This window comes from Glycomyces sp. NPDC046736 (genome assembly GCF_040645615.1).
GTDB lineage: Bacteria > Actinomycetota > Actinomycetes > Mycobacteriales > Micromonosporaceae > Glycomyces.
On sequence record NZ_JBEYYO010000018.1, the window covers coordinates 55,674 to 112,275 of the forward strand.

Consider the following 56,602-nt stretch of genomic DNA (forward strand, 5'->3'; position numbering starts at 1 on the left):
CGTGGGCTCCATCCCGTACGTGATGGGCAGCAGCAGCGCGATCGCCATCGCCGTGCCCATGCCCGGCATCATCGAGACGGCCGTGCCGATCGTGACACCGATGAGCGCGATGAGGAGGTTCTGCGGGGTCAGGACCGCGCCGAAGCCCTCGATGAGGGAGTCGAGGTTGTCCATCAGAGGATTCCCTGCAGGATGCCCGCGGGCAGGCCCACGCCGAGCCCGATCGCGAAGCCGTAGAACGTGGCCAGGCCGAGCACCACCGCCGCGGCCAGCGCGAGGAAGTAGCGCCGCGAGCCGAGTACCACGGCCGCGCCCCAGAACAGGAGCGAACCGGAGATGACCCAGCCGAGCCACTCGATGACCAGCGCGTTCGCGATGAAGATCGCGCACAGCAGGCCGATGGTGCGCCAGTCGAAGGGCCCGTCGGTCTCCCCGCCCTCGCCGCGCCCGCCCCGCGCCACGTCGAGCGCGTAGAGGACGGCCACCACGATGAGCAGCGATCCGAGGATGATCGGGACCGGCTTGGGCCCGATCGGGTCGTTCGAGGCGGTGAACCCGCCCAGGCGCAGGGCGTCGACGATCACCACGACGCCGAGCGCGGCGAGGACCCCGGCGACCCAGTACTGGGCCCGGTCGGGTCCGGCGGGCTCGGTGGTCGTGTCGGCGCCTTCGTCAGCGCGGTCGAGGTCGCTCATACCAGGCCCAGGTCCTGGAGGATCGAGGCGACTTCCCGGTCCTGCTGGGTGAGGAAGTCGCCGAACTCGTCTCCGGTGGCGAACGCGTCGATCCAGCCCTGCTTGGCGAGTTCCTCGGCCCACGCGTCGGTCTCGTAGACCGCGGTGATCGCGTCGACCCATCGCTGCACGTCGGCGTCCTCGACGCCGGGCGGGGCGACCCAGCCGCGCCAGTTGGTGAACTCCATCTCGATGCCGGACTCGACGAGCGTCGGCGCATCGGGCACGGCCTCGACGCGGTCGAGCGTCGAGACCGCGAGGACCCGCAGCTGCCCGGCCACGATCTGGTCGATGAACTCCCCCACCCCGCTCGCGCCCGCGGCGATCTTCTCCCCCAGCAGGGCCGGGAGCAACTCACCGCCGCCGTCATAGGACACGTAGTTGACGTCGGCGGGCGTGATCCCCACGGTGTCGGCCAGGCGCATCGGCAGCAGGTGGTCGGGCCCGCCCGGGGACGAGCCGCCGCCGATCGCCACGCTGCGCGGATCGGCCGCCCAGGCCTCCACCAGGTCGGCGATCGTCTCGTACGGCGAGGCGGCCGGGACCACGATCGCGCCGGCCTCCTCCACGAGCTTCGCGATCGGAGTCGTGCCGGTGAGCTTGGCCTCGGAGTTCTGGGTGTACGAGGCGCCCACGACGCCCAGGCCCATCTGCATCACGAGGTCGCCGTTGCCCTCCTCGTTCACCATGCGCTGCAACCCGACCGTGCCTCCGGCGCCGGACAGGTTGAACACCTCGACGCCCTTGGCGATCTTCTCGTCCTCCATGATCCGCGCGATCGAGCGGGCGGTCGTGTCGTAGCCGCCGCCGGGGCTGTTGGGCACCATGAGGCGAAGGCCCGTCAAGGGACCGCCGTCCTCACCGTCATCGGCGGTCAGGCCGCAGGCCGAGGCCGCCGCGAAGGCCGGGACGGCTGCCGCAGCGCTGAGGAGGGCCCTCCGGTGAAATTTCATCGTCGTTGCTCTTTCGTTTCGAAGCCGCTGTGAGAGACGATGGTCACCCCGGCGTAAGCCCTATGTCAGCCTTGTGTCCGTATCGATCATTGAGTTCATTGTGTTCAGGCCCGTGCCCCGCCCCACCCTCGCCGGTCAGCTCCTCGTCTTCCAGCTGACGGTGATCCTGCTCGTCCTCGCCGCCGTGGCCGGGCTGTCGCTGGCCCAGTCCGCGGCCGTGTTCGCCACCGAGCAGGGCCGCCGCGTCACCCAGCTCGCCGAGAACCTCGCCGCTTCCAATCTGGTGCGCGACCGCCTCCCCGCGCCCGCCCCGGCGCAGACGCTCGCGCCGCAGATCCAGAGCGACCTCGTGCGCTGGCAGGTCTCCTCGGTGACGCTCGCCGACGCCGAGGGACTCGTGGTCGCCTCCACCAACCCGCTGCTGGTGGGCACCGTGCTCGACCTCGGCGCGGGCGTGCTCCAAGGCCGGGGCTGGAAAGGCGAGATGGAGCTGGGCGGGCGCACCGAACTGGTCGCGCAGGCCCCGGTGCTCGGCGCCGACGGCTCAACGCACGGCGTGCAGCTGGGCGTCGCGATCGTGGGCCACGAAGTGCCCTCGCTGTTGGACAGGCTCGCGGGCGCGAGCCCGAACCTGCTGCTGTACCTCGGGGTCGCGAGCGTCCTCGGCGTGGCCGGGTCGTGGCTGCTCGCCCGCCGCATCAAACGCCAGACGTTCGGCATGGAGCCCAGGGAGATCGCCGGGCTCGCCGAGCACCGCGAGGCCATGCTCTACGGCATCGCCGAAGGCGTCGTCGCGCTCGACCCGCAGCACCGCGTCACCCTCGTCAACGACGTGGGCAGGCGCCTGCTCGACCTCCCGGGCGACTCGGTCGGGCGCGCCCTCGCCGACCTCGACCTGACCTCAAGGCTGCGCGACGTGCTCACCGGGGCGGTCACCGGCACCGACCAGGTCGTGTTGCAGGGCAACCGGGTCTTGGTCGTCAACCGCATGCCCGTGGAGAAGGACGGACGCGCGCTCGGCTCGGTCGCGACCCTGCGCGACCGGACCGAACTGGCCCAGCTCGAACGCGACCTCGGCTCGTTCCGGTCCACCGCCGAAGCGCTGCGGGCCCAGACCCACGAGTTCGACAACCGCCTCCACACCATCTCCGGGCTGATCCAGATCGGCGAGCAGGACGAGGTCGTGCGCTACGTCGACGCCCTCAACCGGCACCGGCAGTCCCTCGACCTGGCCATCGGCGAACCCATCCGCGACAAGGCCATCGCCGCGCTCCTCATGGCCAAGTCCGCCCAGGCCGCCGAGCGGCGCGTGCGCCTCGACATCGCAGGCGGCAGCGCCCTCCCGCCGCTCGAACCCGAGGACTCCGCCGACGTCGGCACCGTGCTCGGCAACCTCCTCGACAACGCCATCGACGCGGCCGTCGAAGCCGACACCGGCCCGCAGCCCAGGCCCGAACCCCGCGTCGCGGTCGAACTGCGCCACGAGGACGGCGCCGTGCGGATCACCGTCACCGACTCAGGCCCCGGCGTGCCGCCCGCGGCGGCCGCGGAGATCTTTGCGCACGGCTACACCACCAAGGCCCCCACCTCCCAGAGCAGCACCGGCGGGCGCGGCATCGGGCTTGCGCTGGCCAAGCTCGTGTGCGAGCATCACGGCGGCACCGTGGCCCTGGAGCCCACCGGGAGCGGCGCCCGCTTCACCGCCGCGATCCCGCTGCTCGCCGCCGCGACCCCTACGGCCAAGGAACCCTCATGATCGAAGTGCTGGTCGTCGACGACGACTTCCGGCTGGTCAACATCCACAGCGGCTTCGTCGCGCGCACCCCCGGATTCCGGGTCGCCGCCGGCGCCCGCAGCGGCGAGGAGACCCTCGCCGCGCTCGCCGAACATCGGCCCGACCTGGTCCTGCTCGATCTGTACCTGCCCGACGTGTTCGGCCTGGACCTGGTGCGGCGCATGAGGGCCGAAGGCTTCGAATCCGACGTCTTCGTGATCTCGGCGGCCCGCGAGGCCGAAGCCGTGCGCGCCGCCGTGCGTCTGGGCGTGGTCTCGTACCTGCTGAAACCGTTCAGCTTCGACGACTTCACCGAACGATTGGAGCAATACGCCGAACGCCGGGCCGGACTGGCCGCCGCCGCGGTGCGCGACCAGGCCGACGTCGACCGCGCCTTCGAACGAGCCACCGCACCGAATCCACTGCCGCCCAAGGGGTTCAGCGCCGAGACCACGAAACTGGTCGAGTCGGCGCTGCGGGTGGCCGAGGGGTCGCTCTCGGCCAGCGAATGCGCCGAGCGCGTGGGGATCTCGCGGGTGAGCGCCCGGCGCTACCTCGAACGACTCGCCGAAGGCGGCAGCGCCGAGGTCAGCCTGAAGTACGCCGGTCGCGGCCGCCCCGAGCGCCGCTACGCGTGGGCCCGCCGGGCCTGAACCCGGAGCCGGTGTCGCAGCCGCATGCGATCATCGGAGCCCGTCCCGGCGAACCGAAGGAGCCCACCGTGGAGAAGTACGACGTCAAAAAGGCGCACAAGGCGCTCTATGCGCCCTCGGCGAAGGACTTCACCCGCGTCGACGTGCCCGAGCTGGGCTTCATCGCCGTCGACGGGGAGGGCGACCCGAACACCGCCGAGGCCTACCGGCAGGCCGTCGAGGCGCTCTACTCGGTGGCCTACACGCTCAAGTTCCACTCCAAGCTCTCGCTGCGCAAGGACTTCGTGGTGGCCCCGATGGAAGGGCTGTGGCGGGCCGAGGACCCGAGCGCGTTCCTCAAGCGGGAGAAGGACTCTTGGAAGTGGACGATGCTCATCGGGCAGCCGGAGTGGATCACCGCCGACATGGTCGCCAACGCGGTCGAGACCGCCGGGGCCAAGCACCCGAACCCCGCGCTCGAACTACTGCGCCCGCACACGTTCACCGAAGGGCCCAGCGTGCAGATCCTGCACGTGGGCTCCTACGACGACGAGACGCCCGTCCTCGAACGGCTCCACAACGAGTACATGCCCGCGAACGGCCTCGCCTTCAACGGCGACCACCACGAGATCTACCTCAGCGACGCCCGCCGCACCGCCCCGGCGAAGCTCAAGACCGTGCTGCGCCAACCGGTCCGGCCGATCAGTGAATGACCGACCCGCAATTGTGCGCTTGATCACTATGGACTTTCTTTACGGATGACAGCAATTATCCGAGCAGGTCCGCAGGTCGGGGACATGGTCTATTACGTTGGTAGGATACTTTTGACGACTGTCAGTCACGACGCGAAACCTATTGAATCGGGGCGTACCAAAGGAAACCCTCAAGATGGGATGACCACTGTGCGACGCATGATCGTTTCGCTGACCCTCTCCTTCGCCGTACTCCTCATCGGCGGCCACGCGGCCGCGTCCGCGGGCGGCATCGACGCCGACCTCGCGGGCAACGGCTGGGGCAACGGCAGCCCCGCCATCGGCGACTGATCGGCCGCTTCCCGGCCCCGACGACGGCACCGCGCACTGAGCGCGGTGCCGTTCTCGCCGTTCAGATCAGGTCCGCTTCCTTGATGAGCCCCCGCGCGGTGGCCAGAGCGCCGAGCTGGAAGCGGCTGCGGGCCCCGAGGCGCTTGGTCAGGTCCTCGGAGAGGCGGCGGATCGTGCGGTGGGAGACCTTCATCTGGCGGGCCGCCGAGGCGTCGGTGTGGCCTTGGGCCCAGAGCTTGAGGACGTGCTGCTCCTGGGCCGTGAGCGGCTCGGAGCGGTAGGGGCGGCGGCGCGTCAGCGGCTGCGCGTCGGCCCAGATGTTGATGAACAGGGCCACCATGGCCTGGATGATGACGCGGTTGCCGAGGATCAGCGCGCCTATCTCGCAGTCGAGGTCGTCCATGGGGATGATCGCGCGCTCGCGGTCGAACACGATCATGCGCAGCGGCAGCGAAGGGGCCGTGCGCACTTCGCCGCCCGCGTCGATCTCCCAGTTGAGGGCCTCCATGGTGAACGGGTCGTTGCGCACCGCGTCGAGGTAGACCGACTTCATCCGCACGCCGCGCTTGAGCACGTCCTCGTCGACCGCCTGCGCCTCTTCGAAGGTCTCCTCGGAGAGCTTGCCGACCGGGGCGAGGATCAGCTGCTCCTCGACGCAGGAGGCGGCGAGCTCGGCGATGCGGGTGCGGATCGCCTTCAGGCCGATGACCTGCTCGACGCCGCTCTCGCCGGGGGCCTTGGCCCCGTACTTGGAGAGCATGCGGGTCATGGCCATGCGGCCCTCTTCGAGCTGGTGCTGCATCGTGGCGACCTCGGCCTGCTGGCGGGCCAAGAGCGAGGCGAGGCCGACCTCGGGGTCGACCAAGGAGAGGCGGTCGCCCTCGCGGGAGACGAGCGCGGCCCCGGTGAGGTTCGCGACGGCGGCCTCGAACGCGGGCGCCTCCTGCGGGAGCAGTTCGGCCAGCTTGGACGCCTCGATCGCGGGGTTCTCGAGAAGTGCCAGGTAGACGGTTTCGGTGTCCGCGTCGAATCCGAAGATGCTCAGCATGATCGTCCTTCCGAGGGGTGCGCTCGCACGGGTCCCGGGGGTGATCGACGGCCGACTCGCGGTGCGGGGACGTCGGTGTCTGCCGCACGATGCGTGTCCGACTCGTCGCATTCCGGTTCCCCGCACGAAGAATAACACGGTGGATCCCCTTTTGAGAGCGCTTCCATTTCGGACATGACGCGAGTTCGCGTACTCGTCATACGCCGTCCGCCCGCACGTCGATCACGCCCATTCGCATTGCGGTGTCAGAAATGCTCGGCGGCGCAAATGACCACTGACAGGGTGAGGCCCGGGCGGCCAGGCTTGGCGCGGAACATCCACCCACTCAGGAAGGAAACGGTGGCCGCCACATGAGCACCCAGACCACCTCCGCCGACTGCCTCGTCTGCGACGCGCCCTTCACCATCGACGCCGAATGGGAGAAGGGCGAGATCGTCGAATGCGGCTCCTGCGGGCAGGAGCACGAGGTCGCCGAGCAGACCGCCGCCCTGACCCGGCTCGAACTCGCCCCCGAGGTCGAAGAGGACTGGGGCGAGTGAACGAACTCGAGGCCGACGTCCTCTTGTCGGTCACCGTGCTGCGCCCCGAGGAGAAGCTCCTCGGGGCGGCCCTGCGGGCCCGGGGCGTGGACGTCGCCACCGTGCTGCCGCCCGACCTGGGCGCGATCGTGCGCGGCGGGGCCGCGGCCCGGCTCGGGCTCATCCGCAACGTCTCGCACCAGCAGGCGCTCTCGACCGCGCGGCTGCTGGAGCACGTGGGCGTGCAGACCTTGAACCGGACCTCGGCGATCGAGGTCTGCGGCGACAAGGGACTCCAGGCGCTCGTGTTCTCCCGCAACGGGGTCCCTCACCCCGAATCGCATCTCGCGTTCAGCTTCGCGCAGGTGCGCGAGGCCGTGGCCGCGTTCGGGTGGCCCTCGGTGGTCAAGCCCGTCAGCGGCTCGTGGGGCCGCGGCGTGACCCGCATGGTGAACGAGGAGTGCGTGGACGCCTGGATCGGGGGCCGCGAGTCGGCCGACGCGGCCGGGAAGCTGTTCCCGGTCCTGGTGCAGGAGTACGTCGACAAGCCCGGGCACGACCTGCGGGTCGTGGTCGTGGGCGCCGAGCCGGTCGTGGCGATCCGGCGGGTCTCCGACCACTGGCGCACCAACACCACGCTCGGGGCCGACGTGGAGCGCGTCGAGGTCACCGCCGAGATGGCGAAGCTGTGCAGAGGCGTGACCGACCTCCTCGGGGAGGGCTTCTACGGCGTCGACCTGGTCGAGGACCGCGCCGCGGGCGCGCTCAAGGTCCTGGAGGTCAACGCCAACCCCGAATTCGCGAAGTCCTCGGCGGTCCACGGCGTCGACATCGCCGCCGCCGTGGCCGACCACGTCACCGCCGCGCTCGCGCTGTCGAGCGCGCACTGAGAGGAGACCGCATGGAGCTGTTCGACACCGCAGTGGTGCTCACCAGGGTCATGACCTCGGGCACCGTGATGAGCATCGAGAAGGGCGACCGGGAGCTGCCGGGGCTGGAGCGCCTGCTCGCCAAGGCCACCGCTCGGACGCACGTGTCCCTGGTGAACTCCTCCTCCGCGGCCGTCCACGCCGCCGTGGCCGGTCAGGGCCTCGGGTACGGCGACCGCGTGGACGCCTCGGGGTACGACGAGCCGACCGCGGCGTTCCTCGCGTGGCTCGGGATCGAGTCCGATGCCGAGACGGCGGTACCGTTCGCGCGCTTGCGGATCGACGCGGCGAACGCCGGGCGGCTGCGCGAACTCGCGGCCGAGATCGACGCGAAGGTGCTCGTGGTCGACCTGTGCGACTTGGGCTTCGGGCCCGCCGCGGCCGTGCTCACCGACGACGAGACCGTGTGGGCCAGGGCCGAACGGCTGAAGATCTTCGGCGCGTTCGACCTGCGGACCATGTGGACCCAGGAGGAGTCCAATCCGGACCTCGTACCGGGCGTGCAGTGCAACTACCGGCTCAGCCCGCTGGTCGCGGCCTGTGTCCGGGTCGCCTTGAACCAGGCCGCCAAGGCCGAAGGAGCAGTCCGATGATCACCGACTTCCCCACGGCCCCAATCGATCTGCCGCGCCCGGCCGACCGTGAGGCCGAACTCGCGGCGCTCGGCGGACCGGCCATGATCGGCAAGGAGACGCGCCGCACGCCGTTCCCGGTCATCACCAAGGAGGACGTGCTGCACATGCTGCTCGCGCAGCGCCAAGACCCGTCCAAAGTGGTTGACGGGTTCGCCGAGGCCTACTGCGAGTACGTGGGCGCGGCCTTCGCGCTGCCGACCGCGTCGGGCACGGCCGGGCTCCACATGGCGCTGGTCGGGGCCGGGGTCGAACCCGGCGACGAGGTGATCGTCCCGGCGTTCACGTTCATCGCCACCGCGCAGGCAGTGGTTGCGGCGCATGCGATCCCGGTGTTCGTCGACATCGACCCGGTCACGTACTGCATGGACCCGGCCGCCGCGGCGGCGGCCGTGACCGAGCGGACCAGGGCCGTGATGCCCGTGCACGTCCACGGGCTCCCGGCCGACATGCCCGCGCTGCGCGGGCTCTGCGAAGAGCGCGGGCTCGCGCTCGTCGAGGACGCCTCGCACGCGCACTCGGCGAAGATCGAAGGCCGCGTCGCCGGTTCGATCGGGGACGCGGCGGGGCAGAGCCTCATGGCCGACAAGAACTTCCCGCTCGGCGGCGAGGGCGGGATCGCGTTCTACGCCACCGAGGACGCCTACACGCGGGCGGTCGAGTATTTGGGCCGCAACGGCATCGACTACCGGATGGCCCCGATCGCGGCGGCCTTCGGGGCGAGCCAGCTGGAGCGGCTGCCGTACTACGACAAGGTGCGGGCCCGCAACGCCGAAGTCCTCGCCGAGGCGCTGCGCGAGACCGGGCTGTTCACCCCGCCGCACGTCCCCGACGGGCACGTGCACGCGTACAACATGTACCGGATCGGGTTGCGGCCCGAGGCGGTCGGCCTGGAGGACCTGCCGGTCCACGCCGTGAAGCAGGCCGTGCACGAACTGCTGGTGGCCGAAGGGGTCCCGGCCCGCGAATGGCAGAACACCCCGATCCCGTGCCACCTGCCGTTCCAGCGGCGCGACGGCTTCGGCGGCGGCTACCCGTTCACGCTCAACCCCGGCGCGGTGCGCGACCACGTGCCCGAGGACTTCCCGAACACCGTCGCGATGCTGGAGCGCACGCTCGTGCTGTGCCGGGAGCTGCGCTCCCCGGTCGAATACGAACGGGCCCTTCGCTACGGCGAGGCCTTCGCGAAGGTCGCCAGGCGGCCCGACGCGATCCGCAAACTGGCCTCGGGCGACATCCCGCGCCCGCACCGCAGGGCGGCCCGCCTTGGCTGACGAGCGACGCGTCCGCGTGGCCGTGATCGGCGCGAGCGGCTACACCGGCGGCGAGACCGCGCGGCTCCTGGCCGACCACCCCGACGCGGACCTGGTGTTCCTCTCGGCCGAACGCCATGCGGGACAGACGATCGGCGCGGTCCACCCGTGGCTGCGCAACCACCCCGACCTCGGCGGCCGGAAACTGCGGCCGCTCGACGAACTGCCCGAAGTGGACGTGGCGTTCGCGTGCCTGCCCGGCGGCACGCTGCCGCAGGTGCTGCCGCTCATCGCGGCCAAGGCCGAGCGCGTGCTCAACCTCGCCGGGGACTTCCGGCTCGCCGACCGCGCCGAGACCCGCCGCCACTACCCGGCCTCCGAGGCCGTGGACGAGAAGTTCGCGTACTTCGTGCCCGAGTTCTCGACCGACCTTGGCGCCGAGCGGTTCGTGAACCTGCCCGGGTGCATGGCCGTGGCCTCGCTGTACGCCCTCTACCCGCTGCTGTGCGACGACCTGGTGGAACCGAGGATCGTGGTCGACGCCAAGACCGGCTCGTCCGGTTCGGGCAAGGGCACGGGCGAGCACCCGGCAGAACGGGCCGGGAACTTCCGCGTCCACCGCCCGCACGGCCACCGGCACGCCCCGGAGATCCGGCAGGCGCTGGCCGAGTACACCGGGCTCGAACCCGAACTCCAGTTCTCGACCCACAGCCTGGACCTGCCACGCGGCATCCTCGTGACCTGCTACTCGCAACTGCGCGAAGGGGTCTCGACCCTCGAAGTGAAGCGGGCGTTCGCTTCGGCATACGCGGGCAAGCCGTTCGTGAAGGTGCGCACCGCGCCCAAACGGCCGCAGGACTTCCCGATGATCAAGGCCGTGGTCGGCTCGAACCTCGCCGAGGTGGCCGTGAGCGTCCAGGGCACCGAGGCGGTGAGCGTCGCGGCGCTGGACAACCTCGTCAAAGGCGCTGCGGGACAGGCGGTGCAGACGATGAACCTCATGATGGGCCTGGACGAGTCGACCGGGCTGCCGACCACGGCGGTGGGCCCGTGAAGCCGCTCTATTGCGTCAAGGTCGGCAGCGCCACTTTGGACCGCTGTGCGCCCGGCAACGGGATCTACGCCGAGCTGGCCGCGTTCGCGCGGCGGGGCGCGCGGGTGCTCATGGTCGCGGGCGGCGCGGCCGGGATCGAGCGGCATTACCGCGACATCGGGCGCGAGATGCCGCAGCTGCGCCTCGCGTCGGGGGACGCGGTGCGCTACTGCCCGCCCGAGGAGATGGAGCACCTCGTCGAGGCCTATCGGCGGGTCACGCTGCCCGCGGTGGAGGCGGGCCTGGGCGCGCTCGGTCTGGCCGTGCACACCGCAGTGGCGACGGGTCTGGTGCGCGGCGTGCCGAACCGGCCGCTCAAGGCGCAGGGCGCGAACGGGCGGGTGCGGGTGGTGCGCGACCACCGGGCCGGGCTGCCGACCGAAGTGGACGTCGAGCGGCTGGGTGCGCTGCTGGACGCGTTCGACCTGGTGTGCCTCAGCCCGCCGATCGCGGACACGGGCGGGGGTACGCCGCTCAACGCGGACGCCGACGTGCTGGCGGCGGTGCTCGCGAACGCGATGGGCGCCGATCACCTGCGGCTGGTCACCGGGACCGCCGGGCTGCTCGCCGACCCGGGCGATCCGGCCTCGACCGTCACGGACCTGTACCCCGGGGACGGGGCCCGGTACGCGGGCGGGCGCATGAAGCAGAAGGTGCGGGCCGCCGAGCTCGCGCTCTCGGCGAGCGCCGACGTGGCGATCTGCGGCCCGGACACGATGGAGGACCACACGGGTTGGACCCGGTTCTGGCCGAGCCGCGAGCCCGCGCCGGATCTGGCGCTGCTCACGCGCGCGGCGGCGGTGCCGTCGGTCTCGGGCGACGAGCACGAGCTCGCGGCGTACCTGCGGGACTGGTGCACCGCGAGAGACATCGAAGCCAAAGTGGACCCGGCCGGGAACCTGGTGGCGACCAAGGGGGACGGGCCGAGGCGACTGCTCATGCTCGGGCACCTGGACACGGTCCCGTTCCACTGGCCCACGGCGTGGGAGCCGGAGGGGACGCTGTTCGGTCGAGGCACTGTGGACGCCAAGGGCTGCCTGGTGAACTTCCTCGAAGTGCTGGCGGCCACGGAGGTCGGCGAAGGGCACCAGATCCGGGTGGTCGGCGCGGTCGAGGAGGAGGTCTCTTCGTCGAAGGGCGCGTTCTGGGTTCGGGACCACTACCCGGCCGACGCGGTGATCGTGGGCGAGCCGAGCGGCTCGGGGACGTTGACGCTGGGCTACCACGGGCTGTTCAAACTGCGGATCACCGCGACCGTCGACAGTGGGCATTCGGCGGCGAGGGACGCGGTGTCCGCGCCCGACGCGCTGATCGCGGCGCTGGCGGCGTATCGCGAGGCGGTGCTGGCCGAGGCTCCGGAGGCGCTGAGCGCTGTGATCGACACCTGGACGTCCCGGCAGCCCGGCCGCGACGCGGCTACGGCGATCTTGAACTTCCGCATTCCTCCAGGGGCGGAACCGGAAGCGCTCATCAAGGCGCTCCCGCGGCTGCCGGGGGTGGACGCGGCGATCCTGCGGGCCACCCCCGGTCACCAGGGCGGGCGCACGTCACCGCTGGCCAAGTCGTTCGCGAGGGCCTTCGCGGGCGCGGGTGTCAAGCCCCGGCATGTGGTCAAGAAGGGGACCTCCGACATGAACACGCTGGCCACGACCTGGACGGGCGTCCCGATGGTCGCGTACGGGCCCGGGGATTCGGCGCTGGACCACACCGACGCGGAGCGGATCGACGCCGAAGAAGTCAGGCAGGCGCGCGCGGTATTGCAAGCGGCGGTGGCGGACTGGATGGAGAGGGAGGCGCGATGAGTGCGCTCGCGTACGTCGAGGGGCTCGCGGTGCGGCCCTCGCATGTGGATCGGGCCGCGCGGGCTCGGCGGCTGATCGTGGACATGGCCGCGAGTGAGCGCGGCTGCCACCTGGGCGGGAGCCTGTCGGTGATCGACCTGCTGCTGGCCGCGTTCGACCGGGCCGAGGGCGACGACGGCACCCGCGTCGTGTTGAGCAAGGGCCACGCCGCCGCGGGGTTGTACGCGGCGCTGCACGTGACCGGGCGGCTCGCCGAGAACCCGGCCCCGCATTACGGCCAGGTCGGGCATCCGTACACCGGGCACCCGGGGCCAAAGGTCCCCGGCGTGGCGTTCCCGACCGGGAGCCTCGGGCACGGGGTGCCGTACGCGGCCGGTTGGGCGCTGGCGCAACGGCTCTCGGGCCGAGGCGGGCTCGGGATCGCCGTGAGCGGCGACGGGGAGCTCCAGGAGGGTCTCGTGTGGGAGACGGTCCAGGTCGCGGCGGCGCGGCGGCTCGGGAACTTCGTGCTGCTCGTGGACCGCAACGGCGGCCAGAACGACGGCCTCGTGGCCGACATCTCGCCGCTGCCCGACCTCGCGGACCGCTTCGGGGCCTTCGGGTTCGACGCGGCCGAAGTGGACGGCCACGACCACGCGGCGCTGACCGCGATCCTCGCCGGGGAGCGCCCGGGCGACCGCCCGCTGGCGGTCATCGCGACCACGGTGAAGGGCAAGGGGGTCCGCGCCGTCGAGGGCAAGGCCGGGTCGCATTACGTGAAGATCGACGCCGAGCGGGCCGAGAAGTGGAAGCGGGGCATCCGATGACTCATTATTCGAAACGGCCGACGATCCGGGCCGCGGCCACCCGAGTCGACCACTCGGACGCCGCCTTCCCTCGAACTCGTGATCGCCGCCCAGCGGCATCGCCGTCGCCGAGACCGCGCCTCGCTCAGGGCGCGATCCGGCTCGCGGCCGCACCGACTCGCGGCGACCTCGACTCGATGAACGCGAGGGGCACCTCATGACGACCGCGACGCTCTCCGGACGCGACGCCTACCGCGCCGAGCTGACCGCGCTCGCCCAGGCCGATCCCGCGATCCTCTGTCTCGAAGCCGATCTCGGCGGGAAAGGGCACCCGTTCGCCGAGGCGCATCCCGACCGGTTCTTCAACGTCGGGATCGCCGAGGGGGCGATGATCGACATGGCCGCCGGGCTCGCGTCGGCCGGGTACAAGCCGTTCGTGAGCACGTTCGCGCCGTTCGCGACCCTGCGCGCCGCCGAGAGCTTCAAGCTCGCGCTCGGCTACCTGGGCGCGGGCGTCACCGTGGTCGCGCCGTATGCGGGCGTGTCCGGGGCCTGGTTCGGGACCACCCACCACTGCCTCGAAGACCTCGCGGTGGCCCGCGCGGTGCCCGGGGTCGTCATCGCGGCCCCCTACGGGGAGCAGGCGATGCGCGCGGTGGTCGCCGAGGCCGCCGCGTCGGGGCGCCCGCACTACATCCGCACCGGCCGCAACGCGGTCTACGACAGCCTCTCCCCCGCCGGCACCAGGCCGCCGCCGGTCCAATGGGCCGCCGAAGGAGCATCGGGTACGCCGTGCCTGGTGTCGGTGGGGGAAGAGGCCACCCGGCTGTGCCTGGAGGCCACCGCGATCGCACCGGACCTCGCCCACGCGAACCTGTGCTATGTGGACGACGAGAGCCTCGCGGTCGCCGCCGTCGAACTCGCGTCGCGGCACACCCGGTTCACCGTCGTCGAGGAGCACCGCCGCGCCGGAGGCGTCGCCGAAGCGCTCGCGCTGCTGCTGCCCGACTGCCGCGTCACCGGCGCGAGCGCAGGCGACGGCTGGCCCGTCGAAGGCGGCGACCACGCCCAGACCCTGGCCCAGATCGGCCTGACCGTCACCGCCGTGCTCGACGCGGCGGCCCAGCACCCAAGGGAGACCGCACCATGCACGTCCTCATGATCGAATGCAACCCGAACGGCATGGCGGGCATCGCCAACGCCCTCGAACTCGGCCACGACGTCACGCTCGTCTCGGTCGACCCGGACTTCTACCTCGCGATCTCTCCGCTCACCGCCGGGGCGTACGCGCACCCGAACTGCACGGTGGTCAAGAGCGAGGCCGCGTTCGACATCGAAGCGCTCGTGGCCCTGGCCGAGGCGCTCCACGCCGAGCACCCCGTCCACGGCGTCACGACCTACAGCGAGTATCACACCGTCCACACCGCGGCCGTGGCCCAGGCGCTCGGCCTGCCCGGCATGAGCGTCGACGGCGCGCGCAACGCGCGCCACAAGCACCGGACCAGGCTCGCCCTCGACGGCAATGGCGTCCCGCAGCCCAGGTTCCGGCACGTGGCCGACCCCGCCGAGGTCGAGGCCGCGGTGCGCGAGATCGGGTTCCCCTGCGTCGCAAAGCCCTCCGACGGCACGGCGAGCCTGCACGTGCTGCACCTCAAGGACGAGCGGGACCTCCGCGAGTACCTCGCCGACCTCGAAGGCGTGGCCGACTACGGGCGCGGCGTGGTCCGCATCCCCGACATCGTGATCGAACAGTTCGTGCCCGGCGAGCTCATCTCGGTCGAGTCCTGTGTGCTCGGTCCCGGCGAGATCGTGAACCTCGGCCTCACCGACCGGCCCCTGAGCGGGTTCCCGCACTTCATCGAGATGGGCGCGACCTACTTCACCGGACACGACCTCCAAGAGGAGCTGTTCGCGCTCACCACGAAGGCCCTCGAAGGCCTCGGCGTCGACTTCGGGTTCATCCACACCGAGTTCCTGCTCGGCCCCGACGGGCCGGTGCTGTGCGAGGTCAACGGCCGCCTCATCGGCGGCATCGTGCCCTCGCTCATGCAGATCACCAGCGGCGTGGACGCCTACCTCGAAGTGATCCGCCAGGCCCTCGGCGAGCGGCCCGAACTGCCCTTCCCCGGCGAGACCACCGCGGGCGGGCACTGGTTCGGCGCCCCGCTCGACGGCGTGGTCGAGGACATCGCCTTCGACGCCGTCGAGACCCAGCCCGGGTTCCACTCTGCGCTGGCGTACAAGAAGCCCGGCACGCGGGTGTCGCGGCTGTCGAAGTCCAATTTCGACTGGATCGGGCACGTGATCTTCACCGGGGCCGATCGCGCCGAGGTCAACAAGCGCTGCGAAGCGGCCCTGGACCACATCGACCTGCGCATGAAGCTGGCGGTGGCGCGATGACCGCGACCGTCTACAAAGGGGTGTCGATCCCGGTCCTGGACCGGGCCGTGCTCTACGACGTGGTCGTCGAGGACGGCCGCTTCGCCCGCGTCGACGTCGCCGACCGGCCCCGCGGCGGCAGCGCCACCGAGCTGTGGCCCGGCTACACCGAGGCCCACGCGCACTTCGCGCTGCCGTGCAACTGGGACGACTCCCTCGACTCGCCGCGCATCACCGCGCTCCAGCACCTCTACCACGGCGTGACGCACGTGGTGGACAAGTTCGGGTTCCCCGTGATCGCCGAGGAATGGGAGGCGGGCAAGGCCGAGTCCCCCTGGCCTTACCCCGAAGTCGTGCACTGCGGGTACGCGGTCACGGCGATGACCGACGGCGCGGGGCGCAACGGCCACGGCGTCGAGTTCCCCGCGCCGGTGTACATGCTCGCCGTCGAATCCGATCTGGAGATCGCGTTGCGCGCCAACGAAGAGCGCGGCGCGACGTTCCTCAAGGCGATGTTCACCGACGGCACCGAGCAGCCCGGCAGCCCCGTGCGGTTCTCGCGCATGTCCGAGCGGATCCTCCGCTTCACCGCCCGCATGGCCGCCGAACGCGGGCTCCCGGCCGTGATCGACTGCAACACGCTCGAAGAGACCCGGTTCGCCTACGAATGCGGGTTCCGGCTGTTCGCACACTCGGTGCGCGACACCGAACTCACCGAAGCGGACTGGAAAGAGTTCGACGGCGCCAGGTTCGTGTCCACACTGGCCGGACTGCGTCCGATGATCATGACCCGCGAGGACTTCGACGCCGAATACGGCCGCCCCGGGTTCGCCCAGACGCAGGACCCGTTCAACCTCGAATTCGTCCAGAAGATCGAGCAGCCCTACGGCATCGAGTACGGCGTCCAGGAGACCCGCACCGCCGCCCTCACCGACATGCGGGCCAACGCGCTCGCCGCGCTCGACCGAGGCCGGCTCCTGGTCGGCACCGACTCGGGGAACCTCGGCGCCTACCACGGCTACTCGTTCCTCTCCGAACTCGACCTGCTGCGCGGCGACGACACCTCCGCGGATCTCGCGTTCCGACTCCGCGAGCAGGCCACTGTGGGCGGACGGCACTACTTCGACGAACTCGCCGGAAGGCCCGCGGCCCAGCCGATCGCGGTCGGGCAGGCCGCCACGTTCAACCTCATCGACCCCGCCGCCCCACTCTCGGCGCTGCCCGAGACCACCGTCGTCCAAGGCACGGTGATCGACCGCGACGCCGTCGCGGCCCAGATCGCCGAGCTCCGCGCAGGCAAGACGAAAGGCAAGGTCGTGCTGTGACCGCCCAACGCAGACGGACCCTCATCGGGGTCAACGCCGGGATCTTCCTGGCCCACATCGGCAACTTCATCTGGTTCCCGATCCTCGTGGCCGCCCTCGGCGGCACCGACTCGGGATTCTGGGCGGGCCTGGTCATGTGCATGACCTACGTGGGCCGCCTGCTCGCGACGTTCTCCTACGAGGGCGTCGCGGCCCGCGCCGGCATCCGCGGCGCAGTGTTCCTCGGCACCGCGCTCGAAGCGGTGTCGCTGCTGGGCATGGGCTTCGCCGGCGGCGTGGGGGTCTACTGCGCGCTGGCGTTCTTCATCGGCTTCGGCTCCGGGACCGCGTTCCCGGGCCTGAAGAACGTGCTCGTGTCCTATCCGGAGGACGAGCGGCCCAAGGCGTTCTCGACGTTCCAGATGGCGGCCCAGGTGGGCCTGTTCGGCGGCGCGCTCGTCGGGGGCCTCCTCGCCGGGTTCGACCTGCGCGTGGTCTTCGCGATCGTGTTCGCGATCTTCGTGGGCTTCTGCCTCTCCGCGTCGGCGTTCATCCCCAAGCACGGCTTCGAGCCCGCGACCGGCGAACCCGCGCCCGAACCGGAGCGGCAGGAACGAACGCCGCTGTTCAGCCTCAAGGTGTTCAAGGGCATCGAAGTGCGCGGCGCCACCGCGTACTTCACGCTCTCGGCGGTGTTCTGGTTCCTGGAGATGTGCTTCATCGTGGGCATCCCGCTCCACATGCAGCACTTCGCGCCCGACCTCGCGCCGTCGGCGCCGTTCTGGGTCACCGGGCTCACGCTGCTGGTGCTCCAGTACCCGCTGTTCAAACTGCTCATCAAGCACCTCCCGCCCGGGACGGTCATGGCCGTGGGCCTGGCGGGCATGGTCGCCGCGTTCCTGGCCTTCGGGCTCGGGCAGACCACGCTGTGGGTCCTCGCGGGCTGCTTCGTGGTGGTGCTCGGCGAGATCCTGTTCGCGCCCTCGTTCGACATGTGGGTGGCCAGGAAGGTCCCCGAGGACCGGCTCGCGAGGGCCATGGGGGCCATGCACTTCTTCCGCAGCGCCGGGAACATGGCCGGGGCGCTGCTCGCCGGGCTCATGTTCGACCTGGCCATCGACGCCGACATGCCTGGCGCACAATGGCTTCTGGTCGCCGGCGTCGCAGCGGTCTGCGCGCTCATCTGCGCCTTCAGCCGCGAGGAGGCCGACCGAGACCCGGCGGCCGCCGAACCCGAACCCGCCACCGCGGGCACCAAGTAGTAAGGAGCGAACATCATGGCCGACATCTGCGTCATCGGCGGCACCCGGTACTTCGGCAGGAAGCTCGTGCGGCGCCTGCTCGACGACGGGCACCGCGTCACGCTCGTCAACCGGGGCCGCACCCCCGACCCGTTCGGGAGCGAGGTCGATCGGCGCGTGGCCGACGCGACCGACCCTGACGCGCTGGCCGCCGCGGCCGGGGCGAGCCGCTTCGACGCCGTGATCCACCAGATGTGCTACACCCCGCGCGACGCCGTGGCCGTGTGCGAGGCCTTCGGCGACCGCGCCGGGAAGCTCGTGCTCACCTCCACACTGGAGGTGTACAACAAGGACACGTTCCGCTGGGAGATCCCCGCGCCCGCCTTCAGCCCCTTCGCGAGCGAAGGCGAGCTCGACCCGGCCGCGTATCGCTTCGACCTCGACCTGCCCTGGCACGACCCGGCGTTCCTGGGGGCCAACTACGGCGAGGGCAAGCGCCAGACCGAGGCGGCCGTGGTCGAGAGGGCCGAGTCGCCGGTGGCCGTCGCGCGGGTCGCGCACGTGCTCGACGCCCGCGAGGACTTCACCGGCCGGGTGCAGTTCCATGTGGACAGCATCCGCGAGGGCCGCGAGATCCACGCGCACCCTTCGCCGGGCCGCACCTCGATCGTGTCGACCACGGAGGCAGCGGCGGCGCTCGCGTGGCTCGCGACCTCCGAGGCCACGGGCGTGGTGAACGTGGCCGCGCCCGACCCGATCGACGTGTACGGGGTGTGCGCGGCGTTCGAGCACGCTTTGGGGCGCAAGGCGATCATCACCGAACGGCCCGAGCCGTCCGGTGAGCGGCTCTCGCCGTACTCGTGCCCGGCGGACTTCGGCATGAACGTCGACACCGCCGCCGAACTCGGATTCGAGTTCACCCCGACCGCCGACTGGCTCCCCGATCTGGCCCGCGAGGCCGCAAAGGAGGCGTGATGTTCGACCTCATCGTCAACGTCCGCGTCAAGGACGGCGAGGACGCGGCGGAGGTGGCCGCCGCGTTCGCCGCCATGCGCCCGCTGTGCCTGGCCGAGGACGGCTGCGTGCACTGGTACGCGTATCAGTCCCTTGAGGACGAAGGCCGGTTCACGCTGGTGGAGCGCTGGGCCACCCGCGAGCACTGGGAGGCCCACGGCGACGGGGAGGCCATCCAGGAGCACTACTCGAAGCGGGTCCTCCCCCGCGTCGAGCGCGAGGTCCACCCCAGCCGCGTGCTGGGCACCGCCACCGAAGGAGACCGATCATGAAGCACCGCATCGCCGTCGTCGGCGGCCGACCCGCGCCGGTCCACGGCGCGAGGGAGCTCGGGATCGACGTGGTCCTGGCGCACGCGCCGGGCCAGTTCGACCCGGCCGAGGCCGAAGGGCATGTCTCGCAGATCGTCACCGGGGACATCGCCGACACCGACGCGCTGCTGGCGCTGCTCGCGCCGCTGCACGAGGAGCGGCCGTTCGACCGGATCCTCACCACCACCGAGCTGTCGGCGGTGCCGGTCGGCGAGGTCAACGCCAAACTGGGCCTGCCGGGCACGAGCCCCGATGTCTCGCGCGTCGTGCAGGACAAGGCGCTCACGCGTGAGGCCCTCGACGCGAGGGGCCTGAGCCCCGTGAGGCACCGCATCGTGACCGACGAGGAGGACGCGGCCGCGTTCCTGGCCGAGGCGGGCGGACGCTGCGTCCTCAAACCGGGCAAGGGCGCGGGCAGCCTGCACATCAACGTGGTCGCCAGCGCCGAGGAGGCGGCGCGGGCGTTCGAGGCGATCACCGCGTTCGGGTACGGCGGGGTGCTGGCCGAGGAGTACTTGGAGGGCCCGGTGGTGAGCGTGGAGGCGTTCTCGCAGGGCGGGCGGCATGTGGTGCTGGGGGTGTGCGAGTACCGGGTGAACGCGCATTTCGTGGAGTGGGAGTGCAGTGTCTCGTCGGATGCGGCGCTGCCGCATCTGCCTGCGCTGCATTGGCTCACGGCGGGGGTGCTGGACGCGGTGGGGCTTCAGGACGGGCCTTCGCACAGCGAGTTCGTGCTGACCGGGTCGGGGCCGCGGTTGCTGGAGACGCATAACCGCTTGTCGGGCAATGGGATTCCGGAGTTGGTGCGGCGGGCCACGGGTTGGGATCCGGCGCGGTTGTTCTTGACGGTGCCGCTGGGGATCGAGTCGCTGCCGGATTCGCCGCCGGAGCCGTTGCGGGGCGCGGCGATCCGGTTCCTGGACGCGGAGCCGGGGATCGTGTCCGCAGTGGAGGGTCTCGATGGGCTTGAGGTGCCGGTGCGGCGGCTTCGGGCGGGGTCGAAGCACCCGCACACGATCCCGTTCCTGAAGGATCTGGCAGACGTGGAGGCCGCGGTGGTGGTCGGCAAGGGCGTCGGGGACGAGGTCGCGCCGATGGATTCGTTGCTGGCGTGCGACAACGGGTACTCGGTGGCGACGGCGGCGACGCGGGAGGAGGCCGTGGCGCGGTGCGCGGACCTGGCTTCGCGCGTCAGGTTCGTTACCGGTTGAGCGGCGGCGGCCGGCCCGGTTCTCCCCCGGGCCGGTCGCCGCGTCGTCAGGCGAGGCGTTCGGGGACGCGTTTGACGGCCAGGGCCATCACGGCGGCGATGGCGCAGAGGGCTCCGGCGGTGTACCAGGCCGGGTCGTAGTCGCCGGTGACGTCGCGGACGAAGCCCGCGGCCCAGGCGATGAGGGCGGCGCCGATCTGGTGGGAGGCGAGGACCCAGCCGAACACGACCGCGCCGTCGTCGCCGAAGTGCTCGCGGCACAGGGCGATCGTGGGCGGGACGGTCGCGACCCAGTCGAGGCCGTAGAAGACGATGAAGAACAGCATGGGCGGCTGGACGTCGCCGGCGAAGAGCGTGGGCAGGGCGAGCAGGGAGAGGCCGCGGAGGGCGTAGTAGAACGCCAGGAGCACGCGGGGGTCGTAGCGGTCGGTGAGCCAGCCGGAGAAGATCGTGCCGACCAGGTCGACGAAGCCGATGACGGCCAGGAGCGAGGCGGCGGCGGTGAGGGGCATGCCGTGGTCGTGGGCGGCGGGGACGAAGTGGGCGCCGACGAGGCCGTTGGTGGAGGCCCCGCAGATCGCGAAGGTGGCCGCGAGCAGCCAGAACGCGCGTGAGCCGCTGGCTTCCCAGAGGATGCGCAGGGTGCGGCGGGCGGCCCCGGACTCGGGCCGGGGCGGGGTGGTGTATTCGGGTCCGGCGCCGAAGGGGCGCAGGCCCGCGTCCTCGGGGCGGTCGCGGATGACCAGGAGGACGAGCGGGACCATGGCGAGCGCGGCGAGCGAGACGACGATGGAGGCCGAGCGCCAGCCGGGGCCTTCGACGAGGTGGCCGACGAGAGGCAGGAAGATGAGTTGTCCGGCGGCGGCTCCGGCGGTGAGGATGCCGCTGACGAGGCCGCGGCGGGCGATGAACCAGCGGTTGGTGATGGTGGCGACGAAGGCCATCGCCATGGATCCGGTGCCGATGCCGACGATGAAGCCCCAGCACAGGATGAGTTGCCAGGGGGAGGTCATGAAGATGGTGACGCCGCTGCCGAGGGAGATGAGGGCGAGGGCGACGGCGACGACGCGTCGGATGCCGTAGCGCTCTTGGAGGGCGGAGGCGAAGGGCGAGAAGAGCCCGTACAGCAGGATGTTGATCGAGATCGCGAGGGAGATGGTGCCGTGGGACCAGCCGAACTCGCGGTTGAGCGGTTCGATGAACACGCTGGGGGTGGCGCGGAAGGCGGCGGCGCCGATGAGGGCGACGAAGCTGACGGCCGCGACCCACCAGGCGCGGTGGATGCGGGAGGTGCGCCGTTGTTCGGGTGCTTGGACTGCTGTGGACATGCGTCGATTCTGTCCGGGCGGGCGAGGGGCGGCCAGTGGCCCGCAGGCCAATATGTGCGAGGATTCGGCCATGAGCGTGTTCGAGCATTCGGGGCGGCACCGCGTCGCCGTATTGGTCCGCCACGGCCTGCTGCCGGTGGAACTGGGGATTCCGCATCGGGTCTTCGGGACGGCCGGGTCGGAGGACGGGCGGTTGTACGAGGTGGTGACGTGCGCGGTCGAGCCGGGTGAGGTGCGCACGGATACGGATGTGTCGGTGAACGTGCGGTATGGGCTGGAGGCGCTGGCGGAGGCGGACACGGTGGTGGTGCCGTCGGCGCATGACGACGAGGACGAGGCGTACGAGACGGGACGGCTGTCGCCGGATCTGGCGGAGGCGATGGCGGCGGTGCGACCGGGGGCGCGGGTGGCCTCGATCTGCACGGGCTCGTTCGTGCTGGCGGCGGCGGGTTTGCTGGACGGGAGGCGGGCGACGACGCATTGGTATGCGGCAGAGCGGTTCCGGAGGTTGTTCCCGAAGGTGCGGCTGGAGCCGGATGTGTTGTACACAGAGGACGGATCGGTGTTCACCTCGGCGGGGGTGGCGTCGGGCTTCGATCTGTGCCTGCACATGACGCGGGTGGATTTCGGCGTGGCGGTGGCGAACTCGGTGGCGAGGCGGGCGGTGGTGCCGCCGTACAGGGACGGCGGCCAGGCGCAGTACATCGAACGGCCGATCCCGGAATCGGGGTCGGCGACGGGCACGGCGAGGGCGTGGGCACTGGAGCGCCTCGATCAGCCGCTGACGTTGCGGCAGTTGGCCGACTGCGAGGCGATGAGCGTGCGGACTTTCACGCGGCGCTTCCGCGAAGAGGTGGGCACCTCGCCGCAGAAGTGGTTGCTGCACCAACGGTTGGAACGAGCGAGGGACTTGTTGGAGCGAAGCGACCGCTCGGTGGACCGGGTGGCGGCGGACGCGGGCTTCGGCTCGGCATCGGCACTTCGCCTCCACTTCCAAGCGGTCCTGGGTGTGTCGCCAAGCGCGTACAGAAGGACGTTCTCAGGAGCCGTGTAGTTCGCGCGTGCGACCTCAGGTCGTCTTGGATTGCGGTTAGAGATGGCGGCGACGACGAGGCGGGGGCCGCGCGAGGTCGGTTGGTGGCGGCCGGGTTTGTTGTGGGTCGAAGTCAGAGGCGGCGGCGACGAAGCGGCGGTGGTCGGGCGGGGTCGGTTGGCGGATTTGGGTTCGGATGTGGTTGGGGTGCTTGGGATCCGGGGCGAAACATGAGTGGTGTCTAGTCTTGTGGGTGATGACAGCGGGTGTGTCACATGGGATCATTGAGATACGCACAAGGACATGGTTTTCGTACGGGTGTCGCTGTTGGGTGCAAGCAGACTAAGACAAGCCTCTGGCCCTCTCGATGATCCGCCGGGAACCGAGCCCGCCGGTCTACGCCTGCCGATCAGGTGACCGGGTGAGGTTCATCCTTCGTGCCATCGGGTTCGGTTGCTGCCGGCAGCTTGTCTCAGGGTGAGGCATGGGATCAGGTAGGACCGGGGATCACCTGGTTGGGATCACCCTGGCCAGGAGGCGGTGTCGTTGGAACGAGGCACGCCGCGCTGAGGCGGCTGAGGATTGGCAGGGGAGATTTTGCTCCCTGTTCGGGCATAACCCGACCAGACCACTCTGAAGACCACGACGAAGCGAAGGGATATCTGCTACGGCCTTGCCACAGAGACAAGGACACCGCGGGAACCAGCGCACGCCGTGCACACACCGCCGGGCACACCACCCGGCAGCCAGAGCGCGCCGCAAAGCGATGCGCGACACCGACACAGAAAGGAAGCGACACCGAAAGGCCACCGCCCGAAGCGGCATGGACGCAACGCCACCAGGCGAAGCGCTCCGGTCGTATGGGCCCGAAGCCAGACCGTGGAAGGCCGAGCAAGCGAGGCGCACCGCCACCGGGCGAAACGCCACCGCAGCACCAGCCCAAACCCGAAGGCGAGGGCCAACCTGGGCGAGGATGCGAAGCCGAGAAGGCGAAGCGCCGACACAGCATGGACTCAACGCCAAAGGGCGAAGAGCCGAAGCGGCATGGCCTCGAAAAGCGAAGGCCACCAGCGAAACAGCCACCGGCCGCAAGGCCCACAGGCAGGAAGCAGAAGGAGGTGAACAGCGATGCAGCAGACCACGACCACCAGCACGTCCGGCGCGGCATCCCACCGGAAAGGCCCGACCGACATTTCCGCCATGCCCACCGCAACCGCAACCGGCGCTGTCGACATGCCCGCCATCACCGCCACCTCGACCGCTGCCACCACTGCCGCCGCCGCGCAAACCCTCACCCACACCGACCGGGCCACGGTGACCCACCCCGACCACTCCCCCACCGGCCTCCGTCGCCGCCAGCCCGAACCCCAAACCAGACTGGCCCGGCCCCAAGAGCGGCCCGCGCCAGTCCCTCACCTCGTTGTCGCTGCCGCCCGAACCCGGGCCCAAACCGGCCCGGCCCCAAGAGCGACCCGCGCCAATCCCTCACCCCGTTGTCGCTGCCGCCCGAACCCGGGCCAAAACCGGCCCGGCCCCGAAAACGACCCGCACCAACCCCTCACTCCGTTGTCGCCGCCGCCTGAACCCGGCCCCACTTCGGCCTTTCCCCGGCCACGCGCCAGGCCAGCCGCTCACCTCTTCGTCGCTGCCGCCTGAACCCCGAACCCAACGAAACCGGCCCCGGGATCTGCCCGAGGCCGGCCATTTCGTTGCCGTTGCCGTAGATCCGACTCAGCGGGGCGGGAAGAGAAGCATGTCCGGGAGAGAAGTCGCGAAGTAGTCGACCGTTCCCGACGGTTCCTCGGCAGGGGTCTCCTCGGGGAGATCGGCGCGGATCTTCGCCGCTGCTGCCTTCTCCCCTAGCCGGTCAAGGAGATCGGCCTTTCGGACCAGAAGGGCCCGAGGATAGGCGGTCTCGATTCGGGTTTCTCCTAGGTTTTCTGGCGAGTCGATGCCTCGGTTGATGAAGTCGAACGCCGCTTCGAGGTCGCCGTTCGCCTGTGCCACTTCACTTGCGGCGAGCATGAGCGCTTCCCAGGCCGCCAAGGTGCGGCCTTCGCCGCCTTCCCAAGGAGCGAACTCGCGGTGTTCCATGATGGACCGGGCCTGGTCGAGACGGCCGGTGTCGGTGAGCAGTTCGCAGTAGGTCACCGTGGCGTCGTCACGTTCGAGCAGGACGTCCAGATGCGGGTCGAGCTCGGCAAGGCGGTCAGCGGCCGGGGTACCCCGGCGGGCCAGGAACTGGTCGCGTTCGTAGATCAGCCGGGCGTCGCGGCTCAGTTCGATCGCGGCCGCGAAGTAACCGGGAATGCGGTCGTCGTCGCCATGGACCGCGTACGTGGCGAGCGCGGCGTTTCGGTAGGCCACAGGATCCTTGAGACCGTTCGCGATAGCGGTCTCCCAGCAGGTCAGGGCCTCGGCGGACCGGCCGCGGTCGAACAGGAGCATCCCCAGGAGCGCGGCGGCGCGGGCGTCGTCGGGGGTGGTGTCGAGTGCGGCGCGGAGGGCGTCGTGGTCGTCGAGGCCGCAGGGGAAGCAGCGGTCGGCGGGAGCTTCGCGGGCGGAGCGGCGGGCCTGTTCGGCTTCATCGGTGCGGCCGAGCGTGTCGAGGAGGCGCGCGAGGTGGTAGCCCGCGATCGGGCGGACCTCACCGGCAGGGGTCGGCTCGGTGGTGGCGGCGCGGGCGAGAAGCGGCAAGGCCTCGTCGTGCGCGCCTGCGGCGGCCAGTTCGAGGGCCACGTCGATGAGCGTGCGCGGGTCGCAGGCGAGGTCGCGCCCGTCGAGCGCCTGTGCGACCTGGTCAAGCGGTTCGGCGGCGAGCCGTTCGGCAAGGGCCGCAGCGGCTTCGGCGGAGCGACCGAGGTTCCGGAGGGCGACTATGCGAAGCGCGTGCGCCCGCGAATCGTCAGGCGCAGTGCGCAAAGCGGTCTCGGCACGGGCGAGAGCCTGGGCCGGACGGCCCGAGCGGGAATCGAGGCGAGCGATCTCCACTGAAGCGGGAGCGCCCCAGCGGGCATCCCACGCGGCCTTGGCGAACGCGTCGATCGCGGCCTCGATGCGGCCGGTGCGGGCGAGGATGAGGCCGAGGAGGTAGGAGGTCTCGCCGTCGCGCGGGTTGAGGTTGCGGCGGGTCAGGCGTTGGAGGGCGCTCCTGGCGTGGGTCTCGGCGGTGGCGTAGTCGGCGCGGCGAAAGGCGTGGTCGGCGAGGGCGAGGTTGGCGCGGGCGTCGCCGGGGTCGCGGCGGAGGGCCTCGTTCCAGTACGGGAGCGGGGAGCGGCTCGGGTGGCGGTATTGGGCGAGGTGGACGCCGGTGTAGTAGAGCTCGTCGGCGCTGGCGATGTCCTCGGGCAGCGGCGGAGCGGTGGCGGCCCAGGGTTCGGGGGCGTCGGTGTCGGGGCGAGGGCGCCACGAGATGAGTTCTGCCCCTTCGTGCACGACGCGAAGCTCCACTTCGGTGGGTCGGACGGAGGCCGGGATCGAAGCGGTGAGCGGGGTGCCGGGCGCGAGGTCGCGGGTGTCGGTCCACAAGAGTGCTCCACTGTGGTGGAGCTCGGTGGTCACGCCCGCACGGGGATGGCTGACGCAGACCCCGACGGTGATCCGCTCCCCGTCGACCTCAAGGCTGACGGCGGCCTCGTCGTTGGCCTGATGCGCCGGGCCGATGCCGTGGATCGGATACCAGAGCTGCGTGAACGCCTTGGTCTCGCCGGGTTCGAGCCAGGAGAAGTCGGGCTGGTTGTCGGTGTAGACCCCGGCCATGAGCTCCACATAGGGCCCGTCGGCGTCGGTGAGGTGGCGGTCCCATGCGTGCCCGAAGGGAGCGTTGCCCCAGGTCCACTGCTTCTTGCCGGGGGCGATGCGGCGGTCGGCGACGTGCACGAAGCCCGCGCCTTCGCGGTGGTCGTAGCCGCCGAAGAAGTCGTCCTGGGTGTCGGTGACCATATAGGAGGTGGGCACGGTGATGTTGCGGTAGTAGTCGAGTCGGCCCTGACCCGAGCCGCGCGAGGGGTAGTCCACACCGTAATAGGGCCGATCGGCCTCGGGAAAGGCCGAGATCGCGCGGCGGGCGTGGTCGGCCACGTAGCGCACGTCCGTGGGGAAGAACGACTGGTAGTCGTCGTGGACGCGGGCGGCCACGTTGGCCCACCACAGGAACGTCTGGGTCTCGCTGGTGCGGTTGTGCAGGCGCACCACGAGTTCGATCACGGCCCGGTCGGGGTGGAGGCGGATGCCGTGCGTGCCCTTCATGCGGGTGAACGGGTCGTGGTCGGCGCACCACACGGTCACCGCGCCGTCCTCGTGCGTCTCGATCTCGGTCTGCACCGGCAGGAACGTCGCGGGCCGGTGGTGCTGGGGCCAGTTGAACTCGACGCCGCCCGAGAGCCACGGCCCGGCCAGGCCCACGAGCGCGGGCTTGATGACGTTGTTGCGGTAGAAGAAGTCGTACCCGGCGGTCTTGTCGTAGCCGACGTGGAGGCGCCCGCCGAGCTCGGGCAGCACCATCAGGCGCAGCCAGCGGTTCTCCAGGTGGATCGCCTGCCACTGGCGCGGCGCGCCCTCGCTCGCGATCCGGTCGATGAACGGGATCGGGTAGACGCGGCCGCTGGAGCCCTGGTAGACGCGCCGGTCGAGGAACATCGGGTACCGGTCGGGCGCGGCGGGCGCGTACGTGGTCATGGAGACCGGTTCGCTCCAGGCCACGGCCTCGCCTGCGGCGAGCCGTTCGGCCAGGTCGGTCGGGGCGTCGGGGAGTTGCAGTCGGTCGCTGGTCACCTGTCAAGTGAAGCGGCTCGAAGGCCGATCGGGAATGGTCGAAGGACCAACCCCCCTGGACGATCCGATGATCGTGAGGAAGAATGTTCGCATGCCGATCGAAGAGGGCTTCCGCGGGCAGCGCCTGGTCGTGGTGCCGCGCCCGCAGGTCGCCGAGGCGCTGCGGCGGCCGGTGACGCGCAGGCTGCTGGTCACCGACGCCGGGTACTACCCCGATGCGGCCGACCACCGGATGCAGCGGCCCAGGGGCACTGACGAGGCGATCGTGATCGTGTGCGCCTCCGGCACCGGCTGGGCCCGCGTCGGCTCGGGGATGCACCGCCTCGGGGCGTGGCAGGCGCTGGTGATCCCCCGCGGAGTGCGGCACGAGTACGGGGCCGATGCGCGCGACCCCTGGACGATCTGGTGGGCGCACCTCGCGGGCACCGACGTGTCCGAGCTCGTGGAGAGCCTCGACGTGACCGCCGAGCGGCCCGTGGTCCCCGTCAGGGCCATCGACCGGGCAGTGGCGCTGCTCGACGAGATCGTGACCGGGCTCGAACGCGACCAATCCCCCGTGCGGCTCCTCGGGGCCGCCGGGGCGGCGTGGAAGCTGCTCACCCAGATCAACGTGGACCGGATGCTCCCCGAACCGGGCGACCCGCTCCAGCGCGCCATGAACTACCTGGCCGAACGCCTCGACGGGAAGGTCAAGGTGCCCGAACTCGCGAGCCTGGTGGGGGTCTCGCCCTCGCATCTGAGCACCCTGTTCCGCAAGGCCACCGGCGGCGGAGTCCTGGCCCACCACACCGCGCTGCGCATGGCCCGGGCCCGGCGGCTCCTCGACGCCACCGACGCCACGGTCACCGAGATCGCGTTCGACCTGGGCTTCGACGACGCGTTCTACTTCTCCCGCGTGTTCCGCCGCCACCACGGCATGAGCCCCACGGAGTTCCGCCAGCGCGACGGCGGCTAGGCGGCGATGCGGGTGACGACGCTGACCGCGAGGGCGATCACGGCCGCGTTGTACATGAACGAGGCGATGCTGTGGACGGTCACGTGCCAGCGCATCGCCCGCGAGGTGACCACGACGTCGGAGGTGGCGAAGGTGGTGCCGACGGTGAACGCGAAGTACATGAGGTCGACCGGGCCGGGCACGGGCGTGTCCGGGAAGGTGAAGCCTTCGCCGGTGTTGGCGTAGAGGGCGGCGTAGAACCGGGCGTATCCGGAGTGGAGGAGCATCCAGGCCAGGCCGGTGGCGATGACGGCGGCGATCTGGACGACCGCGCCGATCTCGTCGCCGCCGTCGGCGACGAGGAGGTCGACGGCCGCGCCGACGCCGATGAGGCTCGCGGCGAGCGTGAACGCGAACTGGTACCAGGACATGGCGCGGCTGCGGCCGCGCGCGGCGGGCGCGGGGTCGCGCAGGCGTGACCGGCGGACCACGAGGGCGCCGACGGTGAGGTAGCACAGGGCGAGGAGGTCCCAGCCGAGCAGCAGGAGCGCTTCTTCGGCGGGGTCGCGTTCGGTGAAGACCACTTGGAGGCCGAAGCCGACCAGCGCCAGCTCGGTGATGCGCGCGGCGGCGCGCCCGACCCGCGACATTGCGGCCTCCCTCCGGATGCGATCGAGGAAACCCGCGAAGCATAACCAGGGATGTCGCTAGGTTGGCCGGATGGACGAACACCGAGCGGCAGCAAACGCGATCCGGGGCAGGGCCCGCGTCTGGGTGCCGCTCGCCGTCGTAGGCGTGCTGTTGGCGCTGGCCGCGGGCGAGTGGGCCTTCGACCGGTCCCAGCCCGACAAGGAGGCGTTGCAGGCGGGGACCGTGATCGAGTTCGGGTCCGACCGGGAGGCGTCGGTCGAGGTCGGCGAGGGCTGGAGCGTCGACAGGTCCGGGACGAACCTGGACATGGAGGTGGTGCTCGTCCACGGCGAGGTGAGCGTGACGCTCGACCTGGTGCGGTTCCCGCGCATCGACGGGGCCACGCCGAAGGAGATGTGGGCGGGCATGGACCGCGTGCTGGATGCGGCCCGGTACGGCGGCACCGAGGTGGACTTGGGCGAGCCCGCGTCGTTCACCACCGCGAACATCGACGACGGCCTCTCAGGTGACCTCCGGGTCGGGGACCAGTCCGGGACAGCGTACGTGCTGCCGGACTCGGACGGTGCGAAGGCCGTGGAGGCGCGGGTGCTCGGCCCCGACGCCGAGACCGTGGCCGCCGAGGTCATCGACTCGATCACGTTCAAGGAGGACGCATGACCGTCACCGCGACCCGCGCGGTCGAGCCGCGCACGGTGGCGTTCTGGACCATGGCCGTCCTCATGCTCTTCGGGCTGTGGGAGTCGGAGAAGAACCTGCTGCCGTCTATGCGGGCGTTCCCCGCGAGCACTGTCGTGGACGTGGTGTTCCTGGTGGTCTCGCTCGCGTTCGGGCTGTGGCTGATCCGCAGGGTGCTGCGTCCGGTGCAGGCGCCGCCGTGGTCGGGGACCTGGCTGGCGGTGCTGTGGGGCGGGCTGGCGGCGTGCGGGATCGCGTTGCTGCTCAACGGGATGCTGCTGTCGGCGTGGTCGCGCACGCTCGACCTCGAAACCGCGTCCGCGTGGTCGGCGGCACTCACCGCGCCAATCAACGAGGAGTTCGCCAAGGCCGCGGGCGTGTTCCTGCTGGCGGCGGTCTCGACCCGGCTGGTGCGCGGCGCGGCCGACGGGTTCGTGCTCGGCGCTCTGGTGGGGTTCGGGTTCCAGGTGTTCGAGAACTTCAGTTACGGGTTCATGCAGGTCATGGTCTACGGCGGCGTCGATTCGACCGCCGCGACCGCGCAAGCGCTCGGGATCCGATTCTTCCTGACCGGGCTCGGCTCGCACTGGGCGATGTCCGCGGTCGCGGGTGCGGGGATCGGGTACCTCGTCGGAGCGGTGCGCCGCCCGCTCGGGCGGCGCGTCTGGGTCGCGATCGGGTGCATGGTCTTGGCGATGGCGATGCACTGGCAGTTCGACAGCCCGGTGACCCAGCACCTCATCGAACCGATCGGGCCCACGCTCATCAACTTCGTGATCGCCTTGATCGTCTACCGGATGGTCCGCCGCGACTTCCGCAGCCGCTGGGACGCGGCCAGCGCGGAAGAGGTCCGCGCCGGAGTCCTCGAACCCGAAGAGGCCCAGACGCTCTCACGCCGCCGTGCCCGCAAGAGGCACGTCAAGGCCTTCCCGAAGGGCCCCGAACGCGAAGCGGCCGCGAGCCGCCAGGCCGCCGCGCTCGCACTGGTCGAGGACCGCACGGCCGACCGATAACGGCTCGACACGGGGCTTAGGCTCCGCGATATGGACAGTTCCTCTCAGGTCCGTGCCCAGGACGCGGCGATGTCGATCGCTCGGTCGTTCGGGTTGGCGGCCGAGACCGCGACGGTGCTGCACGACTCGAACAAGCTGACCCTCAGGCTGCTGCCGTGCGATTCGCTGGCCCGGGTCGCGCCCGCGTTCCATCGGATCGCGCGGTTCGAGATCGACCTCGCGCGGCGGCTCGGCGAGGTCGGGGCTCCGGTGGCGGCGCTCGATCCGAGGGTCGAGCCGCGGGTCTTCGAGGTCGAGGACTTCGAGATCAGCTTGTGGACCCACTACGAGACCGCGGCGCGGGAGATCGGGCCGCGCGAGTACGCCGACGCGCTTCAGGCACTTCACGCGGGCATGCGCGACCTCGACGTGCCCACGCCGCACTTCACCGACCGGGTGGACGAGGCGCTCGCACTCGCCGACGACCGCGAACGCACCCCGGATCTCGCCGACCCCGACAGGCGGTTCCTCGGTGACACGCTCCGCGAACTCCGGAATTCCATCACCGAACGCGGTGCGGCCGAACAGCTCCTGCACGGCGAACCGCACCCGGGGAACCTGCTCGCCACTGAGCACGGCCCGAAGTTCATCGACTTCGAGACCTGCTGCCGCGGCCCCGTCGAGTTCGATCTCGCCCACGCGCCCGACGCGGTCGCCGAGCACTACCCCGGTCTCGACCCCGAACTCCTGCGCGACTGCCGCGCGCTCATGCTCGCCATGATCACGATGTGGCGCTGGGATCGCGGGGATGAACTGCCGAACGGGCGGGCGCTGGCGGCCGAATGGCTCGGTCGGATCCGCTCGATGCGCGACTGAGTCCCCAAGCGGTCGTCCAGGTCTCTCCCGGGGCGAGCCAGTGCAGGTCCTCGCCGGTGCGCAGGGCGTTCGGCGGGGCGGTCATCGGTTCGAGAGCGAGCGCGCGCCTCGGGCCCTCATCAGTGGGCAGGGTTTCGGCGATGTAGAGCTGGAGCCAGCGGTGGTGCGCGTCGGTCCGCAACTCGATCACAGTGTCCGATGTGGATATCCGGTGGCGCGCGGGTGCGTTGCAGCGGTAGGTGACGTGGTCGGGGAGGTTCGGAAACGGGGTCGGGGTGCGCAGGTCGTACTCGGTGGCGGTGACGTCGAAGAGCGGGCCCGGGAGGTAGGTCGGGCCTGGGACGCTCGCGGCGTCCGCGTCGAGGCGGACCGTGAGTGCCTCGGTTGGGGCCGAACCGATCCGCAGATACGGGTGCGCGCCGACCGCGACCGGGGCGGCGCGGTAGCCGAGGTTGGTGAACGCGGCCCGCACTTCGATGCCGCTCGGGTCGAGCCGGTAGGTCACGGCCGCATCGAGATCGAACGGGTAGCCGGAATGCCCGGCGACGCGGGCCGCGAGCGTCACCGCGTCGGAGGCGAGCTCGCGCACGGTGTAGTCGTGGCCGGCGAGGAGCCCGTGGTTGGCATGGCCCAGTTCGGGTTCGGTCACCGCGAGGCGCTGCTCGACGCCGTCGAGGTCCCAGCGGGCGTGGGCCACCCGGTTCGGCCAGGGCGCGAGAACGGCCCCGGCCATGCCGGGCGGGTCGGCGGCGAGCATCGTGGGCTCGACCAGGTCGAGGCCGTCCACGCGCAGGGCGCGGAGCGAGGCGGCCCGCGGCGAGACCACCGCGGTGGCGGTCCCTGCCGCGAGCGCGATCAAGGAGCTATCCGACATCGTCGAGGCGCAGCAGGACCGAGCGGTCGACGTCGAGCGACGGCGCTTCCAGGCCGGTCTCGGCCAGGACCCGCCCGGGGAGCACCAGCTCGGTGTCCATCCATGGTGGACGCTGCCCGGTCGGGACGGCCGCGGTGACGGCGAGTTCGCGGACCCGGTAGCGGCGCTCGGGGTCGAGGCCGGGGAATCGCAGGCGCGGCGGCGGCCACGTGGCGGGGCGGGCGAGCACCGCGAACTGGAACAGGGCCTCGCTCCTGTCGGACGCTACGACCCCGTCGAGTCGCACTTCCGGTGCGGTGTCGGCATGCACGGTGTCTCCAGAGTGGAGCAGTCCGCGCAGTTCGCGGTGCGCGGCGACCCACGCTTTGAGGTCGGCGAAGGTCTGGTCATCGGCGATCGTGAGGTCGATCTCGACGCCGAGGTGCCCCCAGATCGAGGTCGCGGCCCGGAACGGCAGGGTCGCCACCCGGCCGGTGGTGTGCGAGGTCTCCGCGCCGATGTGGGTGCCCTGGAGTTCGGGCGGGGCCAGCAGCCCGGTCCAGCGGTGGACGTCGACGCGTTCGTGCGGGTCGTTGCAGTCCGAGGGCCAAACCCGGTCGGTGTGTGCGAGGACCCCGAGGTCGATGCGCCCGCCGCCGCTGGCGCAGGACTCGATCTCCAGGCCCGGGTGGGCCTCGCGCAGCTCGCGCATCATCCGGTAGGCGCGCTCGGTCTGGCGGTGCACCCCAGGGCGGCCGTCCGCGCTGTGCCCGGCGTCGGTGAGGTACCGGTTGTGGTCCCACTTGATGTAGGCGATCCCCAGCTGCGCGACGAGGCCCGAGATCCGTTGGAACACCAGGTCGTAGGCCTCGTCGTGACCGAGGTCGAGCACATGCTGGTGGCGCGAGGGCAGACCCGGGCCGTGGCCTGCGTCGAAGACCCACTCGGGGTGGGCGCGGGCGAGCTCGGAGTCGAGGTTGACCATCTCGGGCTCGAACCACAGCCCGAAGTCCATGCCGAGTTCGCGCACCCGGTCGGCGAGCGGTTCGAGCCCGTCCGGCCAGGCCCGCGGGTCGACCGTCCAGTCCCCCAGCGAGGTCGTGTCGTCGCGGCGGCCCAGGAACCACCCGTCGTCGACCACGAACCGCTCCGCGCCCAGTTCGGCGCTGCGCTCGGCGAAGCGGATCAGCCTTGAAGGGTCGTGGTCGAAGTAGACGGCCTCCCAGGTGTTGACCAGGACCGGACGCGGCGAGCGCGGGTGCTCGGGCCGGGCGCGCAGGAAGCGGTGGACCTGGGAGGCGACGGCGTCGAGGCCGGTGCCGCGGGCACCGTACAGCCAAGGGCTCGTGTAGGACTCGCCCGTGCCGAGCACGAGTTCGTCGGGCAGCAGGAGTTCGCCGCCGCGCAGCACGCGGGTCCCGGCCGGGGTGCGTTCGGCCGCGAGGGCCTGGTTGCCGCTCCAGCCGAGGTGGGCGCCCCAGACCTCGCCGCGGCGGAACCCGAAGTCGGGCTCCCCGGCGCAGAGCATCGTGGGCGCTTCGAGGCCGGGCTTGCCGCCGCGGCTCTCGCGCACCCACGATCCGATCGGGAACGGATGGCGCTGCGGGACGCGCTCGTTGGCCCAGCGGCCGGTCAGGTCGAGCAGCTCGGTCGCGCGGTCGGGCACCGGGAGCGCGAGTTCGAGCGCGTCGAGCCGGTACGGGCCGCCGTGGTTGCGCAGGATCGCCCGGGTGCGCAAGAGGCCGCTCGCTTCGAGCCGGAACTCGACGGTGAGGCCGAGCTGGCTCGCCTCGTCGGTAGCGTCCACTGTGAGCAGTGCGGCGTCGCCGGAGTCGTCGAGATGCGTTGCGGTGACGGTGAACAGCGGGGCCCAGGCGCGGCCCGCGCGGGAGCCGGTCACGCCCGGGCGGCCGAGCCAGCCTTCGGCCAGCTGCGGCACCACCGGCACCGGCTGCGGGTAGGTCACGGGGCTGTCGCCGATCTTGGGCTCGGCGGCGCGGGCCACGGCGGCCAGGTCGGCGGGTGTGAGGTCGCCGAGGTCATTGCCCCAGTGGAGGATTCGCGGCAGGCGTGCCTGCGAGAGCGACACGACGACGCTCGTCCCGGCCCGCCGCAGGTGGACGGTGTCGGTGGTGGTGGTCATGGTTCAGCCTTTCAAGCCGCTGCTGGCGATCCCGTTGAAGAACTGCCGTTGGAGGACCAGGAAGATGACGATGAGCGGCAGCGACGCGACCAGCGCGCCCGCCATGAGGGTCGGATAGTCGGTGCCGTACTGGCCCTGGAGCCCGGCCAGGCCCACCGTGAGCGGCCGGTGGTCGCCGCGGGGCGACACGATGAGCGGCCACAGCAGGTCGTTCCAGGAGTACAGCGAGGTGAGCACCGCCAGAGCGCCGAGCGTTGGCTTCACCATCGGGAGCATCACCGACCGGAAGGTGCGCAAAGGCCCGGCCCCGTCGAGGCGCGCGGCCTCCTCGTAGGCGGCGGGGATAGACATGAACGCCTGCCGCATCAGGAAGACCCCGAAGGCCGAGAACATGCCCGGGATCGCCAGCGCGGGGATCGTGTCGAGGAGCTTCAGGTCGCGGACGAGCTCGAACTGTCCGATGAGGAACAGTTGGCTGGGGACCATGAGCATCGCGATGAACAGTCCGAACAGGACGTTGCGGCCGGGGAACCGCAGGCGCGCGAACGCGTATCCGGCCAGGGCCGAGACCGCGAGTTGGCCGACCACGCGCAGGGCGAGGGCCGCGGCCGAGACGGTGAACTGGCTCCAGAACGGCACGGAGTCGAAGAACGTGGTGAACGCGTTGAACGTCGGGTCGGCGGGCCAGAACGTGGGCGGGGACTGGGAGGCCTCGCCGGTGGTCTTGAACGCGGTGATGAGCTGCCAGGCGAACGGGGCGACCATGAGGGCCGCGGCGGCGGTCAGGGCGAGGTGGAGCGCCCATTCGCCGCGGCGGGCGGCCTTCGGGGCGCGGGCGGTGCGGTCAGTCATAGAACACCCACCGGCGTTGGAGGCGGAACTGGAAGGCGGTGGCGAGCATGATGACCAGGAGCAGCACGATCGCGATGGCCGCGCCGTAGCCCTGGTCGAACTCGACGAAGGCCTTCTCGTAGAACAGGTAGACGATGGTCTTGGAGTCGGCCAGCGCGGTGTTGTCGACGCTGCGGAGCATGACGAAGACCAGGTCGAACATCTGGAGCGCGGAGATGACGCTGAGGACGGTCACCAGGAACACGCTCGGGGAGAGCATCGGGAGGGTGATCTTGAAGAACTGCCGCACCCGGCCCGCGCCGTCCAGGGAGGACGCTTCGTAGAGTTCGGGCGGGATGGACTGGAGTCCGGCGCCGAGGATGATGAGGTTGACGCCCAGGCTCATCCAGATGCCGACCGCGCCGATGGCGTAGATCGTGTAGGTCGCGTCGGCGACCCAATACTGGCCGGGGATGCCGAAGAGCGAGAGCGCCCAGTTGAGCAGGCCGAAGTCGCCGTTGTAGATGAAGCGCCAGACCATGCTGACGGCGACCGGGAGCGTCACCACGGGCAGGAAGTAGAGGACGCGGTAGACGGTGCGACCGCGGCCGACCTGGTGGATGAGGGCGGCCAGGACGGTGGCGACGGGCACGCCGAGCAGCAGGATCGCGGTGTAGATCGCGGAGTTGCCGAAGGCCTGCCAGAACTTGTCGTCGCCGAGCAGTTCGGTGTAGTTGTCCAGGCCGGTCCATTCGCCGGGTCCGAACGCGGGGACGTCCATGAAGGACTTGGTGAAGGTCTTGGCGAACGGCCACAGGTAGAGCGCGGCGAGGCCGATGAACGCGGGGGCGATCATCGCGTAGCCCCACCACGGGGACGGGCCGAGCCCGCCCGCGCGGCGTCGCCGCGCGGGGGGCCGGGCTGTTTTCGCGGTCACTTCGCGAGGACCTCGTCGATCGCGGCGTCGTAGGCCGCGGCGGCTTCGGCGGCGGTCTGCTCGCCGTTCCAGGCGGGGGCGAGGTATTCGCTGTCGAGGCCGGTCCATTCGGCGGCGTTGCCTTCGATGGGCAGGGGCACCGAGTAGTCGACGGCGTCGACGAAGACCTGGAGGTCGAACTCGGGCATCGCGTCGAGCCAGGTCTGCTGCGTGCCTTGGTAGGCGGGCAGGACCGCGCCGCTCTCGCCCTGGATCTTCGCGGCCTCCTCGCCGCTGGCGAAGATGAGGAACTCGGCGAGCTCTTCGGGGTGCTCGGTTCCGGCGTATCCGGCGTTGAGGATGCCCGAGATCATCGAGGCGCGCTGCTCGCCCATCGGGAGCGGGGCGACGCCGACGTTGGCGCGGAAGGCTTCGTCGGAGTAGAGGCGCTGGGCCCAGAAGGAGCCGGAGAAGTACATGGCGACCTTGCCGTCCATGAACATCTGCACCGATTCGGTGTCGGAGAGCTGCTGGAGGGTCGGCGAGGAGCCGTCGGTCTGCATCTGGCTCCAGAACTCGATGCCCGCGACCGCTTCGGGGGTGTCGAGGGCGGCTTTGCCGTCGTCGCCGATGACCTGGCCGCCGGCCTGGTAGATCGAGTTGTAGTAGCCGCCTTGGCGGTCGATGGGGGCGGCGATGCCCCACACGCCCGCGCCCGGGTCGGTGAGGGCCCGGGCGGCGGTGCGGGCGTCGTCCCAGGTCCAGGTGTCGTCGGGGTAGGCGATCCCGGCGTCGTCGAAGAGGGCCTTGTTGAACCAGATGCCGTTGGTGTCGTAGTCCTTGGGGAGGCCGTAGAGGGCGTCGCCGGAGTCGTAGAGGTCGAGCACGGACTGGGGGTAGGCCGAGAGGTCCACATCGGAGGCCGCGTCGCGGATGTCGAGGAGCTGGCCGCCTTCGGCGTAGGCGGGGTACTGGTCGGCGAGCATCCAGAACGCGTCGGGGGCGGTGCGCCCGGCCGCGCCGACTTGGAGGGTGGACCAGTATTCGGGCCAGGGCAGGACCTGGACCTCGATGTCGACGCCTTCGTGTTCGGCTTCGAAGGCCTCGGCGATGGCCTCCATCGCGGGTTTCTGGTCGTCGCTCCAGGTCGCGTAGGTGAGGGTGACGTCGCCGTCGTCGCCGCCGGAGCACCCGGCGAGGACGAGTGCGGTGGCGGCCGCCGCTGCGGTGGCGGACCAGGTCTTGTGGTGTCGCATGGCTACTCCTAAATGACCGGACGGGCGGCGTCGCCCGTGCCGGGTGCTGCGAGGGGTCCGGCGCCGTGCAGCCGGGCGAGGGCCCAGTCGACGTGCGCCGGTTCGGGGAGCTCGGGCAGGGCGTCCGAGCGGAGGCTGAGGGTCCTCACGCCTTCGAGCGGGAGGTCGAGGGCGAGCGCGGGTTCGCCGGAGCGAATCTCGGCGGCGGCGATTTCGCGGCCGTCGCCGTGGACGCTGACGCGCGCGGCGGTGCCGGGCGTCTCGTCGTCGATCCCGACCCGCACGGTGAGGCGGGTGGCGGTGCCGCCGGGGTACAGGTCGATGCGAGAAGGGGTCGAGGCGCCGAGGCCGTCCTCGAAGGACTCCCCCGCGACGCGCATCGGGAGGCCGTCGCCGGGGTTCCCGCCGCCGTTGCTGCGATCGCGTTCGACCGGGCCGCTCTCGTTGGTGAACGCGGTCATCGACATCGCCGAGACCTGATGCGTCCCTTCGGGAAGCGGCCCCACGATACGGGCGTGGGACACGACCGGGACGTCGAGCGCGGGCAGGTCGGTGCCGGGCACTTCGACGGTGACCACGCCCGCGCGGCCGGGGGCCAGGCCTCGGAGCGCGCGGACGCGCCAGCGCCCGCCGCCGAGGTCGTCGGCGGCCCATCCGGGTGGGAGGCGCAGGGCCGCACCGGGTTCGGTGCGCAATTCGGCGGTGCCGTCGAGGCCTGCGAGCTGCACGGCCGGTTCGACGGCGGGCGGGGCGAGTTCGGGGCGCTCGGTGGCTTGGAACAGCGGCACGCCCGCGGGGGCGAAGATCGCCGCGAAGCCGCCGTTCTCGGCGATATCCACAGTGAACTCGTCTTGGACGGTGCGGGTCTCGGCGGGGCCGTCGCCCGCGATCCAGGCCTGGCCTGATCCGATGCGGCCCAACGGGACAGTGATGCGGCGGGCCTCGCCGGTGGCGATGCAGCCGATGAACCAGCGTTCGCCCCAGCGGCGGGCGATGACCGCTTCGCGGTCGGGGTCGCCCGCGAGCAGGAGGGTCTCGTCCCAGCGCGGGGCGAGCTCGGCGAGGAAGCGCGCGGCGTCGGGGCGGTCGAGGTAGGCGTCCACGTCGTCGGCGAAGTGCGTGATGCCGCATTCGAAGACGACACTGAGCGCGAGTTCGTGCCCGTCGCTGGTGGTGCGGCCCGGGGCGCTGAACGCCACGGGCGTGTAGTCCATCGCCCCGGCCACGTTGCGGGTGAACGGCTGGATCACGTTGTGGGAGGCCGAAAGCGGGGTGTCGTTATAGAACACGTAGTACTCGCTGCCGCGGATCGCCTCGTAGCCGATCACCTGCGGCCAGGTGCGGGCCCAGCCGCGCGGGATCACCGAGCCGTGGAAGTTCACGTGCAGGCCCAGGCGGGCGGTCTCGGCGAGGATCGTGTCGTACCAGCGGTACCGGTCCTTCGACTCCGACTCCATGAAGTCCACTTTGATCCCCGCGACGCCCCAGGAGCGCCACAGCGCGAGCTTCGCGAGCCCTTCGGGGCCGTCGAGGTCGTGCCACACGGCCCACAGGTGGACCTGGACGCCGCGGCGGCTCGCGTAGGCCACGATCTCGGGCACCCAGGTCTCGTCCCAGCCACAGTCGATGAGCAGATGCTCCCAGCCGAGCCGGGCGGCCGCGTCCACGAAGTGCCGCTGGCGTTCGAGCTGCGCGCCGGAGTAGAAGTCCGACCACCAGGACCAGGCCGCGCGGCCGGGGCGGACCCAGGAGAAGTCGGCAGCGCTGTCGTACGGCGCGGGCGCGAGCTCGTCCACGAAGCGGCTCTCCACGATCTGGGCGAGGCCGCCGGTCAGGAAGACCCGCCAGGGGGTAAGAGGGCCGCGGGTGACCTCGGTCGAGGCGTCGGCGGTCGAGAACGTGAGGGTCCGCCCGTCGACCTGCGCGTGGGCGCCGCTGAAGCGGCCGTCGATCCCCGATTCGGTGACCAGGACGTGGGCCTCGCCGGTGCGGGCAAGGAACGGGAAGCCGTACGCGCCGGGCGCGAGGCCTGCGAGGTCGGCGCCGAAGCGGGGCGTCTCGTACCAAGTCTGGTAGTCCAGGGCCCACACGCGGGCGGCCGGGTCGAGGTCGAGGCGCGTGCGGTCGGCGTCGAGGCGGCGGTGGCCTTCGAGCCGGGGCGCGGCGTAGCGGACGGCGATCCCGTCGGCGCTGGAGCGGACGTGGACCTGCCATTCGAGGCCGCCGGAGTGCCGCAGCTCGTGGACCTGCTCCAGATGGCTGTAGTGGTGGGTCCCGGCGGCCTTGCCCGAGCGGGCGGTCCAGGCCTCGGCGAGCTCGCGTTCGGTGCTGCGGACCAGCTCGGAGCCGGTGTCGAGGTCGATGCCGTCGAGGGTGAGTCCGAGGCGGACCGTGCCGAGACCGGCGCGGCCGGTGCGCAGGACCACACCGTGCGCGCTCGCCTCGATCCGGGGCGCGAGCCCGCTGCTGCTTCCGTTGACCACTTCGTCTCCGTGTCACTGGTGTGACCGGTGAGCATGATGCGCACCGGCACTGTCGAGGCTAATGGCCGAACCGGGCTTCGGGAATGTTCGATCGCACGGGTCGCCTGGACGATTCACCGCTCCATGACAGGGCCAGGGAACGGCAAGCGCCTGCTCCCCGGCCCTGTCATCGGACGATCAGCTCACGACGCGCAGCGCGTCGAGGCCGAGCGACGCGGCCGAAGCGCCGGTCACGGTGACCGTGCTGCCCGAGGCCGCCAGGTCGAGACCGAGGGTCTTGGTCGCGACGGCCTGGGCCGAGCCCGTCGCGGGCAGCGCGACCTCGATCGGGGCCGCGCCGTCGACGCTCACGAAGATCGTGGCGTCCTCGGCGCTGGCGTAGTCGAGGCGCACCGTGTGGTTCCCGCCCGAGGCGGCGGTCAGATCGAGCGCGACCGAACCGGTGTCGAGGCCGGTGACGAGCGCGCCGCCGGAGCAGTCCGCGCAGGTCTCGGCGCTCGCGCCGCCGGTCAGGGCGCCGTCTTCGGCTTCGGTCGTGCGGGTGAGCGTGAAACTGTCGATGTCGGGCGCGTACTGGTCGGGGTTGTCGAACCGGATCGTGTTCGCGCCCGCCTCGAGCGGGACTTCGACGGTCCACTGGTTGACGAACTCCCAGCCGCCGGAGTCGGACAGCTGCTCGGTGGAGACGACCTCGCCGTTGACGGTGATCCGCACGTCCCGGGGATCGCCCGAGGTGTACGTGAAGGTCAGGTCGTGGAGGCCGGCTTCGGCGGCCCGCACGTCGTTGAACTCGACCGAGCCGCCCAGGCCCAGGTAGCCGACCTTGCCGCCTTCGGAGCAGCCCTTGCAGTCGCCGGTGACGGCCGTGCCGCCGAGCGTGTTCCCCGGGTCCTCGGCCTCGTAGCGGGTGTCGTCGGCGCCGATCTGCTCCAACGGGGTGTGCGAGAGGTGCACCGAGACGCCGCCGGTCGCGATCATCGGCAGCGACAGCGTGTCCGCGCTGGTCACGACCTGGGTGCTGACCTCGACGCGGCCCTCGGCGTCGTCGCTGAAGATCGTGGCCGTGTACTCGCCCTCGCCCAGGAAGTCGAGCGGGACGCTCGCGGTGCGGGCCGGGTCGGTCATCGCGCCGATGAACCAGTCCGCGCCGCTGCGGCGGGCCACGGTGACGTGGTCGCCGGGGAAGCCCTCCACGACGTGCGACTCGTCCCAGACCGTCGGCACCGCGCGCAGCAGATGGCGGCCGGGCCACTGCGAGTACGCGGCGGCCGAGTCGGCGTAGTTGACCATCGAGGAGGTGAACACGATCGACTGCGCGAGCGTGTGCGCCTGGGTGAGGATCGAGTCGTTCTGCGAGATCATCGCGGGCGTGTAGTCCATGCTGCCGAGCGGACCCCGCGTGAACGGGAAGGTCGCGTCAAGGCGCGCGGTGGTCGGCGGCGGGTACTTGTAGTGCTCGGTCCCGGCCACGGCCTCGGTGGTGAGGACCCACGGCCAGGTGCGGTTCTCACCGCCGGGCTTGGTGGAGCCGTGGAGGTCGAGCATCAGCTCGTGCTCGCCCGCCGCGTCGCCGATCGACTGGTACCACTGCTGGACCTCCTGCGAGTCGTTCAAGAAGAAGTCCACTTTGAGCCCGGCCACGCCGTACGCCTTGTGCTCGGCCGCAAGGGCATCGGCGAGCTCGGGGGTCGCGAACGGCTCGGCGGTGACCCACGCGAAGATCTTCACCCCGCGCTGGGCGGCGTACTCACTGATCTCAGGGAGGTCCGTCGCGGGCGTGTAGCAGCAGTCGACGGTCACGTACTCCCAGCCCATGGACGCGGCGAAGTCGACCATCTGCTTCTGCTTGTCCATGTCGGCGGCGCTGTCGTCGTCGGTGTACCAGGTCCAGCCCGCGCGCCCGGGCGCGACCCAGTCGGGCTGCTCGGCCGCGGGCGGGTTGAGGTGCTGGACCAGGTCGGTGTTGTACAGCGTGTCCAGATCGGCGGCGACTACCGCTGTGCGCCACGGGGTCTGGAACGGGTAGGCGCTCGGGATCGGGAAGGCCTGGTCGGGCGTGCGGGCGACCTGGAGGAGGCCGGTGCCCTCGCCGTCGCCTTCGAGCATCGCCGGAGCGTAGCTCGCGTTCGCGTTGTAGACGTTGGCCTCGGTGATGAGCGCGTAGTAGCTGTTGTCCGCGATGGACGCCAGGACGGGCATCGTGAGGTCCTCGCCCGAGTTCAGCTCGGCCGCGTCGCGGTAGAGGTAATCCTGCTCGTAGTTGCCGTTCCAGTCCGCGGCCCAACCGCCGGTGCCTTCGGGGAGGCGGAAGCCGCTGGACTCGTCGGTGATGGCCAGGTCGCCCTCGCCGGGGAGGCGGTAGCGGTAGGCGATGCCGTCGTCGTAGGCGCGGACCACGAGTTCGAGCGTGGCGCCGTCCTTGGTGTATTCGAGGACGAGCTCCTCGGCCCGGTCGTGGTAGCTCGGGTCGGTCCCGGCCGGAAGCGTGTAGGTCTCGTCGATGGACGAACGCGACTCGCTCTCGAAGTCGAGCCCCGAGGTGAAGTCGACCTCGGCGGTCGCGATGCCGAGCGGGGACTCCTCGAAGATCGTGGTGGTCCCGGCGGTGACCTCGTAGGTGAGGCTGCCGTCGGGATGTTCGGCGACGGTGAAGGTGATCGAACCGTCCGGTGAGGACACGGTGTGCGCGTCGGCCGCGAAGGCCGGACCCGCGCTCGTGACGGCGGTGGCCGCGGCCACCGCGGTCGCGACCGCGCCGATCAGCGCGGCCGTGGGACGTCCTCGTCCCGTGTTGCTGCTCATGAACCACTCCCTGGATCGTGGCCCGGTCGGAACCCGGGCACTCCCGACGCTAGGGCCCGAAATCGGCTGCGAGAAGCGGTGAATCGATTCCGCGCCTGGACGTTTCGACGCAACAGTGACAGGAGTCGATTCCTTCGGGGCGACCGCCGCGTCGGCGTTCGACTCGGACCGGTTCGCACACGAACGCACATGCGCGGAAATCGTCGAAACGTCCAGGCCTGGCGGCGAGACGGCCATTCCCCACCGGGGCAGACGTGCTTACGATGCTGGATGATCACCGTCGATCACACGGATTGGAACCCCCGAACAATGTTGAAACCCGTTCGACTCGTAGCCGCCGCGGCGGCCTGCGCCGTCATGGCCGCCGCCTCCGGATGCGGTGCGTCCGATGAGGACGGCATCACGATTCAATGGTGGACCTGGGACGACAAGCAGGCGCAGTCCTGGGAGAAGTGCGTGCCCGCATTCGAGGACGCGAACCCCGGCGTCACAGTGGACATCTCGCAGTACGCGTGGGACGACTACTGGATGAAGCTCACCGCGGGCTTCGTGGCCGGCGACGCCCCCGACACCTTCATGGACCACGTCAACAACTACCCCGAGTACACGTCGCAGGCGCAACTGCTCCCCCTGGACGATTACATCGAGTCGAGCGGCTACGACCTCGACCAGCTCTCGGTGGGGGTGCCGACCTGGACCTACACCGACGGCAAGCTGTACGGGCTCCCCAAGGACTGGGCCACGGTCGCGTTCTACTACAACGCGGACCTGCTCGCCGAGGCCGGGCTGACCGAAGAGGACGTGGCGACCATGACGTGGAACCCCGAGGACGGCGGCACGTTCGACGACGTGATCTCACGGCTCACCGTGGACGAGAACGGGGTCCGGGCCGACGAACCTGGCTTCGACGCCGAAAACGTGGCCGTGTTCGGGATCAACTCGCTGGGGTCCAACGGCGTGAACGGCCAGGACACCTGGGCGAACTTCGCCGCCAGCACCGGCTGGAACCTCGGCGACGAGGACAACTGGCCCACCACGCTCCAGTACTCCGACCCGCGCTACGTGGCCACCGCCGAGTACCTGCGCGGCCTCGCGACCCGGGGCCTGACGCCCAAGGAGGGCGAGTTCTCGCTCGGCCAGGTCGAGCAGCTCGGCTCCGGCAGCGTCGCCATCGTGCAGTCCGGCTCGTGGAACGCCACGAGCTTCTTCAACCTCGAAGGCATGAACGTCGGGATCGCGCCGAGCGTCATCGGCCCCGAAGGCGAGCGGCGCGCGCTGTCGAACTCGAACGCCGACTCGATCTGGGCCGGGACCGAGCATCCTGATGAGGCGTTCGCGTGGATCTCGTACATGAACTCCCCTGAGTGCCAGGACGTCGCGGGCGCGGACGGGACGTTCTTCCCCTCGATCACGTCCTCTATGGACATCACTACGGCCTCGCTCGGCGAGCGCGGCATCGACGTCACCGCGTTCACCGACCAGTTCCAGGCGGGGACCCTGTTCGAGACGCCCGCCTTCGAACGCGGCCAAGAGGTCGGCGAAGCCATCGCCCCGCTCAGCGAGGCCTACTTCACGTTCGAACGCGAGGCCGACGTCTTCGCGGAGATGGACGAGACCAGCCGGGAGATCCTCGGCCAGTAGGAGCACCGAGCAGGGCGCCCACGGCAGAACCGTGGGCGCCCTTCGTGTCGCTCAGCGGCGGGTCGGGGCGAGCCCGGCCTTTTCGCGTTTCGCCTCGGCGACGAGGGCGTTCACGCGCTCGCGTTCGACGCGGCCCCACGTCTCCTTGGTGAGGAGGATGCCCACGAGGCCGACGAGCGCCGCGCCGAGGTACAGCATCGACGCGCCCGGCCAGCCGAAGGAGCTGACGAGCAGGGCGGCCAGGAGCGGCGCGAACCCGCCGAGGGCGGCGGCGATCTGGTAGCCGAGCGACGCGCCGGAGGTGCGGGTCGCGGTGCGGAACTGCTCGGTCAGGAGCGAGCCCTGCGTCCCGGTGAGGGCGGCGTGGATGAGGCCGATGCCGACGATGAACACGGTCGCGACCAGGAACGGCTGGCTCTCGTTGGCCAGCAGGTACATCGGGAACGCGAAGAGCGCGGCGGCGATGCAGCCGCCGATGTAGATCGGCCTCCTGCCGATGCGGTCGGTGAGGCTCCCGGCCAGGAAGGTCACGAAGATCGCGGTGACGCTCGCGGCCGTGATCGCGCCGAGGGCGGTGGGGCGCAGGTCGGGTTCGCGTTCGGAGACGTAGTTGAGCAGGTAGGTCGCGGTCGAGTAGTACGCGAAGGACTCGACCACGCGCAGGGCGATCACGCGGAGGATGCCGCGCCAGTCGTCGCGGAGGGTCGCCAGGAGCGGGTTCTTCTCGGTCTTGCCGGTCGCCTGGGCCTCTTGGAACTCAGGGGATTCGGACAGGCGCGAGCGCACGAACAGGGCGACGATGACGAGGACCGCGCTGAGCAGGAACGGGGTGCGCCACTGCCAGTCGCCTTCGAGGGTCGCGCTCCAGGCGAACACGCCGCTGGCGAGGGCGATGCCGAGCGGGTTGCCCGACTGCGGGATCGCGGCGAACATGCCGCGGCGGTGCCAGGGGGCGTGCTCGTAGGCCATGGTGATGGCCCCGCCCCATTCGGCGCCGAACGCGAGGCCCTGGACCATGCGGATGGCGGTGAGGATGATCGGCGCGGCCACGCCGATCTGGGCGTACGTGGGCATGAGGCCGATCGCGAAGGTCGCCGCGCCCATGACGATCATGGCGCCGACCAGGACGGGCTTGCGTCCGAAGCGGTCGCCGAGGTACCCGCCGATCGCGCCGCCGAGGGGGCGCATGACGAAGCCGACCGCGAGGGTGGCGAACGCGAGGAGGGTGCCCACCACGCGGTCGTCGGAGGGGAAGAAGACGTGCCCGAAGTAGAGGGCCGCGGCGGTGCCGTAGGCGATGAAGTCGTAGTTCTCCACGCTGGTGCCCACGGCGGCGGCTATCGCGGTCTTGACGCGGTCCTTGCTGCCCAAGGGGCTTCGTTCGATGGTCTGGCTCATGGGGATCTCCTTTGATCTCGGGGGGTCGGGTCAGTCGAGGGCGTTGAGCTTCGCCACTCGGCGGCGGGTGTCCTCGTCGTCGTCGAAGCGGGCGTCGAGGAATTCGCGGACGATGTCCGGGACGAGCGCGTGCGGCACCAGCCACGCGCCGACGGCGATGGCGTTGGCGTCGTCGTGCTCGACGGCCTGATGCGCCGAGTACGGCTCATGGGTCAGGCCGCAGCGGATGCCGGGGAGCTTGTTGGCGGCCATGACCGCCCCCTGCCCGGTCCCGCACACGAGAATCGCCCGATCGGCCCGGCCGTCAAGGACGGGCGCGCAGGTCGCCTGCGTGATGTCGGGGAAATCGACGGGATCGGTGCTGTCGGTCCCGCAGTCGAGCACCTCGTGTCCGAGGGCCTCGACGGCGGCGCGGACGGTGCCCTTGAGCGGGAAGCCGGCGTGGTCGGCTCCGAGCGCGATCTTCATGCGGCGGTGTTCCTTTCGGTGGTGAGCGCCGCGGCGCGGCACGGGTCGGTGGTGGACGGCGGGATCGAGGCGGAATGCGGGTCGGTCTCGCCGCGTTGCGGGGCGGAAGCCCCGTCGCGTAGCGAGGCGGTCTCGCCTGGGTGCGGCGCAGCGGCGGCCGACGATGCTTCGACGTGAGGCGAGTCGCGTTCGACCCCAGAGAGATGCGCGTCAGGACCGAGGGCCGCGACCTCGCTGCGGTACGGGATGGAGGGTGAGGCGCCCGGCCTGGTGACGGCGAGCGACGCGGCGTCGGTTTCGCCAGCGCTGGTCGCGCCTGAAATCGGGGCGCTCACCTCGGAAAGCAAGTCGACCTCCGCGCGGTGCGGGATGGAAGGCGAGGCTCCCGGCCGCGTCACCGCGAGTGAGGCGGCGTCGAGTGCGTGTCGGAGGCGTTCGCGCAGCGGCAGGTCGGCGAGGGCCGCGAAGTACCCGGCGAACGTGTCACCGGCGGCGGTCGTGTCGACGGCGTCGACCTCGCGCGCCGCCGCACTGCCGGTCTCGCCCGCGACGCGGTAGACCGCGCCCGCCGGGCCGAGCGTGCAGATCACGTCGGCGTTCGCGGCCTCGGCGAGGTCGGTGACGAGCGACTCCACACGCCTGGAACCGATTCCATGAAGCTCGGCGAGGCGACGCAGTTCGTGCTCGTTGACCAGGTAGAGGTTCGCGGGCACGAGTTCGTCGGGCGCGGGCGCGGCGTTCCAGACGACCTCGGCCCCGGCGTCCCGGGCGAGTTCGGCGGCGAGGCGCGAGAGGGCGGCGGGGATCTCGTTCTGGAGCAGGAGCACGTCCCCCTCGCCGAGGCGCGCGCACGCGTCGCGAACGGCCGCTTCGGGAATGGCGTGGTTCGCGCCGGGGACGACGACGATAGAGTTCTCGGCGGCATCGTCGATGAGGACGATCGCGCGGCCGGTGGGCGTGTCGTCGAGGCGGGCGAGGCCGGTGACCTCGATGCCATTGGCGTCGAGCGCCTCGACCAGGGCGCCGCCGTCGCGCGAGCCCACCGCCCCGACCATGCGGACCGAGGCCCCGGCACGCGCGGCGGCCACGGCCTGGTTCGCGCCCTTGCCTCCCAAGGCGGTGTCGAGGCCGCGAGCGGTCAGGGTCTCCCCCGGCCCGGGGAAACGCGGAACGCGAACGGCGTCGTCGAGGTTGACGCTGCCGACGACGAGGACGGTACGGCTCATGGGCGGTGCCTTTCGAAGCGGAGAGAACAAGCGACGCTTCGGCGCGTCACCGCAAGCGGTCGCGCGAGGGCGCGGCGGCGCCTAGGCGCTCGTATCGCGAAACCGAAGTGGGGAGCGGGGATGGCGGCGTTCATGCTCGGTCGCCTTTCGCTCGGTCGATGAACGAGGTCGCTACCCGCCGCGAGGTCGGAGTGCCGCCGTCTATGAGTTCGAGTAGGCCTTGGACTCCGGCTCGGCCGATTTCGGTGGCGTCGTTTCTCACGGCGCTGATCGGGGGCGAGGTGTAGGCGAACCATTCGATGTCGTCGAAGGACACGAACTCGATGCCCGAAGCCGCCTCGGCCCCAAGGCGTTCGCGTACCACGCGCATCGCGCCCAGTGTGGTCTGGCCGTTCGCGCCGAACACCGCCGTGGGGCGCGCGCCGCGGTCGAGGACTCGCAGCATCGCCTCGGCCGCGCCGTCGGCGAGGAAGTCGCCCGCGTCGATCAAGTCGTCGTCGGTGCTGATGCCGTGGGCTTCGCGTCCGGCCAGGTAGGCGTCGTGGCGTTCGGCGCCGGTCGAGAAGCTCTCGGGTCCGCCGATGAACGCCACGTCCCGGTGGCCGCGCCGCTGGAGCCACGCGAGGGCCTGGGCGACGCCGCCCGCGTTGTCGGTGCCGTAGAGCGGGGCGTCGACGCCTTCGATCGCGCGGTTGAGCAGCACGATCGGGAGCCGCTTCTCCAGCAGCGCTTCGAGGCGCGGTGTCTGCGGGCCCTGCGGGGAGAGCAGGAGGCCGTCCACGCGCTGGGAGGCGAACGCGTCGAGCACCGCGTCCGCCTGCGCCGCGTCCTCGTTCGCGTTGGCCAGCAGCACGGTGTACCCGTGGGCGCGGGCCTCCTGCTCGGCGGCGTGGGCGAGCTCGGAGAAGAACGGGCTGCGGATGTCCGAGACGAGCAGGCCGAGCACGTCGGTGCGGGCGCGCCGCAGCGAGCGCGCGGGGCCGTGGGTCACGTAGCCGAGTTCCTTGGCGGCGGCCAGGACCCGGCTGCGCGAGTCCGGGGAGGTCTGGGGGCTGCCGCTGAGGACCCGCGAGGTGGTCCCGACCGAGAGCCCGGCGCGCGCCGCGACGTCTTTGATGGTGGCCACGCCTCCGCCTTTCGTGGAATCGATTCCATACTGTAAACGATTCCACGCTAACATCGCCGCGACAAGGACGCAAGCGGGGGTCATGTTCGGTCCCGCGACCCGAGCACGGACGAGCGCGCCGACTCGGTGAGTCGGCGCGCTCCGCGAGGCGTCGCGTCGGAGGGTCAGCCCTCCTGGATGCGGGCCCTGATCCATTCGCCGGCGTCCTTGAGGTTGCTCGTGCCCGTGAAGGGCCCGCCGGGGCAGGTGCCGGTGTCGAAGACGGCCCCGGAGCGGTGGTCGTCGGAGTAGTTCCAGTTGACCCAGCTGATGCCCTTGTCCTCCATGAGGTCCAGGTAGCGCTGGGACATCGCGAAGTCGTTCGGGCCGTCGCCGGTGTACTGCTGGGTGCCGAACTCGGTGACGAACATCGGGATCTGGTCGGCCGCGCGGGAGAGGCCGTTGAGGTAGTAGTCGTCGTGCGAGGCGGCGTAGAAGTGGAACGTGTACATGATGTTGGAGGCGTTCACCTGGTTGCTGATGACCTCCTGCTCGTTGGTGCTGCCCGACAGGCCCAGCGAGGACCAGTCGGGGGTGCCCAGGAGGATCACGCCGTCGGGGTCCTGCGCGCGGATCACCGGGATGATCTGCTCGTGGTAGGACTTGATGCTCGACCAGGACACGCCGTTCGGCTCGTTGGCGACCTCGTAGAACACGTTCCCCTTGTCGCCGTGGGCCGCCGCGATCTCGGTGAAGAAGGTCTTGGCGCGCTCCAGATTGTAGTTCGGGTCGCCCGGGGAGAGCATGTGCCAGTCCACGATCACGTACTGGCCGCGCTCGGTGACCTCCTCGATCAGGTTGTGCATGCGGGAGGTGAAGCCCGCCGGGTCGGTCTCGTAGCCGCCCTCCTGGATGTACATCGACAGGCGCACCACGTCGGCGCCCCAGTCGTAGGCCAGGGCGTCCAGCGACGCGTCGTTGACGCACTGCGAGTACCACTGGAGGCCGTGGGTGCTCATGCCGCGCAACTGGACTTCGTTCCCGGACGGGTCGCACAGGGTGGTGCCGCAGACGTGGAGCGCGGGCGGCGCGGCTTGGGCCACCGGGGCCTCCGCGGTGGTGTCGGACGCGTCGTTGTCGTCGGCCGAGGCGGCCGCGATCCCGAGCGGGGTGATGATGAGCGCGGCCGCGAGGGTCGCGAGCAGTGCCAGGAGTCGTCTCCTGCGGGACGGGGGTGTCATGCACTCCTCCTTAATAGTTAGACAGTATTACTATCTATTACCTTAAGCCCGCGGACGTTTCGCGTCAATAGATCCACCAAGATCAATATCAATGGTTTTGCGGCACAGGCCCCGAACGCCCCCGCTCACCCGGTTCGGTGCAGCTTCGGCACGTCCGCCAACAGGGACCGCGTGTAGTCGTGCTCGGGCTCGGCCACGACCTGTTCGGCCGCACCGGACTCCACGATCCGGCCCCGGTGCATCACCAGGATCCGGTCGGCCAGGTAGTACGCCTGCCCGAGGTCGTGGGTCACGAACAGCACCGACATGCCACGCTCGTCCCGCAAGTCCGCCAACAGGTTCAGCACGGTCACCCGCGCCGAGGCGTCCAACATGGACGTGGCCTCGTCGGCGATCAGCAACCGCGGCTGGAGCATCAGGGCACGCGCGATCATCGCCCGCTGGCGCTGGCCGCCCGAGAGCTCGTGCGGGAGCTTGGCGATCGTCTCGGCCGGGTCGAGCCCGACCGCTTCGAGCGAGGCCGCGACCCGGGCCTTCCTACTCGCGGCCGACTCGTCCGGCAGGAGCCGCAGCGCCGCCGACAGGGTCGAGCCGACCTTGCGGTACTGGTGGAACGCGGCGTACGGGTCCTGGAACACCGCCTGGACCTCGCGCCAGTAGTCCCTGCGCGCGGCCCGCCGGGACACGGTCACGTCCTTGCCGCCGAAGGTGATCCGGCCGCCGTCGGGATCGAGCAGCCGCAGCAGCAGGCGCCCCAGAGTGGACTTGCCGGAACCGCTCTGACCCACCAGGGCCGTGATCTCCCCTTGGGCGAGAGCGAGGTCGACGCCGTCCACGGCGCGCACGGCGTCCTTGCCGCGGCCGAAGACCTTAGTCAGGCCTTCGGCGCGTAGGAGTTCGGTCTCAGCCGACATGCAGGGCCTCCTCGGTCTCGGCGTTCTTCCAGCAGGCGTCCACGCGGGCGTCGGCCGCGTTCCGCGGCGGCCGGACCTGCTCGCACACCTCCAGGGCGTGGTCGCAGCGCGGCGCGAACGGGCACCCCGCGATCGGGACCTTCAGGTCCGGGGGCGAACCGGGGATCCCGGTGACCCGCCGCCCGCGCGTGCCGGGCTCGGGCACCAGGACCGAGGCGAGCAGCGCCTGCGAGTACGGGTGGTGGGGTTCGTCCACGAGCGCCCGCGACGGGGCCTCCTCGACCACGCGGCCCGCGTACATGACCGCGATGCGGTCGGCCAGTTCGGACAACAGCGCCACGTCGTGCGTGATGAACACGATGCCGTCCACCAGGCCGTCGGAGACCAAGCGCCGCAACAGGTCCACTAGCAGCCGCTGCGAGGACACGTCGAGCGCCGACGAGGGCTCGTCGGCCACCAGCAGCCGCGGATTGCGCAGCGTGGCCAGCGCGGTGACGACCCTCTGGCGCATGCCTCCGGAGAGCTGGTGGGGGTAGGAGCGCAGGACGCGCGGCGGGAGGTCGAGCGCTTCGAGGCGGGAGGCGGTGCGCTCCATGGCTTCGGCGCGCTTGATGCGCTTGTCCCCCGCGGCGAGGATGTCGTAGGCGAGGGCGCCGACGCGTCGGGTCGGGTTGAGGGCGTTGAGAGCGCCTTGCGGGAGGAGCGCGACGGTGCCGCCGCGCAGGCGGCGGTGGGATTCGGTGTCGGCGAGGTCGACTTCGGTGCCGTCGATGGTCATGGTGCCGGAGGTGATGCGCAGCGAGGGTCCGGGGTTGAGCGAGAGCACTGAGGCCATCGTGGACTTGCCGCACCCGGATTCGCCTACGACGCCGAGGATCTGGCCGGGGGCGATGTCGAGGCTGACGCCGTCGAGGGCGTGGTGATTGGTGTCGCCCGCGGTGTAGTGGGCGGCGAGGTCGTTGATGCGCGCGAGTGTCATCGGGCCGCCTTTCCGACCCGCAGGCGCGGGTTGAAGACCGTGTCGAGGCTCGATTGGACGAGCAGGAGGGAGAAGGTGATCGCGGTGATGAACACGGTGGGGGTGAGGAAGACCCACCATTGGCCGCCGCGTACGGATTCCCAGGCGATGGCCCAGTGGAGCATGACGCCGAGGGAGGCGGTGCCGGAGGGGCCGAGGCCGAGGAGGCTGAGGGCGGCTTCGGCGAGGATCGCGCCGTAGAGCTGGATGACGAAGGCCATGACGATGTAGGACATCATGTAGGGCAGCAGTTCGACGTTGATGATCCGCATGGTGCCCGAGCCGGAGAGGCGGGCGATGTCGACGTGTTCCCTTTCGCGGAGGCTGGCGATCTGGGAGCGGACGGCGCGGGCGGTCCAGGGCCAGGAGACGAAGCCGATGCACAGTCCCATGACGGTGACCGAGCGGGTGTCGAGGCTGATGGACAGCAGCAGGAGCACGATGATCGCCGGGACGGTGATCATGATGTTGGTCAGTCCCATGAGGATCTCGTCGAGGACGCCGCCGCGGTAGCCGGCGAGGGTGCCGAAGGCGACGCCGATGAGCGTCCCGGTGATCCCGGCGAGGAGTCCGATGTAGATGGAGGTGCGGATGCCGTGCACGAGTTGGATGCCCACGGACCGTCCGAGGTGGTCGGTGCCGAGGAGGAACTCGGATCCGGGCGGGGTGAACGAGGTGCCGAGGAGCGCGCCGGGTCCGGCGGGGGCCAGGAGCGGGCCGATGAGTCCGGCGAGCACGATCGCGAGGAACACGGCCGCGGCGATGGTCCCGCGCGGCGGGAGGGCTTTCAGGGTCTTCATCGGTCGCCCCTCTCAGCGGCGCGGATGCGCGGGTCGACGAATCCGTAGAGGACGTCGACCAGGAAGTTCGCGACCAGGACCACGATCAGGACGAGCAGGGTGACGGCCTGGATCACGGGGTAGTCCTTGTTGAGGATCGCGTCGTAGAGCAGGGTGCCGATGCCTGGGTAGGAGAACACGATCTCGGTCAGGAGCGCGCCGCCGATGAGAGTGCCGATGGCGAGCGCGAGGCCGGTGATCTGCGGGAGCATGCCGTTGCGGAAGATGTAGCCGACGATCTTGCGGTCGGCGAGGCCGAAGCTCTCGGCGAATCTGACGTAGTCGGCGTCGACTTCGTAGACGGCCATGGAGCGCATGCCGATGGCCTGTCCGCCGATGAAGACCAGCAGCAGTGACAGGAACGGCAGGAACCAGTGGGAGACGGCGTCCATGGTGAACACGCCTGACCATTCGGGTGCGAGTCCGAAGGACCAGCCGCCGCCGGTGGGGAACAGCGGGAGTGCCACGGCGAGGCCGTAGAGGAGGATCACCGCGAGGCAGTAGTACGGTGCGGCGGTGAGGAAGAGGCTGGTGAGGTAGACGCTCCGGTCGAATCCGCCTCTCTTGTAGGCCGCGAGCGCGCCGATGAGGTTGCCGATGAGCCAGCCGAGGAGCACGGCGGGCAGTTGCAGCAGGATGGTCCAGGGCAGCGCGTCGCCGATCATGGTGCCGACGTCGGCGGGGTAGCGGCTGAAGGAGGTCCCGAAGTCGCCGGTGAGGACGTTGCCCACGTAGGTGACGAACTGGCTCCACAGGTTCTGGTCGAGGCCGAACTCGCGGATGTAGGTCTCGTAGACGCGCTGCTTGGTCTCGCTGGAGGTGGTGCCGCGCAGTGCCTGGGAGATGAGCGAGTCGACGGGGTTGCCGGGCAGGAGGCGCGGCAGGAAGAAGTTGAGCGCCAGCGCCGCGGCGAACGCCGCGACGTACCAGGCGAACTTGCTGAGGATGTGGCGGAGGAGCGTCATGCCTACTTCTCGACGGGCTTGATGCGGGAGAGGAACTTGATCCCGGTCATGGCCTGCATGGGCGCGCAGTAGGGGTCTTCCTTGGTGGGGAAGCCGGTCCAGTTCTTCTCGCTGAACTGGAAGAACTCCAGGGGGCGGTACATGAGCGGGATGGCGGGGGCCTCGGCGCGGATGATGTCGTCGAGTTGGGTGTAGGCGGCGGTGGCGGTGGCCTCGTCGGGGGCGGTGGCGGCCTCGTCGAGGAGTCCGGCGACGGCGTCGTGCTTGAAGCGGCCGAAGTTCCAGAAGGCCATCTGGCCGACCGGGGGGACCTCGCGGTCGTCGATGAGGTCGCGGATGCGCGACCAGGGGCTGGTCGGGGACACGTCGGAGACGTACCAGCAGACCATGTCGAACGCGCCGTTGCCGAGGTTGTCGTTGACTTCGGACCAGTCGCTGAACTCGGTGACGACTTCGATCCCGGCGTTGGTGGCGGTGGTGGCGACGATGTCGAGGGCGGCGTTCCAGTCGGTCCAGCCCTGGGGGGTGGCGGCTTTGAACGGGCCGAGGCGGGTGCCGTCGGGCAGGACGTAGATGCCGTCGCCGCCCTTGGCGGCGCCGACCTCCTCTTCGAGGATGCGGGCGGTCTCGGCGGGGTCGTAGGACCAGCCGGCGGCGGCGGCTTCGGCGTTGTAGTGGACGCTTTCGGCGCCTTCGGGGAGGATCACGCTGGCGTTCGCGGGTTCGCTCATGCCTGCCATGGCGCTCTCGGCGATCTTGGCGTAGTCGATGGCGTGGGCGAGGGCGCGGCGGACGCGGGAGTCGGCGAGGGGCCCGGTCGCGGTGTTGATGATGAGCATGGGGATGGAGCCGGGCAGGTGGTAGGGGGCGGCGGTCTCCCAGGTCTTGACGGGCAGGCCGCGGTCCTCCCAGAGTTCGTTGACGCGCGGCAGGAAGTGCGCGGAGACGTCGATGTCGCCGTTCTGGAAGGAGAGGTTGGCGGCGTCGTTGCCTTCGTAGATGGCGTGGACGACCTTGAGCGGGTTGGGTTTGCCGTGGACGTCGTTGCCCCAGTAGTCGTCGTTGCGGACGAGGGTGACGTCCTGGTGGGTGTAGGACTCCAGCTTGTAGGGGCCTGAGCCGACGGGCTCGAGGTTGGCGTACTCGGTGAGCTCTGCGTCGGGGACCTCGTCCCACAGGTGCTTGGGGAGAATGTAGGTGAAGCACAGGAGGGCCATGAGGCGCAGCTTCTGCGGGGTCTGGGGGTCGAGGGTGAAGACCACGGTCTTGTCGTCGGGGGACTCGATCGCGTCGATGTAGGTCCACAGGTCGGCGTAGGCGATGCCTTCGTTGCGGTCGCCCATGCTGAAGGTGGACACGACGTCGGCTCCGGTGAGGGGCGTGCCGTCCTGCCAGGCGGCGCCGTCCTGGAGAGTCACGGTGCCGACGTTCTCGGCCCATTCGATCCCGGCGGCGAGCAGGGGCTCGGCCTCGCCGGTGAGGAGGTTGAAGTTGAACAGGGTCTCGTAGGTGTAGACGACGTAGTTGCCGACGGGCCAGCACGCGGTCCAGCCGAGGGGGTTGAAGTTGTTGGGCTCGCCGTCCTGGAGGCCGGTGGTGTAGAGCGTGGTGGCGGGGCCGTCGCCGCCGCTGGCGCCGGTACAGGCGGCCAGGAGCCCGCCCGCGCTGAGGGCGGCGGAGGACTGGAGGACGGTGCGGCGGCGGGGGCCGGAGTGCCGGTGCGTCATTGCGGAGGTCCCTTGTTCGGGGCGACGTGGGAGGGGTCGCCGAGGTTGAGGGGGCGGAAGCTGATCTAATAGTTAGATAGGATGACTAACTATAAGCGCCGATAGTATACTCATCGAGCCCTCGGGTCAACTTCGGTTCGAATAAAGTTCAGTTACCGGTGTCGGCCAGGTCTTTCGACGGACCGGGACTCGTGGAAGAAGGACACGCATGCAATCCATCGGCCCCTCAGGCTCGCCGGTCCCCTCCGGGTCCTCGCATCTGCTGCGCACGATCAACGAGCGCGCCGCGCTCTACCACCTGCTGGAGAACGACACGCTCACCCGCGTCGAGCTGCGCAAGCTCACCGGCCTCGCCAAGCCCACCGCCTCGCAGGTGATGCTGCGCCTCTTGGAGTCGGGCCTCGCGATCACGTTGGGCCGCACCACGGCCAAGCAGGTCGGGCCGCGCGCCGAGGTGTACTCGGTGAACGCCGACTACGCGTACGCCGCCGCGGTCACGCTGCGCGAACCCGACGGCGTCACCGTCGCGATCGGCGACCTCAAGAGCCAGGAGCGGGCCTCCTCGACCCGCCGGATCGACTTCACGAAGGTCTCCCCCGACCTGGCCGTCCCCGACATGCTGCGCCGCACCGCCGAGGACGCCGGCATCGGCCTCGAACGGATCGCGGCCGTCCACATCGCCGTGCCCGGCGCCTACGACGCCGAGACCGACACGATCGGCTTCGCCGACCTCCCCGGGATTCCCGACGTGCGCATGCGGGCGGCCGTCGAGGCCGCGGTCGAATGCCCGGTCGCGATCCACAACGACGTCAACGCCGCCGCGGTCGCCGAACGACGCAACCCGGCCGTCTCGGGTGGT

50 protein-coding genes (2 of these 50 only partly in view) are annotated in these 56,602 nt (G+C 70.7%); 25 read left to right on the forward strand and 25 right to left on the reverse strand.

Annotated elements, in window-relative coordinates:
* The 3 genes in view from AB0B28_RS17575 to AB0B28_RS17585 are tightly spaced (each overlapping or abutting the next) and all read right to left on the reverse strand, a layout consistent with a single transcriptional unit that may run on beyond the window.
* On the reverse strand, positions 1-174 hold the 5' portion of the coding sequence (locus AB0B28_RS17575; protein ID WP_360122114.1) for a tripartite tricarboxylate transporter permease. The gene continues 1,335 nt to the left of window position 1, outside the view; only the first 174 of its 1,509 coding nucleotides appear in the window; its start codon is at positions 172-174; its stop codon lies beyond the left edge, outside the window.
* The gene (locus tag AB0B28_RS17580; protein WP_360122117.1) at positions 174-695 is read right to left on the reverse strand and encodes a tripartite tricarboxylate transporter TctB family protein; all 522 of its coding nucleotides are present in this window, start codon (positions 693-695) and stop codon (positions 174-176) included. The genes AB0B28_RS17575 and AB0B28_RS17580 overlap by 1 nt, the downstream gene beginning before the upstream one ends.
* Complete coding sequence (locus tag AB0B28_RS17585) at positions 692-1,687, reverse strand: tripartite tricarboxylate transporter substrate binding protein (RefSeq protein WP_360122120.1); 996 nt, start codon at positions 1,685-1,687, stop codon at positions 692-694. Before AB0B28_RS17585 ends, AB0B28_RS17580 begins: the two co-directional genes overlap by 4 nt.
* A gap of 112 nt (positions 1,688-1,799) precedes the next feature.
* On the opposite strand from AB0B28_RS17585, the gene AB0B28_RS17590 reads away from it, so the two are divergent.
* The 4 genes from AB0B28_RS17590 (at position 1,800) to AB0B28_RS17605 (ending at position 5,136) form a co-directional block, all read left to right on the forward strand.
* The gene (locus AB0B28_RS17590; RefSeq protein ID WP_360122123.1) at positions 1,800-3,443 is read left to right on the forward strand and encodes a sensor histidine kinase; all 1,644 of its coding nucleotides are present in this window, start codon (positions 1,800-1,802) and stop codon (positions 3,441-3,443) included.
* A complete protein-coding gene (locus AB0B28_RS17595; protein WP_360122126.1) occupies positions 3,440-4,114 on the forward strand; it encodes a response regulator in 675 nt (224 codons plus the stop codon). Before AB0B28_RS17590 ends, AB0B28_RS17595 begins: the two co-directional genes overlap by 4 nt.
* A gap of 68 nt (positions 4,115-4,182) precedes the next feature.
* A complete protein-coding gene (locus tag AB0B28_RS17600; protein WP_360122129.1) occupies positions 4,183-4,806 on the forward strand; it encodes a GyrI-like domain-containing protein in 624 nt (207 codons plus the stop codon).
* A 180-nt stretch (positions 4,807-4,986) separates the two neighbouring features.
* Entirely contained in the window at positions 4,987-5,136 is a 150-nt protein-coding gene (locus AB0B28_RS17605; RefSeq protein ID WP_360122132.1) for a hypothetical protein, read from the forward strand.
* A gap of 61 nt (positions 5,137-5,197) precedes the next feature.
* Here AB0B28_RS17605 and AB0B28_RS17610 read toward each other — a convergent pair whose 3' ends face one another.
* Positions 5,198-6,184 (reverse strand): helix-turn-helix transcriptional regulator, encoded by a 987-nt coding sequence (locus AB0B28_RS17610; protein WP_360122135.1) that lies wholly within the window; start codon positions 6,182-6,184, stop codon positions 5,198-5,200.
* A 350-nt stretch (positions 6,185-6,534) separates the two neighbouring features.
* Here AB0B28_RS17610 and AB0B28_RS17615 point away from each other — a divergent pair, with 350 nt between their 5' ends.
* From AB0B28_RS17615 to AB0B28_RS17680, 14 genes are all read left to right on the forward strand, one after another.
* Positions 6,535-6,723 (forward strand): lysine biosynthesis protein LysW, encoded by a 189-nt coding sequence (locus tag AB0B28_RS17615; protein WP_360122138.1) that lies wholly within the window; start codon positions 6,535-6,537, stop codon positions 6,721-6,723.
* Complete coding sequence (locus AB0B28_RS17620; protein WP_360122140.1) at positions 6,720-7,592, forward strand: RimK family alpha-L-glutamate ligase; 873 nt, start codon at positions 6,720-6,722, stop codon at positions 7,590-7,592. The genes AB0B28_RS17615 and AB0B28_RS17620 overlap by 4 nt, the downstream gene beginning before the upstream one ends.
* Positions 7,593-7,603: 11 nt before the next feature.
* A complete protein-coding gene (locus AB0B28_RS17625; RefSeq protein WP_360122143.1) occupies positions 7,604-8,224 on the forward strand; it encodes a degT/DnrJ/EryC1/StrS aminotransferase in 621 nt (206 codons plus the stop codon).
* Positions 8,221-9,537 (forward strand): DegT/DnrJ/EryC1/StrS family aminotransferase, encoded by a 1,317-nt coding sequence (locus AB0B28_RS17630; protein ID WP_360122146.1) that lies wholly within the window; start codon positions 8,221-8,223, stop codon positions 9,535-9,537. The genes AB0B28_RS17625 and AB0B28_RS17630 overlap by 4 nt, the downstream gene beginning before the upstream one ends.
* Positions 9,530-10,570, forward strand: a complete 1,041-nt coding sequence (gene argC / locus AB0B28_RS17635) for an N-acetyl-gamma-glutamyl-phosphate reductase (protein WP_360122149.1) — start codon at positions 9,530-9,532, stop codon at positions 10,568-10,570. The genes AB0B28_RS17630 and argC overlap by 8 nt, the downstream gene beginning before the upstream one ends.
* The gene (locus tag AB0B28_RS17640; RefSeq protein WP_360122152.1) at positions 10,567-12,411 is read left to right on the forward strand and encodes a M20/M25/M40 family metallo-hydrolase; all 1,845 of its coding nucleotides are present in this window, start codon (positions 10,567-10,569) and stop codon (positions 12,409-12,411) included. Before argC ends, AB0B28_RS17640 begins: the two co-directional genes overlap by 4 nt.
* The gene (locus tag AB0B28_RS17645) at positions 12,408-13,217 is read left to right on the forward strand and encodes a 1-deoxy-D-xylulose-5-phosphate synthase N-terminal domain-containing protein (RefSeq protein ID WP_360122155.1); all 810 of its coding nucleotides are present in this window, start codon (positions 12,408-12,410) and stop codon (positions 13,215-13,217) included. Before AB0B28_RS17640 ends, AB0B28_RS17645 begins: the two co-directional genes overlap by 4 nt.
* Before the next feature lie 196 nt (positions 13,218-13,413).
* Positions 13,414-14,358, forward strand: coding sequence for a transketolase (locus tag AB0B28_RS17650; RefSeq protein ID WP_360122158.1), 945 nt, complete (start codon positions 13,414-13,416; stop codon positions 14,356-14,358).
* Positions 14,343-15,596 carry an ATP-grasp domain-containing protein gene (locus tag AB0B28_RS17655; RefSeq protein ID WP_360122161.1) on the forward strand — a complete coding sequence of 418 codons (1,254 nt, stop codon included), beginning with the start codon at positions 14,343-14,345 and terminating at the stop codon, positions 15,594-15,596. The genes AB0B28_RS17650 and AB0B28_RS17655 overlap by 16 nt, the downstream gene beginning before the upstream one ends.
* Positions 15,593-16,900, forward strand: a complete 1,308-nt coding sequence (locus AB0B28_RS17660) for a hydrolase (protein WP_360122164.1) — start codon at positions 15,593-15,595, stop codon at positions 16,898-16,900. The genes AB0B28_RS17655 and AB0B28_RS17660 overlap by 4 nt, the downstream gene beginning before the upstream one ends.
* Positions 16,897-18,141 carry an MFS transporter gene (locus AB0B28_RS17665; protein WP_360122167.1) on the forward strand — a complete coding sequence of 415 codons (1,245 nt, stop codon included), beginning with the start codon at positions 16,897-16,899 and terminating at the stop codon, positions 18,139-18,141. Before AB0B28_RS17660 ends, AB0B28_RS17665 begins: the two co-directional genes overlap by 4 nt.
* A gap of 15 nt (positions 18,142-18,156) precedes the next feature.
* Entirely contained in the window at positions 18,157-19,095 is a 939-nt protein-coding gene (locus AB0B28_RS17670; protein WP_360122170.1) for an NAD-dependent epimerase/dehydratase family protein, read from the forward strand.
* A complete protein-coding gene (locus tag AB0B28_RS17675; RefSeq protein WP_360122173.1) occupies positions 19,095-19,406 on the forward strand; it encodes an antibiotic biosynthesis monooxygenase in 312 nt (103 codons plus the stop codon). Before AB0B28_RS17670 ends, AB0B28_RS17675 begins: the two co-directional genes overlap by 1 nt.
* Positions 19,403-20,656: an ATP-grasp domain-containing protein gene (locus AB0B28_RS17680; protein ID WP_360122176.1), complete on the forward strand. Its 1,254-nt coding sequence runs from the start codon at positions 19,403-19,405 to the stop codon at positions 20,654-20,656. Before AB0B28_RS17675 ends, AB0B28_RS17680 begins: the two co-directional genes overlap by 4 nt.
* Before the next feature lie 46 nt (positions 20,657-20,702).
* On the opposite strand, the gene AB0B28_RS17685 is transcribed toward AB0B28_RS17680, so the two are convergent.
* Entirely contained in the window at positions 20,703-21,983 is a 1,281-nt protein-coding gene (locus AB0B28_RS17685) for an MFS transporter (protein WP_360122179.1), read from the reverse strand.
* A 70-nt stretch (positions 21,984-22,053) separates the two neighbouring features.
* On the opposite strand from AB0B28_RS17685, the gene AB0B28_RS17690 reads away from it, so the two are divergent.
* Complete coding sequence (locus AB0B28_RS17690) at positions 22,054-23,037, forward strand: helix-turn-helix domain-containing protein (RefSeq protein WP_360122182.1); 984 nt, start codon at positions 22,054-22,056, stop codon at positions 23,035-23,037.
* A gap of 992 nt (positions 23,038-24,029) precedes the next feature.
* On the opposite strand, the gene AB0B28_RS17695 is transcribed toward AB0B28_RS17690, so the two are convergent.
* Positions 24,030-24,284 (reverse strand): hypothetical protein, encoded by a 255-nt coding sequence (locus tag AB0B28_RS17695; protein ID WP_360122185.1) that lies wholly within the window; start codon positions 24,282-24,284, stop codon positions 24,030-24,032.
* A 463-nt stretch (positions 24,285-24,747) separates the two neighbouring features.
* Positions 24,748-27,789, reverse strand: a complete 3,042-nt coding sequence (locus AB0B28_RS17700; protein ID WP_360122188.1) for a DUF5107 domain-containing protein — start codon at positions 27,787-27,789, stop codon at positions 24,748-24,750.
* Between the two features lie 91 nt (positions 27,790-27,880).
* Here AB0B28_RS17700 and AB0B28_RS17705 point away from each other — a divergent pair, with 91 nt between their 5' ends.
* Positions 27,881-28,744, forward strand: a complete 864-nt coding sequence (locus AB0B28_RS17705; RefSeq protein ID WP_360122191.1) for an AraC family transcriptional regulator — start codon at positions 27,881-27,883, stop codon at positions 28,742-28,744.
* Here the strand turns inward: AB0B28_RS17705 and AB0B28_RS17710 are convergent.
* The gene (locus AB0B28_RS17710; protein WP_360122194.1) at positions 28,741-29,373 is read right to left on the reverse strand and encodes a DUF1345 domain-containing protein; all 633 of its coding nucleotides are present in this window, start codon (positions 29,371-29,373) and stop codon (positions 28,741-28,743) included. The genes AB0B28_RS17705 and AB0B28_RS17710 overlap by 4 nt on opposite strands.
* A 70-nt stretch (positions 29,374-29,443) precedes the next feature.
* Here AB0B28_RS17710 and AB0B28_RS17715 point away from each other — a divergent pair, with 70 nt between their 5' ends.
* The 3 genes from AB0B28_RS17715 to AB0B28_RS17725 are packed head-to-tail and all read left to right on the forward strand — an operon-like array spanning position 29,444 to position 31,917.
* Positions 29,444-30,031 carry a hypothetical protein gene (locus AB0B28_RS17715; RefSeq protein ID WP_360122197.1) on the forward strand — a complete coding sequence of 196 codons (588 nt, stop codon included), beginning with the start codon at positions 29,444-29,446 and terminating at the stop codon, positions 30,029-30,031.
* The gene (locus AB0B28_RS17720; RefSeq protein WP_360122200.1) at positions 30,028-31,062 is read left to right on the forward strand and encodes a PrsW family intramembrane metalloprotease; all 1,035 of its coding nucleotides are present in this window, start codon (positions 30,028-30,030) and stop codon (positions 31,060-31,062) included. Before AB0B28_RS17715 ends, AB0B28_RS17720 begins: the two co-directional genes overlap by 4 nt.
* A 30-nt stretch (positions 31,063-31,092) precedes the next feature.
* Positions 31,093-31,917: a phosphotransferase gene (locus tag AB0B28_RS17725; RefSeq protein ID WP_360122203.1), complete on the forward strand. Its 825-nt coding sequence runs from the start codon at positions 31,093-31,095 to the stop codon at positions 31,915-31,917.
* On the opposite strand, the gene AB0B28_RS17730 is transcribed toward AB0B28_RS17725, so the two are convergent.
* The 7 genes from AB0B28_RS17730 to AB0B28_RS17760 form a co-directional block, all read right to left on the reverse strand.
* Entirely contained in the window at positions 31,823-32,776 is a 954-nt protein-coding gene (locus tag AB0B28_RS17730) for an aldose epimerase (RefSeq protein ID WP_360122206.1), read from the reverse strand. The two genes, AB0B28_RS17725 and AB0B28_RS17730, sit on opposite strands and share 95 nt — an antisense overlap.
* A 4-nt stretch (positions 32,777-32,780) precedes the next feature.
* The gene (locus AB0B28_RS17735) at positions 32,781-34,913 is read right to left on the reverse strand and encodes an alpha-galactosidase (RefSeq protein WP_360122209.1); all 2,133 of its coding nucleotides are present in this window, start codon (positions 34,911-34,913) and stop codon (positions 32,781-32,783) included.
* A 3-nt stretch (positions 34,914-34,916) separates the two neighbouring features.
* Positions 34,917-35,765 (reverse strand): carbohydrate ABC transporter permease, encoded by an 849-nt coding sequence (locus AB0B28_RS17740; RefSeq protein ID WP_360122212.1) that lies wholly within the window; start codon positions 35,763-35,765, stop codon positions 34,917-34,919.
* A complete protein-coding gene (locus AB0B28_RS17745) occupies positions 35,758-36,681 on the reverse strand; it encodes a sugar ABC transporter permease (RefSeq protein ID WP_360122215.1) in 924 nt (307 codons plus the stop codon). Before AB0B28_RS17745 ends, AB0B28_RS17740 begins: the two co-directional genes overlap by 8 nt.
* Positions 36,678-37,916 (reverse strand): sugar ABC transporter substrate-binding protein, encoded by a 1,239-nt coding sequence (locus AB0B28_RS17750; RefSeq protein WP_360122218.1) that lies wholly within the window; start codon positions 37,914-37,916, stop codon positions 36,678-36,680. The genes AB0B28_RS17745 and AB0B28_RS17750 overlap by 4 nt, the downstream gene beginning before the upstream one ends.
* A gap of 8 nt (positions 37,917-37,924) precedes the next feature.
* Positions 37,925-40,399, reverse strand: a complete 2,475-nt coding sequence (locus AB0B28_RS17755) for a glycoside hydrolase family 97 catalytic domain-containing protein (RefSeq protein ID WP_360122221.1) — start codon at positions 40,397-40,399, stop codon at positions 37,925-37,927.
* Between the two features lie 177 nt (positions 40,400-40,576).
* Complete coding sequence (locus AB0B28_RS17760) at positions 40,577-43,201, reverse strand: glycoside hydrolase family 97 N-terminal domain-containing protein (RefSeq protein ID WP_360122224.1); 2,625 nt, start codon at positions 43,199-43,201, stop codon at positions 40,577-40,579.
* Positions 43,202-43,510: 309 nt separating this feature from the next.
* Between AB0B28_RS17760 and AB0B28_RS17765 the strand changes: the two genes are divergently transcribed.
* Positions 43,511-44,842 carry a sugar ABC transporter substrate-binding protein gene (locus tag AB0B28_RS17765; RefSeq protein ID WP_360122227.1) on the forward strand — a complete coding sequence of 444 codons (1,332 nt, stop codon included), beginning with the start codon at positions 43,511-43,513 and terminating at the stop codon, positions 44,840-44,842.
* A gap of 51 nt (positions 44,843-44,893) precedes the next feature.
* Here AB0B28_RS17765 and AB0B28_RS17770 read toward each other — a convergent pair whose 3' ends face one another.
* The 10 genes from AB0B28_RS17770 to AB0B28_RS17815 all read right to left on the reverse strand — a co-directional run bounded on the left by AB0B28_RS17770 (position 44,894) and on the right by AB0B28_RS17815 (position 55,743).
* Positions 44,894-46,240, reverse strand: coding sequence for an MFS transporter (locus tag AB0B28_RS17770; protein WP_360122230.1), 1,347 nt, complete (start codon positions 46,238-46,240; stop codon positions 44,894-44,896).
* A 30-nt stretch (positions 46,241-46,270) separates the two neighbouring features.
* Entirely contained in the window at positions 46,271-46,708 is a 438-nt protein-coding gene (locus tag AB0B28_RS17775; protein ID WP_360122233.1) for an RpiB/LacA/LacB family sugar-phosphate isomerase, read from the reverse strand.
* Positions 46,705-47,934 (reverse strand): ribokinase, encoded by a 1,230-nt coding sequence (locus AB0B28_RS17780; RefSeq protein ID WP_360122236.1) that lies wholly within the window; start codon positions 47,932-47,934, stop codon positions 46,705-46,707. Before AB0B28_RS17780 ends, AB0B28_RS17775 begins: the two co-directional genes overlap by 4 nt.
* 130 nt (positions 47,935-48,064) lie before the next feature.
* The gene (locus AB0B28_RS17785; protein WP_360122239.1) at positions 48,065-49,060 is read right to left on the reverse strand and encodes a substrate-binding domain-containing protein; all 996 of its coding nucleotides are present in this window, start codon (positions 49,058-49,060) and stop codon (positions 48,065-48,067) included.
* 164 nt (positions 49,061-49,224) lie between these two features.
* The gene (locus tag AB0B28_RS17790; RefSeq protein WP_360122242.1) at positions 49,225-50,280 is read right to left on the reverse strand and encodes a glycoside hydrolase family 5 protein; all 1,056 of its coding nucleotides are present in this window, start codon (positions 50,278-50,280) and stop codon (positions 49,225-49,227) included.
* A gap of 125 nt (positions 50,281-50,405) precedes the next feature.
* Complete coding sequence (locus AB0B28_RS17795) at positions 50,406-51,194, reverse strand: dipeptide/oligopeptide/nickel ABC transporter ATP-binding protein (protein WP_360122245.1); 789 nt, start codon at positions 51,192-51,194, stop codon at positions 50,406-50,408.
* Positions 51,184-52,173, reverse strand: a complete 990-nt coding sequence (locus tag AB0B28_RS17800; protein WP_360122248.1) for an ABC transporter ATP-binding protein — start codon at positions 52,171-52,173, stop codon at positions 51,184-51,186. The genes AB0B28_RS17795 and AB0B28_RS17800 overlap by 11 nt, the downstream gene beginning before the upstream one ends.
* The gene (locus tag AB0B28_RS17805) at positions 52,170-53,012 is read right to left on the reverse strand and encodes an ABC transporter permease (protein WP_360122251.1); all 843 of its coding nucleotides are present in this window, start codon (positions 53,010-53,012) and stop codon (positions 52,170-52,172) included. Before AB0B28_RS17805 ends, AB0B28_RS17800 begins: the two co-directional genes overlap by 4 nt.
* On the reverse strand, positions 53,009-54,016 hold the full coding sequence (locus tag AB0B28_RS17810; protein ID WP_360122254.1) for an ABC transporter permease: 1,008 nt from the start codon (positions 54,014-54,016) through the stop codon (positions 53,009-53,011). The genes AB0B28_RS17805 and AB0B28_RS17810 overlap by 4 nt, the downstream gene beginning before the upstream one ends.
* Before the next feature lie 2 nt (positions 54,017-54,018).
* Complete coding sequence (locus tag AB0B28_RS17815; RefSeq protein WP_360122257.1) at positions 54,019-55,743, reverse strand: ABC transporter substrate-binding protein; 1,725 nt, start codon at positions 55,741-55,743, stop codon at positions 54,019-54,021.
* Between the two features lie 208 nt (positions 55,744-55,951).
* Here AB0B28_RS17815 and AB0B28_RS17820 point away from each other — a divergent pair, with 208 nt between their 5' ends.
* A protein-coding gene (locus AB0B28_RS17820; protein ID WP_360122260.1) for an ROK family protein crosses the window boundary here: on the forward strand, positions 55,952-56,602 show its 5' portion. 516 nt of this gene lie beyond the right edge of the window; 651 of the gene's 1,167 nt are visible here — the first part of the coding sequence; it begins with the start codon at positions 55,952-55,954; the stop codon falls past the right edge of the window.

Excerpts from the sequence above, each read along its gene's own strand:
- AB0B28_RS17735 (WP_360122209.1), bottom strand. The coding sequence starts at position 34,913 with ATGACCACCACCACCGACACCGTCCACCTGCGGCGGGCCGGGACGAGC.
- AB0B28_RS17710 (WP_360122194.1), bottom strand. The coding sequence starts at position 29,373 with ATGTCGCGGGTCGGGCGCGCCGCCGCGCGCATCACCGAGCTGGCGCTG.
- AB0B28_RS17670 (WP_360122170.1), top strand. The coding sequence starts at position 18,157 with ATGGCCGACATCTGCGTCATCGGCGGCACCCGGTACTTCGGCAGGAAG.
- AB0B28_RS17655 (WP_360122161.1), top strand. The coding sequence starts at position 14,343 with ATGCACGTCCTCATGATCGAATGCAACCCGAACGGCATGGCGGGCATC.
- AB0B28_RS17810 (WP_360122254.1), bottom strand. The coding sequence starts at position 54,016 with ATGACGCTCCTCCGCCACATCCTCAGCAAGTTCGCCTGGTACGTCGCG.
- AB0B28_RS17605 (WP_360122132.1), top strand. The coding sequence starts at position 4,987 with ATGACCACTGTGCGACGCATGATCGTTTCGCTGACCCTCTCCTTCGCC.
- AB0B28_RS17725 (WP_360122203.1), top strand. The coding sequence starts at position 31,093 with ATGGACAGTTCCTCTCAGGTCCGTGCCCAGGACGCGGCGATGTCGATC.
- AB0B28_RS17815 (WP_360122257.1), bottom strand. The coding sequence starts at position 55,743 with ATGACGCACCGGCACTCCGGCCCCCGCCGCCGCACCGTCCTCCAGTCC.
- AB0B28_RS17805 (WP_360122251.1), bottom strand. The coding sequence starts at position 53,012 with ATGAAGACCCTGAAAGCCCTCCCGCCGCGCGGGACCATCGCCGCGGCC.
- AB0B28_RS17790 (WP_360122242.1), bottom strand. The coding sequence starts at position 50,280 with ATGACACCCCCGTCCCGCAGGAGACGACTCCTGGCACTGCTCGCGACC.
- AB0B28_RS17715 (WP_360122197.1), top strand. The coding sequence starts at position 29,444 with ATGGACGAACACCGAGCGGCAGCAAACGCGATCCGGGGCAGGGCCCGC.
- AB0B28_RS17770 (WP_360122230.1), bottom strand. The coding sequence starts at position 46,240 with ATGAGCCAGACCATCGAACGAAGCCCCTTGGGCAGCAAGGACCGCGTC.
- AB0B28_RS17580 (WP_360122117.1), bottom strand. The coding sequence starts at position 695 with ATGAGCGACCTCGACCGCGCTGACGAAGGCGCCGACACGACCACCGAG.
- AB0B28_RS17775 (WP_360122233.1), bottom strand. The coding sequence starts at position 46,708 with ATGAAGATCGCGCTCGGAGCCGACCACGCCGGCTTCCCGCTCAAGGGC.
- AB0B28_RS17740 (WP_360122212.1), bottom strand. The coding sequence starts at position 35,765 with ATGACTGACCGCACCGCCCGCGCCCCGAAGGCCGCCCGCCGCGGCGAA.
- AB0B28_RS17720 (WP_360122200.1), top strand. The coding sequence starts at position 30,028 with ATGACCGTCACCGCGACCCGCGCGGTCGAGCCGCGCACGGTGGCGTTC.
- AB0B28_RS17760 (WP_360122224.1), bottom strand. The coding sequence starts at position 43,201 with ATGAGCAGCAACACGGGACGAGGACGTCCCACGGCCGCGCTGATCGGC.
- AB0B28_RS17660 (WP_360122164.1), top strand. The coding sequence starts at position 15,593 with ATGACCGCGACCGTCTACAAAGGGGTGTCGATCCCGGTCCTGGACCGG.
- AB0B28_RS17795 (WP_360122245.1), bottom strand. The coding sequence starts at position 51,194 with ATGTCGGCTGAGACCGAACTCCTACGCGCCGAAGGCCTGACTAAGGTC.
- AB0B28_RS17615 (WP_360122138.1), top strand. The coding sequence starts at position 6,535 with ATGAGCACCCAGACCACCTCCGCCGACTGCCTCGTCTGCGACGCGCCC.
- AB0B28_RS17610 (WP_360122135.1), bottom strand. The coding sequence starts at position 6,184 with ATGCTGAGCATCTTCGGATTCGACGCGGACACCGAAACCGTCTACCTG.
- AB0B28_RS17780 (WP_360122236.1), bottom strand. The coding sequence starts at position 47,934 with ATGAGCCGTACCGTCCTCGTCGTCGGCAGCGTCAACCTCGACGACGCC.
- AB0B28_RS17650 (WP_360122158.1), top strand. The coding sequence starts at position 13,414 with ATGACGACCGCGACGCTCTCCGGACGCGACGCCTACCGCGCCGAGCTG.
- AB0B28_RS17645 (WP_360122155.1), top strand. The coding sequence starts at position 12,408 with ATGAGTGCGCTCGCGTACGTCGAGGGGCTCGCGGTGCGGCCCTCGCAT.
- AB0B28_RS17595 (WP_360122126.1), top strand. The coding sequence starts at position 3,440 with ATGATCGAAGTGCTGGTCGTCGACGACGACTTCCGGCTGGTCAACATC.
- AB0B28_RS17690 (WP_360122182.1), top strand. The coding sequence starts at position 22,054 with ATGAGCGTGTTCGAGCATTCGGGGCGGCACCGCGTCGCCGTATTGGTC.
- AB0B28_RS17675 (WP_360122173.1), top strand. The coding sequence starts at position 19,095 with ATGTTCGACCTCATCGTCAACGTCCGCGTCAAGGACGGCGAGGACGCG.
- AB0B28_RS17625 (WP_360122143.1), top strand. The coding sequence starts at position 7,604 with ATGGAGCTGTTCGACACCGCAGTGGTGCTCACCAGGGTCATGACCTCG.
- AB0B28_RS17800 (WP_360122248.1), bottom strand. The coding sequence starts at position 52,173 with ATGACACTCGCGCGCATCAACGACCTCGCCGCCCACTACACCGCGGGC.
- AB0B28_RS17705 (WP_360122191.1), top strand. The coding sequence starts at position 27,881 with ATGCCGATCGAAGAGGGCTTCCGCGGGCAGCGCCTGGTCGTGGTGCCG.
- AB0B28_RS17680 (WP_360122176.1), top strand. The coding sequence starts at position 19,403 with ATGAAGCACCGCATCGCCGTCGTCGGCGGCCGACCCGCGCCGGTCCAC.
- AB0B28_RS17765 (WP_360122227.1), top strand. The coding sequence starts at position 43,511 with ATGTTGAAACCCGTTCGACTCGTAGCCGCCGCGGCGGCCTGCGCCGTC.
- AB0B28_RS17630 (WP_360122146.1), top strand. The coding sequence starts at position 8,221 with ATGATCACCGACTTCCCCACGGCCCCAATCGATCTGCCGCGCCCGGCC.
- AB0B28_RS17685 (WP_360122179.1), bottom strand. The coding sequence starts at position 21,983 with ATGTCCACAGCAGTCCAAGCACCCGAACAACGGCGCACCTCCCGCATC.
- AB0B28_RS17750 (WP_360122218.1), bottom strand. The coding sequence starts at position 37,916 with ATGCGACACCACAAGACCTGGTCCGCCACCGCAGCGGCGGCCGCCACC.
- AB0B28_RS17585 (WP_360122120.1), bottom strand. The coding sequence starts at position 1,687 with ATGAAATTTCACCGGAGGGCCCTCCTCAGCGCTGCGGCAGCCGTCCCG.